Source organism: Pauljensenia sp. OF14-1SRA, from assembly GCF_027694595.1.
Taxonomy (GTDB): Bacteria; Actinomycetota; Actinomycetes; order Actinomycetales; family Actinomycetaceae; genus Pauljensenia; species Pauljensenia turicensis_B.
The window spans coordinates 1-47,702 of record NZ_JAQEVQ010000010.1 but is presented as its reverse complement, the minus strand read 5'-3'; the positions used below and the strand labels follow the sequence as shown (position 1 = coordinate 47,702).

The 47,702-nt window shown below is 59.3% G+C and carries 35 protein-coding genes, 4 tRNA genes and 2 pseudogenes; 8 read left to right on the top strand and 33 right to left on the bottom strand.

Going from position 1 to position 47,702, the window contains the following annotated elements:
- From PG731_RS06430 to thrC, 18 genes and pseudogenes are all read right to left on the bottom strand, one after another.
- Positions 1 to 429, bottom strand: a pseudogene (locus tag PG731_RS06430) (FTR1 family iron permease); the annotation flags it as partial.
- Between the two features lie 126 nt (positions 430 to 555).
- Positions 556 to 1,275, bottom strand: a complete 720-nt coding sequence (locus PG731_RS06425; protein WP_270772887.1) for an ABC transporter ATP-binding protein — start codon at positions 1,273 to 1,275, stop codon at positions 556 to 558.
- A 1-nt stretch (position 1,276) separates the two neighbouring features.
- A complete protein-coding gene (locus PG731_RS06420) occupies positions 1,277 to 2,485 on the bottom strand; it encodes an ABC transporter permease (protein WP_270772885.1) in 1,209 nt (402 codons plus the stop codon).
- A 15-nt stretch (positions 2,486 to 2,500) separates the two neighbouring features.
- The gene (locus PG731_RS06415; RefSeq protein WP_270772882.1) at positions 2,501 to 3,694 is read right to left on the bottom strand and encodes an FtsX-like permease family protein; all 1,194 of its coding nucleotides are present in this window, start codon (positions 3,692 to 3,694) and stop codon (positions 2,501 to 2,503) included.
- Entirely contained in the window at positions 3,694 to 4,461 is a 768-nt protein-coding gene (locus tag PG731_RS06410) for a DUF6273 domain-containing protein (RefSeq protein ID WP_270772880.1), read from the bottom strand. Before PG731_RS06410 ends, PG731_RS06415 begins: the two co-directional genes overlap by 1 nt.
- Positions 4,462 to 4,582: 121 nt before the next feature.
- Positions 4,583 to 4,999, bottom strand: a complete 417-nt coding sequence (locus tag PG731_RS06405) for a DUF4418 family protein (protein ID WP_270772878.1) — start codon at positions 4,997 to 4,999, stop codon at positions 4,583 to 4,585.
- Between the two features lie 460 nt (positions 5,000 to 5,459).
- Positions 5,460 to 8,168 (bottom strand): pyruvate, phosphate dikinase, encoded by a 2,709-nt coding sequence (gene ppdK, locus PG731_RS06400; protein ID WP_270772876.1) that lies wholly within the window; start codon positions 8,166 to 8,168, stop codon positions 5,460 to 5,462.
- 594 nt (positions 8,169 to 8,762) lie between these two features.
- Positions 8,763 to 11,231, bottom strand: coding sequence for an ATP-dependent Clp protease ATP-binding subunit (locus PG731_RS06395; RefSeq protein ID WP_270772874.1), 2,469 nt, complete (start codon positions 11,229 to 11,231; stop codon positions 8,763 to 8,765).
- A 152-nt stretch (positions 11,232 to 11,383) separates the two neighbouring features.
- Positions 11,384 to 11,815, bottom strand: a complete 432-nt coding sequence (gene dtd, locus PG731_RS06390; RefSeq protein WP_270772872.1) for a D-aminoacyl-tRNA deacylase — start codon at positions 11,813 to 11,815, stop codon at positions 11,384 to 11,386.
- Entirely contained in the window at positions 11,815 to 13,104 is a 1,290-nt protein-coding gene (gene ygfZ / locus PG731_RS06385) for a CAF17-like 4Fe-4S cluster assembly/insertion protein YgfZ (RefSeq protein ID WP_442952663.1), read from the bottom strand. Before ygfZ ends, dtd begins: the two co-directional genes overlap by 1 nt.
- Positions 13,088 to 13,732: an FABP family protein gene (locus PG731_RS06380; RefSeq protein ID WP_270772870.1), complete on the bottom strand. Its 645-nt coding sequence runs from the start codon at positions 13,730 to 13,732 to the stop codon at positions 13,088 to 13,090. Before PG731_RS06380 ends, ygfZ begins: the two co-directional genes overlap by 17 nt.
- Before the next feature lie 97 nt (positions 13,733 to 13,829).
- Positions 13,830 to 14,891, bottom strand: a complete 1,062-nt coding sequence (locus PG731_RS06375) for a hypothetical protein (RefSeq protein WP_270772868.1) — start codon at positions 14,889 to 14,891, stop codon at positions 13,830 to 13,832.
- A 402-nt stretch (positions 14,892 to 15,293) separates the two neighbouring features.
- Complete coding sequence (locus PG731_RS06370) at positions 15,294 to 16,574, bottom strand: adenylosuccinate synthase (RefSeq protein ID WP_270772866.1); 1,281 nt, start codon at positions 16,572 to 16,574, stop codon at positions 15,294 to 15,296.
- Positions 16,575 to 16,801: 227 nt separating this feature from the next.
- The gene (locus PG731_RS09235) at positions 16,802 to 17,146 is read right to left on the bottom strand and encodes a hypothetical protein (RefSeq protein WP_442952662.1); all 345 of its coding nucleotides are present in this window, start codon (positions 17,144 to 17,146) and stop codon (positions 16,802 to 16,804) included.
- Between the two features lie 44 nt (positions 17,147 to 17,190).
- On the bottom strand, positions 17,191 to 18,168 hold the full coding sequence (locus PG731_RS06355; protein ID WP_270772864.1) for an SPFH domain-containing protein: 978 nt from the start codon (positions 18,166 to 18,168) through the stop codon (positions 17,191 to 17,193).
- Between the two features lie 531 nt (positions 18,169 to 18,699).
- Positions 18,700 to 19,689 (bottom strand): 23S rRNA (guanosine(2251)-2'-O)-methyltransferase RlmB, encoded by a 990-nt coding sequence (gene rlmB / locus PG731_RS06350; protein ID WP_270772863.1) that lies wholly within the window; start codon positions 19,687 to 19,689, stop codon positions 18,700 to 18,702.
- A gap of 235 nt (positions 19,690 to 19,924) precedes the next feature.
- Positions 19,925 to 21,385, bottom strand: coding sequence for a cysteine--tRNA ligase (cysS, locus tag PG731_RS06345; protein WP_270772862.1), 1,461 nt, complete (start codon positions 21,383 to 21,385; stop codon positions 19,925 to 19,927).
- Positions 21,386 to 21,495: 110 nt separating this feature from the next.
- Positions 21,496 to 22,959, bottom strand: coding sequence for a threonine synthase (thrC, locus tag PG731_RS06340; RefSeq protein ID WP_270772861.1), 1,464 nt, complete (start codon positions 22,957 to 22,959; stop codon positions 21,496 to 21,498).
- Between the two features lie 75 nt (positions 22,960 to 23,034).
- Here thrC and ispF point away from each other — a divergent pair, with 75 nt between their 5' ends.
- Complete coding sequence (gene ispF / locus PG731_RS06335; protein WP_270772859.1) at positions 23,035 to 23,559, top strand: 2-C-methyl-D-erythritol 2,4-cyclodiphosphate synthase; 525 nt, start codon at positions 23,035 to 23,037, stop codon at positions 23,557 to 23,559.
- Positions 23,560 to 23,710: 151 nt separating this feature from the next.
- On the opposite strand, the gene PG731_RS06330 is transcribed toward ispF, so the two are convergent.
- The 5 genes from PG731_RS06330 to PG731_RS06310 all read right to left on the bottom strand — a co-directional run bounded on the left by PG731_RS06330 (position 23,711) and on the right by PG731_RS06310 (position 27,965).
- Positions 23,711 to 25,075, bottom strand: coding sequence for an MFS transporter (locus PG731_RS06330; RefSeq protein WP_270772857.1), 1,365 nt, complete (start codon positions 25,073 to 25,075; stop codon positions 23,711 to 23,713).
- Between the two features lie 218 nt (positions 25,076 to 25,293).
- Complete coding sequence (locus tag PG731_RS06325; RefSeq protein WP_270772855.1) at positions 25,294 to 26,085, bottom strand: IspD/TarI family cytidylyltransferase; 792 nt, start codon at positions 26,083 to 26,085, stop codon at positions 25,294 to 25,296.
- Positions 26,086 to 26,112: 27 nt separating this feature from the next.
- A complete protein-coding gene (locus PG731_RS06320; RefSeq protein ID WP_270772854.1) occupies positions 26,113 to 26,631 on the bottom strand; it encodes a CarD family transcriptional regulator in 519 nt (172 codons plus the stop codon).
- 216 nt (positions 26,632 to 26,847) lie between these two features.
- On the bottom strand, positions 26,848 to 27,585 hold the full coding sequence (locus PG731_RS06315) for a phosphoglyceromutase (protein WP_006680733.1): 738 nt from the start codon (positions 27,583 to 27,585) through the stop codon (positions 26,848 to 26,850).
- Between the two features lie 53 nt (positions 27,586 to 27,638).
- Positions 27,639 to 27,965, bottom strand: a complete 327-nt coding sequence (locus PG731_RS06310) for a histone-like nucleoid-structuring protein Lsr2 (RefSeq protein ID WP_270772853.1) — start codon at positions 27,963 to 27,965, stop codon at positions 27,639 to 27,641.
- Between the two features lie 153 nt (positions 27,966 to 28,118).
- Between PG731_RS06310 and PG731_RS06305 the strand changes: the two genes are divergently transcribed.
- From PG731_RS06305 to PG731_RS06295, 3 genes are all read left to right on the top strand, one after another.
- The gene (locus tag PG731_RS06305; RefSeq protein ID WP_270772852.1) at positions 28,119 to 28,406 is read left to right on the top strand and encodes an LLM class flavin-dependent oxidoreductase; all 288 of its coding nucleotides are present in this window, start codon (positions 28,119 to 28,121) and stop codon (positions 28,404 to 28,406) included.
- Positions 28,407 to 28,691: 285 nt separating this feature from the next.
- Positions 28,692 to 29,141: a MarR family winged helix-turn-helix transcriptional regulator gene (locus PG731_RS06300; RefSeq protein WP_270772851.1), complete on the top strand. Its 450-nt coding sequence runs from the start codon at positions 28,692 to 28,694 to the stop codon at positions 29,139 to 29,141.
- Positions 29,142 to 29,148: 7 nt separating this feature from the next.
- Entirely contained in the window at positions 29,149 to 30,462 is a 1,314-nt protein-coding gene (locus tag PG731_RS06295; protein WP_270772850.1) for a chloride channel protein, read from the top strand.
- A 118-nt stretch (positions 30,463 to 30,580) separates the two neighbouring features.
- Here PG731_RS06295 and PG731_RS06290 read toward each other — a convergent pair whose 3' ends face one another.
- From PG731_RS06290 to PG731_RS06260, 7 genes and pseudogenes are all read right to left on the bottom strand, one after another.
- Entirely contained in the window at positions 30,581 to 32,755 is a 2,175-nt protein-coding gene (locus PG731_RS06290; RefSeq protein WP_270772848.1) for a VaFE repeat-containing surface-anchored protein, read from the bottom strand.
- A 550-nt stretch (positions 32,756 to 33,305) separates the two neighbouring features.
- On the bottom strand, positions 33,306 to 33,500 hold the full coding sequence (locus PG731_RS06285; RefSeq protein ID WP_270772847.1) for a hypothetical protein: 195 nt from the start codon (positions 33,498 to 33,500) through the stop codon (positions 33,306 to 33,308).
- Between the two features lie 235 nt (positions 33,501 to 33,735).
- Positions 33,736 to 37,581, bottom strand: a complete 3,846-nt coding sequence (locus PG731_RS06280; RefSeq protein WP_270772846.1) for a YPDG domain-containing protein — start codon at positions 37,579 to 37,581, stop codon at positions 33,736 to 33,738.
- 380 nt (positions 37,582 to 37,961) lie between these two features.
- Positions 37,962 to 38,459 (bottom strand): annotated as a pseudogene (locus PG731_RS06275) (IS3 family transposase); the annotation flags it as partial.
- Between the two features lie 3 nt (positions 38,460 to 38,462).
- Positions 38,463 to 39,722 (bottom strand): histidine phosphatase family protein, encoded by a 1,260-nt coding sequence (locus tag PG731_RS06270; RefSeq protein ID WP_442952661.1) that lies wholly within the window; start codon positions 39,720 to 39,722, stop codon positions 38,463 to 38,465.
- Positions 39,723 to 39,890: 168 nt separating this feature from the next.
- A complete protein-coding gene (locus tag PG731_RS06265; protein WP_270772845.1) occupies positions 39,891 to 42,305 on the bottom strand; it encodes an RNA degradosome polyphosphate kinase in 2,415 nt (804 codons plus the stop codon).
- 147 nt (positions 42,306 to 42,452) lie between these two features.
- Positions 42,453 to 43,085: a hypothetical protein gene (locus PG731_RS06260; RefSeq protein ID WP_270772844.1), complete on the bottom strand. Its 633-nt coding sequence runs from the start codon at positions 43,083 to 43,085 to the stop codon at positions 42,453 to 42,455.
- 80 nt (positions 43,086 to 43,165) lie between these two features.
- Between PG731_RS06260 and PG731_RS06255 the strand changes: the two genes are divergently transcribed.
- Positions 43,166 to 43,240, top strand: a tRNA-Lys gene (locus tag PG731_RS06255).
- 398 nt (positions 43,241 to 43,638) lie between these two features.
- Here PG731_RS06255 and PG731_RS06250 read toward each other — a convergent pair.
- From PG731_RS06250 to PG731_RS06240, 3 genes are all read right to left on the bottom strand, one after another.
- A complete protein-coding gene (locus PG731_RS06250; protein WP_270772843.1) occupies positions 43,639 to 44,511 on the bottom strand; it encodes an EamA family transporter in 873 nt (290 codons plus the stop codon).
- Between the two features lie 6 nt (positions 44,512 to 44,517).
- The gene (gene msrB, locus PG731_RS06245) at positions 44,518 to 44,937 is read right to left on the bottom strand and encodes a peptide-methionine (R)-S-oxide reductase MsrB (protein WP_270772841.1); all 420 of its coding nucleotides are present in this window, start codon (positions 44,935 to 44,937) and stop codon (positions 44,518 to 44,520) included.
- 90 nt (positions 44,938 to 45,027) lie between these two features.
- Entirely contained in the window at positions 45,028 to 47,004 is a 1,977-nt protein-coding gene (locus PG731_RS06240; RefSeq protein ID WP_270772840.1) for a mechanosensitive ion channel family protein, read from the bottom strand.
- A 223-nt stretch (positions 47,005 to 47,227) separates the two neighbouring features.
- On the opposite strand from PG731_RS06240, the gene PG731_RS06235 reads away from it, so the two are divergent.
- The 3 genes from PG731_RS06235 (at position 47,228) to PG731_RS06225 (ending at position 47,537) form a co-directional block, all read left to right on the top strand.
- Positions 47,228 to 47,300 (top strand) — tRNA-Glu (locus tag PG731_RS06235).
- Positions 47,301 to 47,360: 60 nt separating this feature from the next.
- Positions 47,361 to 47,434 (top strand) — tRNA-Asp (locus PG731_RS06230).
- A 27-nt stretch (positions 47,435 to 47,461) separates the two neighbouring features.
- Positions 47,462 to 47,537, top strand: a tRNA-Phe gene (locus tag PG731_RS06225).
- The last annotated feature ends 165 nt before the right edge of the window (positions 47,538 to 47,702 follow it).

Below are 47,702 nucleotides of genomic sequence, written 5' to 3'. Positions count from 1 at the left end.
GCCGTCGAGGGTGTTGGCGTCCTCGCGCAGGTAGTTCTTGAGATCGGCGAGGTGCTGAGCGACCGCAGCGTCGTCATGATCGCTCATCGCCTTCTTGACGAGGGAGAACTTCATCTCGACGGTGGAGACCCGATTCCCCGAGATACGCGCCATGACCTGCTTCTCGAAGCCGAGGGTCTCATAGCGCCGGTAGTAGGCGGTGTTCACCCCGTCCTTACCCGCCTCGACATCGCCCGCCAGATAGTCCTTCTCGGCCTGATCCAGGATCTCACCCATCTCCTCGGCGACCGCGCCCCAGCTGGACACGGCGCCCTCGGCTCGCGCAGCGGCCGGGGCGAGGACCCCGATGAGGAGGGCGAGGAGGAGCGGGGCGAAGAGGATCCAGGGGCGCCTCGTCAATGCCGTCGTCGAGGATGTCGATACGCCCACCCGTGTTCCTCCAGAATTCCGCTTGTCGATGTTGATGAGGGCGAGGGGGCCATGCCGACCCCGAAATCGCCAGAATTAGTTTAGCCTAACCTCTGCAAATTCAGAAATAAGTCACCGAAGAGTTACCTATTTGAGATCTTCGCAGGTGGGAGAGCCTCCGCGCGGGGCATCCCCAAGGCGCAGGACTCCGCTTTCCATCACCATCACACGATCGGCGAAATGAACGGCCTCATCCTCGTGCGTCACTACGAGCACCGCCGCACCCTCGTCCGCCGCACGCCGGAGCATCCTCAGCGCCGTCTGGGCGTTCCCCGCGTCCAGTCCCGCGGTCGGTTCGTCGGCGAGGACCGTCTCCGGCCGCATCACCAGCGCCCGCGCCACAGCCATCCGACGCAGTTCCCCTCCCGAGAGCTCATCGGGGCGAGCGTCGGCCAGGGGCGCCAGATCGATGCCCTCCAGCAGGACCTCCGCCCGCTCGCGGACCCCCTCCTGCTCGACTCGCGCCCGGATGATCGACGGGAGGAGGACGTTCTCCAGCACCGACAGGCTGCGCAGCGCGGTGTGCCCCTGAGGGATCACGCCGATCCGCTCGTTGCGGAGCACCGAGGCCGCGGCATCCGGGAGGGCGTACAGATCCTCGCCGCCGATCAGGACGGCCCCCTCCGTCGGCGCGAGGATCCCCGCCATCATCGACAGCAGGGTGCTCTTACCGCTCCCCGAGCGTCCGCGAATCACCAGCAACTCGCCGGGGCTCAGGCGAAGATCCACCGGCTCGACCGCCGAGAACATCGCTCCGCCGCGCACGCGCGGGAAGTCCTTCCTCACGCCTCTCGCTTCAAGAGTCACGTCATTCCCCTTCCCTGAGGACAAGCCCCACGTCCATCGCGCCGATACGGCGAATCGAGACCCACCCCGCGACTCCCGCCGAGGCCAGGGCGACCAGGAGCGCGGCGAGAGCGATGAGTCCCGACTCCAAGGGCCCCGGCATGAGGAACCCGATGCCGAGCATTTGACCGACCAGCGCCCGGAAGGCCGAGAGCAGGACCCCCGACACGACGACGCCCGCGAGCGCGCCGGCCAGATCGACGGCCGCAGACTCCGCGAGGACAAGGCGTCCGAGCCGCGAGCGACTCACACCCATCGCCCTGAGGAGGGCGAACTCCCGAGCTCTTTCGTGAATCATCATCGTGAACACGAGGACGCTCATCCCCGATCCGACCGCCCATACGACGCCCACGAGCAGCGCGACCGCGCGCGATGTCCGCACGAGCGTCGCCGAGATCCCCGAGACCATGCTCTTCGCCGTCGAAACGGAGACCCCGTCCACGCTCTCGCGGATCCGCTGAGCGACCGCCTCCGCGTCCTCGCCGTCCGCGACGCGGACGAGAACCGAGGACACGACGCTCCCCGGATCGGCGTCCCGATACTTGTTCAGTCCCTTCTCCAAGGAGGCCGCCATGAGGCTCCTGCCCGTGTCGAAGTTCGCGTACACGGCGTTGTCGAGGGTCGAGCCCGTCGGATCGAACTGGCCGACGACCCTGAGAGTCCGACCGTAGATCTTGAAGGAGCCGTCGACCGGTACGGCGACGTTCGCTCCCACGAGGACGTCCATCTCGCCGATCTCCACGCCGCCCGTCGTGTCGGCGATCCACGGTTGAATGGCGAAATCCGTCTCCGGATCGAAGGCGATGACCTGGTATCTCCCCGAGCAGCAGCTCGCCCTCGCGGATGCGAGGAATATCTGGGGGGACGCCTTCTCCACGCCGGCGACATCGCGGACCCTCGCAACGACTCCTGCATCCATATAGAAATAGCCCGGCTCGGCCTCGAGGAGAAAGGTCCGGGCGTCGAAATCCCCGCCGGCGTCGCTCGGGGTGACGAGCACATCCGCCCCGAGACGGGCCTCCACCGTCGCCAGGCCACCGCGGATCCCCTGAACGAGGATGGTTCCCCCGAAGACAGCCGAGGCCATGAGCGCTGCAAATACGAACAGCGCGAAGGCGCGAGTCGGGTGCGCGCGCAGAGCGCGAAGGGGCAGCTCCCTCAAAGAACGCATAGATCCGTCTCCTTCCTACGTCGTCAACAGCATCGAGTCGTCGGCGGCTCGCAACAGCCTCGGAAGCACGGCCCTTGCGCCGATCCAGGCGACGAGGAGGCTCATCGCCACCGCCGCGGCGGCGAGCGCGGCGAGGTTGCCCGGGGAGACGAGCTCGCTCCTCACGGGCGCGACGCCGATGAGGGCGACGAGCCCCGCGGCCACGAGCGCCCCGAGCAGGGCCCCCGAGGCGTGGACCATGAGCGCCTCCCGTAGGAGGACGCGCTCGACGAGGGCCCTCGAAGCCCCGAGGATCCGCCACACGTTCGCCTCGCGGCGCCGCTCGTTGAACAGCGCCCATTGGGCGACGGCGAGCGCCCCGAGCAGGATCAGCCACGTCAGGGCCGCGACCCCGGCGAGCATGGACGAATGCGCGGACATCGAGGAGGCGGTCCCCACCAGCGCTTCCTCCGAATGGACGGCCGTCACGCGTCGGACGTAGAGGTTGATCCAGTTCGTCACCGATTCCGCCTCGGAGCGCTCCTTGAGTCGTAGCAGCGCGACCGAGTAGTCGGCCTGCGGGTCGAGAGAGGCGAAGGAATCGTCGCCTGCGGCGACCGCGGCGGCGATCACCCGCTCGAGGGAGCCTATCGGCACGAGCACCGCCTTGTCCAGCTCGGCGCCGGTCCTCTCGAGATGGGCGTCGACCGGCCATTCCTCGCCGAAGAGGGTCACCGTGCCCTCCCGCGACACCGCCACATCGGCGCCCACTGCGACGGATCCCTCCGGCACCACGTGATCGGGGCCCTCGCGCTGCCAGGGCGCGACGACGAAGTCGGAGGCCGGGTCGAAACCGATGATCCAGAGGGGCTCCCCCCCGCCGCTCGCGTCCGACAGGTAGAGCTGATAGGCGATGCGATCGATGTCCTCGTTGGAGTTCAGACGCGACAGAGTCGAGCGCTCCTTGTGGAAGAGGACGGGGCTGCCGACCATCTGGACGCAGGACTTGTCGAGTTGCAGGAAGCCCGCCGAGGGGTAGACGACGACGTCCGCGCCCAGTCTGTCTCGAGCCAGGGAGAGCTCAGCCCTCGTCGACTGCACGAGGAGCAGGCCCGTCAGCGCGCAGGCGGTCTGCGCGAGCGCGAGGAGCGCGAGGATCATCGTCCGCAGCGGGCGGGCCCGCGCGCTCTTCAGCGGGAGGCCCCTTAGGGAAAGACGGTCGCGCCTCATCACCCGGCGCCTCCCGCGCTCGTATCGAGCCACAGGGCCGGGCGGACCCCGTAGGTCGCATCGGCGGCGGCGCCGGAGCCGTGGCGTACGCCCTCACGGTCGACGTACTGCGCCGTGAAGTCGTAGGTTCCCGGGGAGCGCAACCACCAGTCGGCCCGCCCCTCCTCGTCCGCGGGCAGATCGTCGTTGTCGACGGCCGCGGATAGGGCGGCCGAACCGAGCGCGGCGCGCTCGACGGCGTTGGAGATGTAGATCGAGGCCTCGGTCTCACTCAGCGCGAAGACGCGATCCTTCGTCGCGGGGCCCGCAGCGGTGCCGGTCGCGGACTGCGGAGCGTTGGGGACCTCGACCGTCGGGATGAGGGAGAGCTCGCTTTCATTGAAAGCCGCCGCGAGGAAGTCCGAGTTCATCCATCTGCGGAGGTCGGAGCGCTCCCAGGTGACGGGCTCGAAGGGGACGCGGTGGTAGGGGGCGGCGTCGAGGGAATCGCGGCTAAGCAGCAGCAGCCTCCCGTCGATCCGGTCGAGGACGATCCAGCGGATCGGCTCCGGGCCGTTCGCGGCATCGCCGTCCTGTTCGAAGGAGCCGAACTCGATGAGATCCCCCTTCTTCGCCGAACGATGAGGGAGGGCAGGGTCCGCCTCAGTCATCCCCCGAAGGCGCTCGGCCGAGTCGGCGTACCCATCGAGGCGTGAATAGGAGCGGTAGGCCCCTTCGCGCTCGCCGACCTCCTCGAGGCGGAGAGCCTCCCGATAGGCGGCGTCCATCCGAAGGCGGTGGATCCCGAAGATGGCGAGCGCGAGCGCGAGCAGCGCGACCCCGACTACGATCGCGCGCCGCTTCCGCCTCGCGGGGGAGGGCGGAAGCGCGATGGCGCGCGCCCTCATCTCAGGCGACGGCCCGCTCGCCGCGCTTCGCCACGGTGGCGAGCGCCCCTGCGCCGGACAGGGCGATGAGACCCGTCATCACCCGGGTGAAGGGCTGGAATACGGTGTAGCAGCGCATGTTCTTCATCATGCACATGGGGCAAATCCCGCCGGGGACGAAGAAGAGGACGACACTCGCGATGACGGCGAGAAGCTGAAGAAGGATCCTCACACCCCTGTTCTTCACGAAAGCAGCGGTCCCGAAGAGGACAACGAGGCCGACGCCTCCCGCAGCGACCGTGTTCTGACACTGGTGACAGTGCATCCAGGTGCCGTCCTCTCGACGGGGGCAGGCGGAGAAGACCGTCGTGACCCCGAGGATGAGCAGGGCACTCAACGCTGCTGGGGCGACGGCGAGCGCCAGATTCTTCTTCGACATGGGTTCGCTCCTCTGTTCTTTAACGAGCGCATATACTGACAAGGTTGGACACATATAGTTAAGGGCACCCTTACCTAAATTGTCAATCCGCGGGCACCACCGGACCGCGGATCTCCGGAACGCGGGCCTCCGATCCTGGGATTCCGGAAACCGGAAGCGCCCGAGAGCCTTCGACATACGCGATAATCGAGCGGAAACAGCCGGAGGGCGACACCGCCTGATCCCGCTCGCTGATGCCGACCCCGAGGAGTTCTCAGTGCTCGCAGCCACCTTCACACCATAGACCACCGCAGTAGCCGCCCGATCCCGGGGAAGGCGGAGCCCCCGCTCTCGGCCACGACGGTCGAGGGCGGGGGCTCCGAGGTTCGACGGGCTCTCATCGCCGCTCATCGGCGACGGGAGAGCACGATCCGGGCCGACTCCCGTTCCACGGGTGCCCGACCCGGGCCGTGAAATCGGCTCAGGCCTCCTCGGTGAGGACCGCGGCGCGGCCAGCCTCAAGGCGAGCAACCGGGACGCGGAACGGCGAGCACGACACGTAATCGACGCCGACCTCATGGAAGAAGTGGATCGACAGCGGATCGCCACCATGCTCGCCACATACACCCAGCTTGATGTTCGGCTTGGTCGAACGAGCGCGCGTCACGCCCTCGCGGACCAGGGTGCCAACACCGTGGACATCGATGGACTCGAACGGCGAAACACCGAAGATGCCGGCCTCAATATAGTGCGGGAAGAAGACGCCTTCGACGTCGTCACGCGAGAAGCCCCAGACGGTCTGAGTCAGGTCGTTCGTACCGAACGAGAAGAAGTCAGCTTCTTCAGCGAGATCTTCAGCGGTCATTGCTGCACGCGGAAGCTCGATCATTGCGCCGATGGTAACACCGGACAGGTCAACGCCACGCTCGGCTGCGACCTCGGCGATAATGTCTTCGCCCTCTTCGCGGATCAGCTGGAGCTCGCGGACGGAGCCGACCAGCGGAACCATGATTTCCGGCTTCGGGGACAGGCCACGGGAAACGAGTTCAGCGGCTGCCTCGCAGAGTGCGCGCATCTGCAGGGCGAACAGGCCGGGCAGGTAAATGCCGAGGCGGACGCCACGCAGGCCGAGCATCGGGTTCTGCTCGTGGAAGCGACGAACCTCAGCCAGCATCTTCTCGTCAGCCGGATCAGCTTCGCCGGTCGCCTTCGCGACAGCAACCTTGATTTCCAGCTCGGACAGTGCCGGCATGAACTCGTGGAGCGGCGGGTCAATCAGGCGGACGGTCATCGACTTGCCATCCATGACCTCGAGCATCTCGAGGAAGTCCTGCTTCTGGAGCTTTTCGAGTTCGCCGAACGCTGCAGCGCGTTCCTGCGAGCCCGGTGCGGAGAGGATTGCGCGCTCAACCAGTGGGCGACGTGCGCCGAGGAACATGTGCTCGGTACGGCAGAGACCGATGCCTTCAGCGCCGAACTCGATCGCGCGACGCGAGTCGGTCGGGGTGTCAGCGTTGGCGCGGACGCGCAGGCGACGAACCTTGTCGGCGCGCTGCAGGATCTTGTCAACGGCCTTAACCAGTTCCTGGGTGCCTTCGTCGTTGCCGGCAGCAATCAGGCCAGCTTCGAGGCCGTGCGACAGGTAGGTGGTGACCGGAGAGTCGGTAACCGGGACCTCGCCGATGAAGATTTCACCGGTCTGACCGTCGATCGCGATCGTATCGTCGGAGGTGTAGGTGGTGCCATCAATGACGACGGTGCCGGCATCGGCGTCGATCTCGAGTGCTTCGGCGCCACAGACGCAGGTCTTGCCCATGCCACGCGCGACAACAGCAGCGTGCGAGGTCTTGCCACCGCGGGCGGTCAGAACGCCTTCGGCGACAACCATGCCCGGCAGGTCATCCGGGTTGGTTTCGCGACGAACCAGAACGCACTTGACGCCGTCAGCGTGGAACTTCTCAGCTTGAGCGTTGTCGAAGGCAATCTTGCCGACTGCTGCGCCCGGTGAAGCGGCCATGCCACGTGCGATGAGTTCCTTGGCAGCCTTCGAGTCGAACTGTGGGAACATCAGCTGGGTCAGCTGATCGCCGGTGACGCGAGTCAGGGCCTCGTCGCGGGTGATCAGCTTTTCTTCGGTCAGCTGGATGGCGATACGGAATGCGGCGGCAGCGGTGCGCTTACCAACGCGGGTCTGGAGCATCCAGAGCTTGCCACGCTCGATGGTGAACTCGATGTCACACATGTCGCGGTAGTGGGTTTCAAGCTTGCGCATGATGCCGCGCAGCTTGTCGTAGGAAGCCTTGTCGATATTCTCGAGGTCGGCGAGGGACAGGGTGTTGCGGATACCTGCAACGACGTCCTCGCCCTGAGCGTTCTCAAGGTAGTCGCCGTACACGCCTGCGTGGCCGGACGAGGGGTCGCGGGTGAAGCAGACGCCGGTGCCGGAGCCTTCACCCATATTGCCGAAGACCATGGTGCAGATGTTGACTGCAGTGCCCAGGTCGTGGGGGATGCGCTCACGACGACGGTAGATGCGTGCGCGCTCGGTGTTCCAGGAGCGGAACACGGCTTCGATGGCCATGTCCATCTGGACGCGAGGATCCTGCGGGAAATCCATGCCCTTCTGCTCGGAGACGATCTTCTTGAAGGTCTCAACGAGGCCCTTCAGGTCGTCAGCGGTCAGTTCGGTGTCGCCTTTGACGCCACGAGTTGTCTTCAGATCGTCCAGGGCGTCGGAGAACAGGTCACCATCAATGTCGAGAACCGTCTTGCCGAACATCTGGATCAGACGACGGTAGGAGTCCCATGCGAAGCGCTCGTTGCCCGAGATCTTTGCGAGGCCCTGAACTGAGTCGTCGTTCAGACCGATATTGAGGACGGTTTCCATCATGCCCGGCATCGAGAACTTTGCGCCCGAACGCACCGAAACGAGGAGCGGGTTGTAGGGGTCACCCAGGTGGCGTTCCATCTGGTCTTCGACTCGGCGAAGAGCGGTAGTCACCTCGGTTTCCAGGGATTCGGGAACAATCGAATCCTTGAGGTATGCGCGGCACGCCTCGGTGGTAATGGTGAATCCGGGGGGAACGGGCAGTCCAAGCTTCGTCATTTCCGCAAGGTTTGCGCCCTTACCTCCGAGCAGGTCCTTCATGGACTTGTCGCCCTCGGAGAAGTCATACACATACTTGACCATTGAGGTCCTCAGCTTCCGTCGATCACGTAAAAGTGGCCCGCCATCGGGCCGCTAGTGGGAAGAATAGCAAAAAGGGACTTAGGTCACCGAATGCTTTACCTTTGTTTTCAGCATCTTTGCAGTTCGCTTAGGAAGTTTGTCGCATATGTGACATTTTCGCGCTGTTTCAGTAGGGGTAGATCAGTAGGGGTAGAGGTGTGTCTACACCTCGTTCCGCTCCCCATCGACGAGGCCCCCCGCGACACACTGCACCTGACGCGACACAACCGGGCTCGAACACGCCAAACCGTCGCACCAGGTGCACTCGGGAGCACAAAACACGCCGACGCGCGTCACCGCCTACACCTCACGCGACACGTCCAAGCTCAAACACGCAAAACCGTCGCACCAGGTGCAGTCGGTGCACAAAAACCAACCCCACCACCACACCACCTACACCCCACGCGACACATCCAAGCTCAAACACGCAAAATCGTCGCACCAAGTGCAGTCGGTGCACAAAAACACTGGCGGGCCCACCCACAAGGGTGAACCCGCCAGCTCTACACGTTCAACGCCGGTCGCTGACCGTTGAAGGTCGCTGAGCGTTGAAAGTCATTGACCGTTGAAAGTGAATTTTCGGTCCGGACCTTCACCCTCGACACCGACCGTGACAACCTGGCCGGCAACGATCTCTCCGAAGAGGATGCGCTCAGACAGAGCGTCTTCGATCTCGCGCTGGATGGCACGACGCAAGGGGCGCGCACCGAGCACCGGGTCGAAGCCAAGATCGGCCAGCAGATCGCATGCTTCGTCGGTGAGCTGCAGGTGCATGTCCTGCGCTTCCATACGCTTGGCCAGCTTCGCGATCATCAGGTCGACGATCTGCTTGATCTGATCCTTGTTCAGTGGCGGGAACACGATCGTGTCATCGACGCGGTTCAAGAACTCGGGGCGGAAGTGCTGCTTGAGCTCTTCATCAACCTTTGCCTTCATACGCGAGTAGTCATGCGTCAAGTTGTCAGCGGACTGGAAGCCCGTCAAAACACCCTTGTTGATGTCACGTGTACCAAGGTTCGTCGTCATGATGATGACCGTGTTCTTAAAGTCGACCTTGCGTCCCTGAGAGTCAGTCAGACGACCTTCTTCGAGGATCTGCAGTAGCGAGTTGAAGATGTCCGGGTGAGCCTTTTCAACCTCGTCGAAGAGGACGACAGAGAACGGCTTGCGGCGAACCTTTTCGGTCAGCTGGCCACCCTCGTCGTAACCGACGTAGCCAGGAGGAGCACCGAAAAGCCGCGATGCCGTGTGCTTCTCAGAGAACTCGGACATGTCCAGCTGGATCAGAGCATCTTCGTCACCGAACAGGAATTCGGCAAGCGCCTTCGCCAGCTCGGTCTTACCGACACCGGTCGGACCGGCGAAGATGAACGAGCCACCGGGACGGTTCGGATCTTTCAGTCCAGAGCGAGTACGGCGGATCGACTGCGACAGCGCGCGAACAGCTTCTTCCTGACCGATGACACGCTTGTGCAGCTCATCTTCCATCTTCAAAAGCTTCGTCGTCTCAGTCTGGGTCAGCTTGAAGACCGGGATGCCAGTCGACATGGCCAGGACCTCGGCGATCTCTTCTTCCGTGACCTCTGCGATGGAGTCGGATTCTCCGCCCTTCCAGGACGTTTCCTTCTCTTCACGCTGAGCAACCAGGTTAGATTCTTCGTCGCGCAGGCCGGCTGCCTTCTCGAAGTCCTGATCGTCGATCGCCGATTCCTTGTTGCGACGAACTTCGGCGATCTTCTCGTCAAGTTCACGCAACTCCGGCGGAGCGGTCATACGACGAATACGCAGGCGTGCGCCCGCCTCATCGACCAGATCGATGGCCTTGTCCGGCAGGAAGCGATCAGAGATGTATCGGTCCGCAAGTTCAGCGGCTGCCTTGATTGCTTCATCGGTGATGATGACGCGGTGGTGCGCCTCGTAGCGGTCACGCAAGCCCTTCAGGATTTCGACGGTTTCCTCAACGCTCGGCTCGTCGACCTTGACGGGCTGGAAGCGTCGCTCAAGCGCCGCATCCTTTTCGATGTACTTGCGGTACTCGTCGTTCGTGGTCGCGCCGATCGTCTGGAGCTCGCCACGCGCAAGCATGGGCTTGAGCATCTGGGCGGCGTCAATCGACCCTTCAGCGGCGCCCGCACCGACCAGGGTGTGAATTTCGTCGATGAAGAGGATGATGTCGCCACGCGTACGGATTTCCTTGAGAACCTTCTTCAAGCGTTCTTCAAAGTCGCCACGGTAGCGCGAGCCAGCGACTAGCGAACCCATATCCAGGCTGTAGATCTGGCGGTCCTTGATCGTTTCGGGCACATCACCGTGGACGATTGCTTGCGCCAGTCCCTCGACGACGGCGGTCTTACCCACGCCGGGTTCACCGATCAGAACCGGATTGTTCTTGGTGCGACGCGAGAGGACCTGCATGACGCGCTCCATCTCGATGCGACGGCCAATCACCGGGTCAAGCTTGTTATCGCGAGCAGCCTGGGTCAGGTTGCGACCGAACTGCTCCAGAACCGCAGAGTTCTGGCGTTCGTGTGTGGAGGACCCGCCAACGCCGGCGCCGACAGATTCGCGTCCTTCGCCTTCGCCGCGCTGGTATCCACTGAGTAGCTGGATCACGTTCTGGCGGACCTGGGAAAGGTCAGCGCCACGCTTGGTCAGGACCTGGGCGGCAACGCCTTCACCTTCTTTCAGTAGGCCGAGCAAAAGGTGTTCGGTGCCGATGTAGTTGTGGCCAAGCTGCAGTGCCTCACGCAGTGACAGCTCGAAGACTCGCTTTGCGCGCGGTGTGAAGGGAATGTGGCCTTCAACCGTCTTTTCGCCTTCGCCAATGATCTCAATGACGGACGCACGGACGTCGCCATCGTTAATGTCCATCATCGCGAGTGCCTTCGCGGCGACGCCTTCCCCTTCGGAGATCAGGCCGAGCAAAAGGTGCTCAGTCCCGATATAGTTGTGCTTGAGCCCGCGCGCTTCATCCTGCGCGAGGACGACGACGCGCCTAGCTCGGTCGGTAAACCGTTCGAACATGTCATTCCCTTTGTGTCCGGGGACCGCGCCAACGCGCGGAGTGATTCTTCAACTGAAACCACACTAAGCGAGCGCACGATTATATGCGCGTTAGTTCGCCATGGGGTGAAAAAGGAATATCGACGAGGCTGATCGGCTCCCGGCTGTTTCAGTTACGCTTCGGATTCCACCAGTACGGTGAACGGGCCATCATTGACCAGCGAAACTTCCATCATCGCGCCGAATTCGCCCGTTGCTACTTCGAGTCCGCGACCTCGTAAATCGGCGACAACCGCATCGACGAGAGGCTGCGCTTCATCGCCCGGGGCGGCATTCACCCACGAGGGGCGACGTCCCTTGCGCGTATCCCCGTAGAGCGTGAACTGCGAAACCACCAGGATCGGAGCACCGAGTTCCGAGGCGGACTGCTCATCACCGAGAATACGAAGTTCCGCGATTTTACGGGCGACAGTCGCAACTTGCTCCGCACCGTCTCCCCTTTTCACGCCGAGCAACACCATCAGACCCGGGCGATCAATCGCTCCGACAACCTGACCGTCAACAGACACGGAAGCGCTGGTCACGCGCTGAATAACCGCGCGCATCAGCGGGCTCCCAACGCGCCCAGGCCACCGATCGGCGACACGTCATGGCGACGCAGATCAGGATTATTCAAATCAGCGCCCGGACGCGTTTCGGGGGACATTGCAGATTTGCCATCAACGGGAACAATCAGTTCCTGAGCTGCAGCAATACCGTCCAAGTCGAACACCATCGACGCCGGAATGTTGCGCGCAAGCACCGCCAAAGCAATCGGACCAAACTCCGCATGGCGAGCAACAGAGGTCACGACACCAACAACTCGACCGTTCGATTCAATGCGAGTACCTACCTCGGGAAGGTCGCCTCGTGAACCATCAAGCTGCAGGAACGTCAGGCGACGCGGCGGACGCCCCAAATTGAGCACGCGAGCAATCGACTCCTGCCCGCGATAACAGCCCTTATTCGTGTGGACCGCAGTGCGCAGCCAATCGACCTCAGCCGGAATCGACCGCGCGTCCGTGTCGACACCCAAGCGCGGGCGCCACGCAGCAATACGCATCGCCTCCCACGCAAGGAACCCCGCAGGCTTCCGCTTCGCATCAGCGGCCAGCCAGTCGGTAACAAACTGCTTCGCCCCGTCGCGATGCACAACATGCAAACGTATCCGTGAGCGTTCGCCCGGATGAGAGCCCTGGAAGTATTCCGTGCCTCCCTCGGTCGTGCCCGGCCACGGATCGTTCCAGGTCAGCACGAGGCCGGGAAGCCCGGTAGCTGTATCCGTGTCACTGCCCGCGGTCGCGAACACCGTCACGTCAGAACGCACATCAACCCGCACGCGCAGAGCAAACTGCATCGAACGCAAGAATTCCGCTAGACCCCGGGTGTCATGGCCTTCGCAGATCAACCACGTATTCTCGCCGTCGTCCGCTACTGCAGCCTGGTGCTCAATATGACCCTGAGGATCCAGAACCAGAAGCTCCTTCGAATCCCCCGGGCCCATACCCGTGACAATCTGCGTCGTAATGCTGGTCAGCCACGTCTGACGATCCACACCAGACACGGTGATGACGCCCAAGTCTGCGCGATCCGTGATCGCGCGGCCCTCTTCCAAGGCCCACTGTTCCTCCAAAGGGTCGCCGTAATGCAGGGCAATCGGCGTCGCGGGGATCGCAAAGGTCTTTGGCTCCGCTCCTTCTTCAGGGGTGTCAGCGTCTTTAGCGCGGGTGTCCTGGTCCCCTAGATCGTCGGACGTGAGAATCGCACCCGGCCACGTGGCAAGCGGAGACAGCCACTCATCAGCAGGCGAATCCGACGTAGCGGAAGAAACGGGGGAATCAGACAAGGAAACCACTCTCAGCCTCGGCGTCAATTCCCTCAACGGCTTCGCCCGACGCGGTGTGCGCCTGCTCGGTACGCATCAGGCGACCCGAGAACTCAACTCCAGCTTCGCCACCGGCAATAGTCTTTTCCTGCGTCCACATGAGCTCACCCGCGACCAGGCCGTACATGCGCCCCAGGTGCTCGACCTCTTGCGCCTTCGCGTCGCGCGCAATCGCATCCGACACCATCTGCACGCGCGGGCCAACTCCCACGCCCGCCCACAGCACACCAAGACCATTCGTCAGAGCCGAAGTCGCCGTGAATTCGCGCGACACATACTGACCCGGAGGAGGCAGCTCACCCGTAGTCGGCATCACCGACACGTACATCGTCTCTTCGACCAGAAGCTGACCGCGACCAATGTGCGACAGCCCCTCGGCAGCATCCCACGTCGGCTCAATCTCAACGCCGGGAGCCGGAAGACCCTGGTAAATCGACGTGGTGAAACGCATCTGCTCACCACAAATCTCACCGCGCATCTCTTCAATGATCGCAGTATCCGTTTCAGCGCCTGCGACCATGCCCCAGCCCTTCCACGTACCGAGCATCCAGGCGAGAGGAGCAAGAGCAACAGGCAAATCAGCAGGAATAACCATCATGGAAATTAGCCTAAAGGTTTGCGCGCGCCCATGCGATATTTGGGTTCGTCACCACCGCGTCAGTCAGCAGTTTCGAGGCTCGAAGCGAGGATTTGGCTCAGATGCCACCGATGCGGATCAACGCGTAAATCGGAATCGCGGCAACCAAGAACTTTGCGCAGGCGCGACCCAGCGCCCCTGTCGGCGGGCGACGCGTCGTGTGATCACCCAGCAGACCATCAAGAACCACAATCGTCACACCAACAGCCACACCTTCAAGCAGACCGAAAAGAGCGGCCGCCGGAATCGGACCGATGACGGAGGCAAGGCCCGGAAGAATAATCGGCGTCATCTGCGATGCACGACCGGCAATATATGCGACAACACCAATGATTGCGCCCGAGATCGCTCCCACCGAAAGCGCACCAATCGACTGCGAACGATAGGTGTGGCCAATCTGGTCTCCCCACACAATCAGCGCAATCAAGACCGCGGCAACGGGGATCATCACGCTCCACTGCTCAAGAGAATTCAACGTGATCCACGCAGCCGACGCGGCAATCAGAATCAAGGCTCCAATCGCGGAAGCAAGAGTCAAAGAGGTCGGACGCTCATTGGGACGAGTCTTCACTCGGCGTAGCACCATCACATCGGCCTCATCGACTGATTCACCTGCGATAAGAGCTTCCTGAAGAGCCCGCTCACGCTGGCGTTGCGCAATCGTTTCAGCACAATTCTCACCCGTGATAAACGAGTGATTCGTTGGCGTTGGAGCCGTGAAAATCACCGAAGCAACAATCACAACAACCGACGCCCCGATCACCGGAACGCCATATTTTAAGTCGCCCGTCAGCGCGACCGTCATCGGCAGAACAGCTGCTGAAAGCGCCAACGCGATAATCGTGAGGGGAGGAAGATCCAGACCGGTAAGCGCACCCCACGTGAAGGCAAGAACAACACCGATCAGAGCAATCAGGGGAGCAAACGTCAAAGACGTTGCCGGCAACGCCCACACGACCACGGTCAGAATCGAGAAAAGAAGAACGATGACCGCGGATAAGCGCATACCGGTCGCGATCGACAGGGTTGCCATCGAAAGGCGGTCGCTTAAACCGCGACGCCCTCGATGAGAATGGGGCGTCAAGGCACGTCGAGTGGGAACAGACTCCATACGATTCATGGTCGCACATTTTGGTGGGATGTCCCACCTGTCCTCCCCTCGCTGGCGAGGCTCGCATTACGTATGCTTGTACGCGCACCGAGTTGTTAAGCCCCGGGCTCCAAACTCTGCCGCTACGAGCGGCCTTCGCGCCGACAGGCGCTTTCGGCTCGGTGTCTAGTCGTTGAAAAGTGGCTACGATGGGTTTCCTGTCGTGGCCACTTTTTCTATTCCGCCCGTTCCCTGTAGGCCCCTGTGAACGCCAAGGGATAAAACAAGGCTGGCCCGGGTGTTTCACCCGGGCCAGGCCTCGTCAATATGATCGCGGACGGCATTGCTACGTTCACACCGAAATCAGTGAAGTAGCAGCTCAGTCTGCGTGGGGCGACGACTCCACCAAACGGCGGACGGTCGCCAGCGGTGTCAGATCAGCGGGTAGCGGACAATCGTCGCTTCACGACCAGCGCCGACGCCGATCGACTGAATGCGACAGCGCGACAGCTCTTCGAGGCGCGCAATGTAATCCTGCGCGTTCTTCGGCAACTCTTCGAAGGTACGGCAACCGGTAATGTCCTCTTCCCAACCGGGCAGTTCTTCGTACACCGGGACAGCGTTCTCGAAACCGACCTGGTCAAGAGGCATTTCTTCCATGCGGGTGCCATCGACCTCATAGGCGACGCAGACCGGAATGGTCGGATAGCCAGAAAGGACGTCGAGCTTCGTCAGGCAGATGTCAGTCAGGCCGTTGATGCGGGTCGCGTAGCGCATGACAACCGCGTCGAACCAGCCGGTGCGGCGAGCACGACCGGTGGTCACACCAAATTCGCCACCCTTGTGACGCAGGGCCTCACCGACCTCGTCATCAAGTTCTGTCGGGAACGGGCCTTCACCCACGCGCGTCGTGTACGCCTTCGCAACACCGACAACGCGGTCGATGCGGGTCGGGCCAACACCGGTGCCAGTCAGCGCACCGCCGGCGGTCGGGTTCGACGAGGTCACGAACGGGTATGTGCCATGGTCGATGTCGAGCATGGTGGCCTGACCACCTTCAAAAAGCACCGTGTCGCCACGATCAAGCGCCTCATTCACTTCGAGAGACGCATCGCAGACCATCGGGCGGATACGATCAGCGTATGCGAGCAGTTCTTCAGTGACGGTGTCAGGATCGAGGGTTTCCATGCCGACGGCTGCGAAAACCTCATTTTTCGGAGCGAGAGCTGCCTCGATCTTCTCGCTCAGTGTCTTCGGGTCGAACAGATCCTGAATGCGAATGCCGACGCGGTTCATCTTGTCCGCGTAGGTCGGGCCGATGCCACGGCCGGTTGTGCCGATCTGGTTCTTCCCACGAGCGCGCTCGTTCGCCTGGTCCATCAGACGGTTGTAGCTGGGGATGATGTGAGCGTTGGAGGAAATCTTCAGGCGCGAGCAGTCAACGCCACGCGATTCCATTTCTGCCAGTTCCTGGAACAGAACATCAATGTCGACGACGACGCCGTTGCCGATGATCGGGGTAACGCCCTTGGATAGAATGCCCGCGGGTAGCAGGTGCAGTGCGTACTTTTCACCGTCGATGACGACAGTGTGACCGGCGTTGTTACCGCCGTTGAACTTCACGACATAGTCAGTGTTCTGGCCGAGCTGGTCGGTCGCCTTACCTTTACCTTCGTCGCCCCACTGGGCACCGAGCACGATCACGGCTGGCATGGGTTTCTCCCCGATATTCTTGCTATACGTACGACTATGGCCGCACCTCGCACAATTCTACCGAGTTTTACGCCAGGGCGTGAGCAGTAACCGTTCCGCAGGTTATTCCAGAAGAACGCTCCTACTCGCAGAACTCCACATGCGGAGAACGTGGACACTTAGAGTTTCTGGAAAGACGTTGTTAACGAGTCGATGTTGGACGTTGATACGACGCGAGTAGTAACCGCTTAAGTCTGTAACCAGCCACTCATAATTCGAGCGATACAGATTGGCTCGAGCAGCAGTGGCAGTAACAGCGGACACGCTAACGCGTACGCCTTCACGTACGCTTTAAGCATTAGAAATCTTACTCCGCCCCCTTCGGCGGGTGGCGTTTGCTTGGGCGGGCGGCCTCGCCGCCGAAGTGGCTGAGCCTTTGCTTCACGCCCCGCATCCTTCAGCGCGCGACGCAGAATGATCTCAATCTGCGCGTTCACACTGCGTAGATCGTCTGCCGCCCACTTAGACAACGCCTCGTGGACGGCAGGATCTAAGCGCAGAAGAATCTGCTTGCGCTCATTCTTCGGAGTCATTTACTCACCCGGCGACTCACACTCCCCAGTACCAACCCAGCAGGTCAGTACAGTGAGCCCGCATTCACAACCGGCTGAGTGCGCTGGTCAGAGCAGAGCACGACCAGCAGGTTCGATACCATCTGAGCCTTGCGTTCATCATCCAGCGACACGATGTCATTGTCTTCCAGACGGTTCAGCGCCTGCTCAACCATGGTGACCGCGCCTTCGACGATCTGCTCACGGGCAGCGATCACAGCACCGGCCTGCTGGCGCTGCAACATTGCCTGCGCAATTTCGGGCGCGTAAGCGAGAGACGAAATACGAACCTCGACGATTTCAAGACCGGCCAGTTCAACGCGAGCCGCAACTTCGCGCGCAAGTTCAGCCGAGACAACGTCTGTACCGCCACGTAGCGAGGTTTCGCCCGGGCCGGGCTCGTCATAGGGGTGCGAAGTGGCGACGTGACGCAACGCCGACTCCGCCTGAGCCTTGATGAATTCCTCGTACTGCTCGACCGCGAAGACCGCGCGCGCCGTGTCAGCAACCTGCCACACGACGATCGCCGCAATGTTCACCGGGTTACCGTCGGAATCGTTGACTTTCAGCTCGCTCGTCTCGAAGTTGTGGACCTTGACGGAGACCTTCTTGCCATTCGTAAACGGTGGTACCAGCACCAAGCCCGTCTTGCGAACCGTGCCAATGTACTTGCCGAAGAACTGGCGAACCGAGGTCTGGCCGGGAGAGATGACCGCCAAGCAGGGCATTAACAGCATGACGAGGAGGGACATGACCGAACCGGAAATGATCCTTGCGACACCACCCGCTTCGTCAACGTCAGCCGCGATCACGCCTATAACGAACAGGTAGATCGAGTAGGCGAAACCTGCGAGCAGGATCAAGGCGGTCGGGAAGGCGATCGCCGATCCGAGTGCCGGCGCCTTCTTTTCCGTAATATTCACGCGCGCCTCTGCTTCAGCAAACGCGTTGTCAGCTACACCTTTGACGTTGATGTGCTCTTCCTGAGCCACCGAGTGCGACATCAGTTCTCCTTTGCGACCCGCGCTAGCCGGTCGACTAGCTCTACACGAATGCGATATCAATATGATATCTATTTTTCACTCCGCGTCAATAGTGAGTTTTCGACTGGGCACAAGTGGGCGGCCTCGTGCATCATTCGCGGTCGCGGACTATCGATAATTCGCGAGGCCACGCGCGCAACTCCAGCCGAAAATACGTGCTCGCGCAGAATGCGTGGCACATCTGATCAGCTGAAGGCAACCCGGCTGAGCGCTAAGGAAAGAAGAAACATGCAAGGCGACAAAAAAGAAAAGACGTACAAGGCGACAAAAACGGGCTTTCACCTGGGAAAACATCACCTTACACAACAAAATCCGAGGCCCGTCATCGCCAAACTCCGCCGAGCACCCACACATGCCTCGCGCCCGCGCTCTTACGCAAGGGAAAACACGGGAACGATGAAAAAGCTGGCGACGCCTATCTCAGCTGGCGACGCCTAGCTCAGCTAGCACGCCTAGCTCGCCAGGCAATGCCTACTGTAGTTGACGGTTACCTCACTTAACCGCGGCAGCCTCCGCGCGGACGGAGGCGACCTCGTACAGGGCGATGCCGGTTGCGACGGCGGCGTTCAACGATTCGACCGCGGACGAGATCGGGATGGACACAATCTGGTCGCAGGTTTCGCGGACCAGTCGGGACAGGCCCGCCCCTTCAGCGCCGGTGACAACGACCAGTGGCGCGTCGGCGAGCTTCAACCCGCGCAACGAGGCGTCTCCCCCGCTGTCAAGGCCGATGACGAACATACCGTTCTTCTTGCACTCCTCGAGGGCACGGACCAGGTTGGTTGCGCGCGCGACGGGAACTCGGGCGGCTGCGCCAGCGGAGACCTTCCACGCGGTGGTGTTGACACCTGCGGAGCGACGTTCCGGGATGATGACGCCGTCAGCACCGAATGCTCCGGCGGAACGGAGAACCGCGCCCAGGTTGTGCGGGTCGGTCACCTGGTCAAGCGCGACCAGCAGGGGCGTTCCGACCTTCTGGAAGGACCCGACGATCAGGTCTTCGACGTGCGAATATTCGTATCCGCGCACCTCAACGGCTACGCCCTGGTGGACAGCACCGTCAGTTGCGACGTCGAGATCGCGACGGGTGACCTCGAAAACGGGGGCACCCATGTGGGTGGCGAGGCGAATGACCTCTTCGACGCGGTCGTCTTTCACGTTGTCGAGCACGAAGACACGTTCAATCGGCACGTTGGCGCGGACGGCTTCAGCGACGGGGTTGCGACCGGCAATCAGTTCGTGGCCGGGGGCGACCTTGATGGATGACTTGGCGCGCGCGCGTGCGATCGCTGCTTCCCGAGCTTCGCGTGCTTCCCGCTGGATCTTGCGCTTGTGCGCGGGATGGTAAGTCCGGTCTTCAGCCTTCGGGGTCGGCCCCTTACCTTCGAGCCTACGACGCGAGTGCCCGCCGGTGCCGACTTTCGCGCCCTTCTTCGATCCGGGTTTGCGCACTGCGCCACGACGACCGTCGTTTCCCGCCATGAGTTTCACCTATCGTTCGTTGGTCTCGCCTCCCGGCGAGCAGCTCAGATAGCAAGCCTATCCGCTCCCCGACTGTTTTCCCGCACGATATCGCCATTTGCGGTAGGTATCACGGCGCACTTTCTCTTGTTCACCAATTGACGAGGCCGGGAACGCCAGCGATTTCCAGCTTTCGCTCCGATTATCGGCCTTGGCAATTCCTCGCGCGAGAGACGTGCCTGCGATCAACGGAAGGTCAGGCGAGTTTCCAGGTTGCTCCATCGCGCCCGTCAGCGACTTCGATTCCCGCGTTCGCGAGGCGGTCACGAAGAGCGTCTGCGCGTGCCCAGTCCTTTTCGGCGCGAGCCTGCGCACGTTCTTCGATGACGGCCTGAACGAGGGTGTCGAGCGCGTCGTGTTCGCCAGATCCCGCACCTCCAGCTGTGCCAGCGGAGCCCAGTCCGCTTCGCCACTGCTCGGATGCGGGGTCAAGTCCGAGAACATCAAGCATGGAGCGCACCAACTGCTGTTCACGTCGGACCGCTTCGGTGTCACCCGCTTCGATGGCGACGTTGCCGGCCTTCATGTGCTCGTGGATGACGGCAAGTGCTCCGGCCACGTTCAGGTCATCGTCCATTGCGGTCACGAAGCCTTCGGGTAGCTCGGACGCAGGCAGTGCAATTTCGGAAGCGGGAACCTCGCCTGCAATCGCGATCGCGCGTTCCACGAAGGCGGAAAACTTCGCCCATGCAGCGGCAGCTACTGGCACAGTTTCGGGGCCCCACTCGATGGCACTGCGGTGATGAACGGTCGAAAGCGCCCAACGAACGGCAGCAGCCGGATACTCTGCAGTCAGAGCGTCGATGGAGAGCACATTACCCAGCGACTTCGACATTTTCTCGCCCTTTATGGTAACCCACGCGTTGTGAACCCAGAGGCGAGCGAATCCCCAACCTGCGCCGTGTGACTGCGCTTGTTCGTTCTCATGGTGCGGGAATCGCAAGTCGATTCCACCGCCGTGAATATCGAATTCGTCGCCCAAATAGCGCCGCGACATCGCAGAGCATTCAAGATGCCAGCCCGGGCGGCCTCGTCCCCACGGAGAATCCCAGGCCGCAGTTTCCGGCTCGCTTGCTTTGGCTGCCTTCCAGAGCGCGAAGTCGCGAGGATCGCGCTTGCCCGCTTCCACGGCGGCGTCAATCTGCGCCTCGTCTTCGGTGGTGCGCATGTCATCGAGCTTCTGGCGGGTCAGCGACCCGTAATCGTCCTGGCTGGCGACGGAGAAGTAGACGTTGCCCTGACCGTCGGCGTAGGCGTGCTCGCGCTCGATCAGGCGGTTAATCAGGTCAATCTGGTCCGGAATATGACCGGTCGCGTGAGGTTCGTAGGTCGGTGGCAGAACACCGAGGGTCTCGTACGCTTCGGTGAATTCACGCTCGAAACGCTGCGCCCACGCCCACCATTCAACGCCCGCGTCGGCGGACTTGTTGAGGATTTTGTCATCAATGTCGGTGACGTTGCGGATGTATGTGACATCCAGACCATTGCGCTTCAGCCAACGAATCAGCGAGTCGAACGCGACGGCCGCGCGCAGGTGTCCGACGTGCGGCGCACCCTGCACCGTCGCGCCACATAAGTAAATCCCCACTTTCCCCGGGTTTACAGGAATCAGTGGCTGCAGGGTGGCGGACTTCGAGTCGTACAGGTGAAGCGTCATAGTGCCATGCTACCTGCGTCAGCTCCCACGGTACGAGGCCGCCTCCACTTTTAGGACTGCGTAACGCGACGAAAGGGCGGGGTGGCGTAGGGGACAAGCGTTTCGGGAACTCAGTTTCCGGGCGTGATCTTTTCTTCGATCAGAGCACGCAGGGCGTCGGCGTCGTTCGGCAGGCTCACGACGCGTTGCTCACCACCCTCAATATCGGCGAATCGGGCGGGAACGATAGGCTCGTGGCCGGTTGCCTCGCGGATCGTGTCGGCAAACTTCACGGGAAGCGCAGTTTCCATGACGACGGTCGCCCCGTCCACATGCGGTGCCCACTGGCGTGCGACGTGCATGCCGTCCGCGGTATGCGGGTCCAGCAGATAGCCGTCGTTTTCTTCGGTGAAGAGAATCTGTTCTAGGCGGTGGGCATGGTTTGAGGTGCCCGACACGAAGCCGTAGTTTTCGCCAAGGGTGGCAAATTCTTCAGTGCCGGACAGATCGAAGAAGCCGTCTAAGTTCAGGGCCTCACCGAACAGCTGAGCGGTACGCTCCCCGTCGCGACCAAGCAGGTCGAAGATAAAGCGCTCGAAGTTGGATGCCTTCGAAATATCCATCGACGGCGACGAGGTTGCCAGTGTTTGGGCCGAAGAACGAACGCGGTAGACACCGGTGCGGAAAAACTCGTCAAGAACATCGTTCTCGTTCGTAGCCACAACAAGCATTCCCAATGGCAAGCCCATCTGTCGCGCCACGTGGGCTGCGCAAATATTGCCGAAGTTGCCCGAGGGAACGACGACGTTCACTCGGCAATCCAGGTCGAGACCACCGTCCGCGCCTCGTGCCACCTGCAACCAGGTCGCGACGTAATACACGACTTGGGCGAGCAGGCGCGCCCAATTGATCGAGTTGACCGCGCCTAGGTGCCATTTCGCCTTAAAGTCGGGGTCCATGTTGACCGCCTTGACCAAGTCCTGACAGTCATCGAATACGCCCTCAACTGCGACGTTCACAATGTTGTCGTCCAGCAGGGAGAACATTTGCGCGCGCTGGAATGCTGTCATGCGTCCGGCCGGAGTGAGCATAACGACCGACAGGCCATTCCGGCCTCGTAGCGCGTACTCAGCAGCAGAGCCAGTATCGCCGCTGGTCGCACCCACAATCGTCAGCCAATCTCCACGACGGTCGAGCTCGTACTCGAAGAGTTCGCCGAGCAACTGCATCGCCATGTCCTTGAAGGCTGCCGTCGGACCATTCGACAGGTGCGACACCCAGACTCCGGACTGGAGGTGCGTGACCGGAACGATCGCCGGCTCACTGAACGCGGGCGCGCGGTAGGCGCGAGCGGTAATCGCCTTCAGGTGCTCGGAGGGAATGTCGTCAATGAACAGTTCGAGGACGCGGGCAGCGAGCGCCGCATAGCCTTCATCTGCGAGGACTCGGCTGAATTCTTCGAGGTCTGTCGCCCCCAGTTGCGGGTAGCTTTCAGGCATGTAGAGGCCACCGTCGGGGGCGAGTCCTTCCAGAAGGATGTCGCTGAACGAGCGCGCGTTGTCGGCCGAAGATTGGCGAGTCGAAATGTACCGCATGCGCCGATCCTATCGGGGTCAGGCTGTCGCGCGGGCCCCGTCCCAAATCCGCGTCGCACCGGCTAGCCTTAAAGCATGACTGACACCGCTCACTCCGCTCCCGTCCCCTTCCGCATTGGCCAAGCGATCGACGTTCACGCGTTCACAGTCGCAGACGAGTGTGGGATTCTGCCCGACAAGACGCTCATGCTCGCGTGTTTGGAGTGGCCGGGCGAAACCCCACTGGAGGGTCACTCTGATGGCGACGTTGCAGCTCACGCGGTGTGCGACGCGATTTTAGCGGCGACCGGTCTGGGCGAAATGGGAAGCGTGTTCGGGACCAGTCGACCCGAGTGGTCGGGCGCATCCGGCGAACAGTTCCTTGTCGAGGTATGCCGAATGGCGCGCAAAGCTGGCTGGCACGTCGGTAATGCGACCGTGCAGGTGATCGGCACAAAGCCTCGCATGGCTGCGCGTCTGCCCGAAGCATGCCAGCGGATGAGCGAGATCGTCGGCGCTCCCGTTTCCGTCAGCGCCACGACGACGGACGGGCTTGGGTTTACGGGACGAGGCGACGGCTTGGCAGCAACAGCGGTTGCGCTCGTCGTTCGGGCTCAGTAGTTCGCCAGCGCAAACGAGGTTCCGCGGGGAAACCGCGGGCGAGTACCCGCGAAGAAAACGGCGGTCGAGATCCCCCGCGACAAGCGCACCTCAAGAATCGGGAAGAGAACAGAGGCGAGCAGGCAGAAAGAATCAGCCCGCTACTCCCCCATTACTTTTCGAGGTGCTCCAGGTGTGCCTTGTCTGCTTTGACCGGAATGGTCAGAAGCAAGCCAACGGCGAGGATCAGGATGATACCGAGGATGCCCCAGTAGGTGTAGTCGCCACCGGTGGACTGCGTCTTGCCGATCTTCAGAAAGACACCGTACATGAACGGTGCCAGGAAAGAGACGGCACGGCCGGTGGTCGCGTACAGGCCGAAGACTTCGCCTTCACGACCTGCGGGGATGATACGGCCGAGGAACGAACGGGATGCCGACTGGGTTGGGCCGACGAAAATGCAGAGCAACAGGCCAAGGCTCCAGAAGATAATCGAGCCGTGCGCGTGGAAGAAGAAGACGCCCAGGCCGAAAACGACCATCGAAGCGAGCGAGAAGATAATGACCTTTTTCGGGCCAATCTTGTCGTCCAGAGCGCCGAAGCCGATGGTGGCTAGACCCGCCACAACGTTCGCGGCGATTGCGAAGACCATGACGTCACCGGCGGAGAAACCGAACGCGGACTTTGCCAGGATTGCACCGAAGGTGAAAACGCCTGCCAGTCCGTCGCGGAAGACGGCGGAAGCCAGCAAGAAAAACAGTGTGTGCGGTGCTTCGCGGTGCAGGCCTTTCACGGTCTGCCAGAGCATACGGTAGGAGTCGAGCAGAGATTCTTTCGAATCATCGTGGTGCAGGACCGATGGTTTCGGCGGGTGCAGCACGACCGGCAGGGCGAAGAGACCGAACCAGAGTGCCGCGATGATCATCGCGATACGAATATTCAGACCGTTGTCGGTGGACACACCCAGCAGGTTCGGCCCAATCAAGCCAACGTAGAGGATGAGTAGCAGGACGATGCCACCAACATAGCCGGCTCCCCAGCCAAGGCCGGAGATACGCCCCATGTCCTTCTTATCAGCCAGGTGGTTGAGCATCGCGTTGTAGTTCACGGACGCGAACTCGAAGAAGATATTGCCGACGCCCAGCAGTGAAATACCGAGCCAGAGTGACGCGTTCGGCCCGATCGACGATTCGGGGGCGACGAAGAACATGGCGAGCATCGACAGGACAACCGCACCGGTAAACCAGCCGAGCCAGACACCGCCCTTACCGCGACGGTCTGCGCGCTGGCCGGTAATCGGCGCGAGAAGAGCGATGATGAGGCCCGCGACGGTCAACCCGATCGACAGACGCGAGTTCGCGGTGCCCGCATCGGTGAACAGTCCATCGCTGGTCAGGTAGGTGGAGAAGACGAAAGTGGTGGCGACAGCGTTGAACGCTGCCGACCCCCAGTCCCACGCTGCCCATTCAATGACGGGGCGCGTCAGGATTTTCGTTTTTTCTTTTGATGCCACTGGGGTGTTTGGGGTGGATGACATTCGTTTCTCCTCGGACATACGTCCGCTGCTTTGGGCGCTGTCAGTGTTGCTGACATCTGGAACTTAACACGAAGAGGAGAGAAATTTGATTTCTTGAACGTTTTGTGGACGTACAAGTTGGTCGCATTATCTGCCTTGCGTCCCCGTTCTAGTCCCTCATTGACGAGGCCACACCGGGCATCTTTCTTACCCCGCGGTGGCAGGCAAGCTGACAGTTTTCAGGATTGATCGAGTAGAAGTGTTGCGAGCGCAAGGTCGAGCCGGGTTGTGACTTTCATGGATAGAAGGTCGCCAGGGACTGTCATCACTTGGCCACCTGCGTCTTCCACAAGACCCGCGTCATCGGTCGCCGCTGTACGTTCATTTGCTGCACGAATCCGGGCGGACTCGTGCGCTTCGCGCAAGGTGGACCACGCGAATCCTTGAGGTGTCTGCACGCTGACAAGGGTGGAACGGTCGAGGGTTGCCACCACCGGGCGCAGTCCGATGTCTAGGTGTGCTGACGCGGTGGAGTCGCCAACTTGTTTAAGCGTGTCGGTCACTGGCAGAACCGGGATGACGGCGTTGTATCCCGACGTGACGGCTGCGATGACGCGACGAATCGCGTCTGGCGGAGTCAAAGCTCGCGCGGCGTCGTGAACAAGGACGGGGGTTGAAGCGTCAAGGCACATCCCGTGGGTTTCGGCGAGGGTCTCTAACGCATCCAGTCCGAGGGCAACTGAGGCTTGACGCGACGCGGATGATCCGGCAACGACAAGAACAGGTACTGAACAGGATTCGCCTTGCCCGCTTGTAAGCGTGATACGTCCATCTGGAAAGTAAGTGGCGAAAGTATCGACCTGATCGGCGGGCGCTGTCACGACGATGCCTGCAACACCAGCTTGAGCTAGCCCGCGGGCGGATCGTTCAAGAAGAGTAGTGCCAGCAAGCTCAACAAGAGCTTTGGGGCCGTCACACCCCAAACGGGTGCCGGAGCCTGCTGCTGTCAGGACTGCAAGAGCGGTTGACATTGAGGATCCGAAGTGTGACGGGTCAGGTCACTCAGCGTCTACGGCGCCTTCAGGGGTAATACGACCTTCGGCGAGGATTTCGTCAAGGCGAGTAGCTGCCTGTTCTTCGGTGATGTTACGCGCCAACGCAAGTTCGGAGCAGAGGATTTGACGAGCCTTGGTCAGGGTACGCTTTTCACCAACGGAAAGCTTCTTCAGATCGTCGCGACGCGTCAGGTCACGAACAACTTCAGCGACCTTCACGATGTCGCCGGTTGCGATCTTTTCTTGGTTTGCCTTGAAACGGCGGGACCAGTTGGTGGGCTCTTCAACGTAGGGGGCGCGAAGAACCTTCAGAACCTCTTCCAGGCCATCTTCACCGACAACTTCACGCACGCCAACAAGGTCAACGTTATTTGCGGGAACCTGAATGGTCATGTCGCCCTGTTCGACGCGCAAGGTCAAGAACGTGATCTCTTCACCACGCAACGTGCGCGAAGAGATCTCTTCGATCGTGGCTGCACCGTGGTGCGGATAAACGACCGTCTGACCAATTTCGAACGTCATGAGAGCTCCCTGCAGATATGCGACTAGCGGATACAAGTCTACCATTTGCACCCGTTTCCTACCCGACTAGGCGCTGGCGGACCGAAGCCACTCACGAGGGGCGGGCGCTCAATCCACCCCCGCGATCGACTTCACATGTGGATTCAAATCAGCACAATACACATGGGGCGAACCCGCTTTCGCGGATCCGCCCCACTCGTTCAGCTATCTAGATGCTCACTTGCCCTGGTTGGCGACAGCAGCAATCTTTGCTTCTGCCTCGGGATCCAGGTAGGTGCCACCCTTCTTGATCGGCTTGAGGGTTTCCTCATCCAGCTCATAAACAAGCGGGATACCGGTCGGGATGTTGACGCCTGCAATATCCTCATCGGAGATTTCGTCGAGGTGCTTGACGATGGCGCGCAACGAGTTGCCGTGTGCGGCGATCATGACGGTCTTGCCGGTCTTGATTGCCGGGACGATGGTGCCGTCCCAGTACGGGAGCAGGCGCTCGAGGACGTCCTTCAGGCATTCGGTCATCGGGATCGGCTCGCCTGCGTAACGCGGGTCGGTGTCCTGACTAAATTCGGAGCCAGCTTCGATTGCCGGTGGCGGAACGTCGTAGGAACGACGCCACTGCATGAACTGATCCTCGCCGTATTCGTCTCGGATTTCTTTCTTGTTCTTACCCTGAAGAGCACCGTAGTGGCGCTCGTTCAGACGCCAGTTACGCTCAACCGGGATCCAGTGACGATCGGCAGCATCGAGTGCGAGGTTCGCGGTCATGATTGCGCGGCGCAACATCGAGGTGAACAGGAGGTCCGGCAGAACGCCAGATTCCTTGAGGAACTCACCACCACGTGCGGCTTCGGCGCGGCCCTTTTCGGAGAGCGGCACGTCAACCCAGCCGGTGAAGAGGTTCTTTGCATTCCATTCGCTCTCGCCGTGGCGGAGCAGCACCAGTGTGTATGTCATGGCGTCATTCTTCCATCTTCGAGGGGCGTTGTCATAGATCCCAAGGACCTATCTCAGGCGTGAGCCTTCTCAAACTTCGCGACGATGTCGGCGGGGATGCGCCCACGGTCGGAAACGTGGATTCCGTTTTTTGTGGCCCATGCGCGAATTTCACCTGCGCGCGACAGAGCTGTCGACGAGGCCACGCGTGAACCGCGGATTGCTCGACCACCGATACGGCGCGATGAAGAAATCCACTTTTCAAAATCAGCGGACATTTCAGAAATGTGTTCTTCCGAGAGGTCAATTTCGTAGGTCACACCCTGGAATGAGAATGCAACGGTGTCTTTTGCAGGAGTTCCATCAATATCGTCAACGAGAACGACGTGCGTCTTCTTCATAAGGGATCCTATTCACTCATTGGTGTTCGATTGTTATTGTCCGGAGACAATCGAATTATCTGAAGAAGAATATAAAATAAAAAAGAAACCTACGCAACCGTTTTAAATTGCAAAATTGAATATTTATAAAGTGAGACTAGATTTGAGAGTTAATTGACCAAAACTCTCCGATCCTTCTTCTCCTCTTCACCGACAACAACGCTGGCTCGAATTGCCGCACATACTTCGATAATCCAACTGTCGACATCAACGACTCTGATGACAACCAACAACCCGGTCACAATTGCCGAAGACTACGCAATGACGCAATACATGCCAGGTGGTCAAATTGACCTGATGATGGGTCGTGGAACTACAGGTTCGGTTTACCCGTGGTTCGGAAAAGATATTCGCAACGGTATTCCGTTGGCCATTGAAAACTACGCTCTTCTACGCCGTTGATGGAGCGAAGATAATGTCGATTGGCGCGGTACATTCCGTACGCCTTTGCGCAAGGCATACGTGAACTTTTTGGACGTTTGGCACTTTCTGTTCAAACTTCACATGACAAACCGCGAGATTCCGCCGTTTCTCAGCCAGAGAATGATTCATCTCTACTCGATAACTCTTCTGAATCGGATATAGTTGAGACCTTGCGTCTCAGGTAGCGACGAACGTTGCCTCAGACCAAGAAACCTCGCATTGGCTTGGGTTTACTGACTTTGAAACGTCGCTGAAGGGATGATCATGAGACGCGATGCTCGCGGACGTGCGTGGGAAACGTATTTCGTGACCACGGCACGTCTGACGAACGCTATCGAAGCCGAGCTGAAGGCGGAGTGCCAAGTTACTCAGCCCGAATATAACGTGCTCCTTCAGGTGGCACGAGCTGGCGATAAAGGCATTCGCCCCTCCGCTTTGGCTCATGAGGTTGTATTCAGCCCCTCACGCCTGACGCACACTGTAAATCGGCTTGTCTCTCGCGGATACGTGGAGCGTACGACGTGCGCCGGTGACGGACGTGGTGGCCTGATTCTAATGACGGATGCTGGCAAGAAGTTCTTCGAAAAGGCTGCTGACGTGCACCGTGAGGTCGTTCGAGAGATCGTACTGAACGACCTGAGCGTAGAAGAGGTCACCGTGCTCAACGAAGTGTTTAGTCGCATCGCTCGACGCATCGACGACCATATGGCCTGACCCGCCTATGCCTTCCAACCGCTTGCCTACCCTGCCCTATTGGGTTCGCTATATCAGCGCGACCCTTGCGACGGGGGTTACCGCCGGAATTGTTGGCTGGCTGTGTACTCGCCTTCTGCATGGAGTCGAGGCAGTGGTGTGGAATCATCACTCGGGCACATTCCTTGATTCTGTTTCTGCCTCCGTTTCATGGCATCGCCCCTTGATCCTGCTTGTTGCTGGCGTGTTAGGGGCTATTTCGTGGACTGTGATGTTCCGGAAGAATCCTCAGCTGACCAGTGTGAAGGCTGGGGTTGAGGGAGAGACGCTACCTCCGCTTCGAACCATCTGGCATGCGCTGACGCAGATTGTCTTGGTTGGCATGGGAGCTTCGATTGGTCGTGAGGTTGCTCCTCGTGAAGTAAGTGCCTCGCTCTCTTCCTGGATATCTTCGCACTGCGGGTTGTCCGCTGAGGATCGCAGAATTATTGTCGCGTGTGGTGCGGGTGCCGGCTTGTCGGCTGTGTATTCGATTCCTATTTCCGGTGCTGTTTATGCTCTGGAAATTCTGCTTTTGTCCAAGCGCCCGAAGGCGGTTGTGACCGCTTCTTTTATTGCTGTTCTTTCCGTATTGGTGTCTACCGGCTGGCATCGACCTGCACCCTTTTATTCGGTTGAGCCTTTGAAGACGTCGTGGGGTCTTGTCGTCTGGGCGCTGATCATGGGACCCGTTTTGGGTGCGCTGGGTGAATTGTTCCGAACGTGGGTTGACCGGTGCGAACAGGCTAAGCCTCGATCTGCTCACCTTCTTTGGTCACTTCCGCTAGCGTTCGTCGTTGTTGGTCTTATTGCGATGGTGATTCCTTCGGTGCTCGGCAATGGGCAGGCGAGTGCTCAGACGCAGTTTGATGCTCGCTGGCTAGCTGGCGCTGGTTTGGTCACGGCACTATTGGTCCTTGTGGCGAAAACATTCACGACTCTTGTGACGATTCGTGCTGGGGCGTGGGGTGGAACGCTGACTCCTGGAGTCGCCTTGGGTGCCGGTATTGGCGCGGTGACTGGTTTGGTGTGGCAACAGGTTGTTCCCAGCGTATCGGTGGCTGCGTGTGTGTTTATTGGTGCTGCGGTTTTCTTGGGTTCGTCGATGGCAGCTCCCTTAACCGGTTTGACTCTGGTTTTCGAGTTCACCGGTTTTGCAGGTCTTCCCATTGTTGGTTCTACTGGAATCGCGTTGGTTGGTTCGGTGTTGATGACCGCGTGGATCCGCAAGAGGCGCGAGGCTCGCAGGCTTGCCGAAGTCCACGCAACCGCGTCGATTCCACCTCTTCCTTCTTCTGATTGACGAGGCCGCGCACCTCAAACATCGCTTGACGTTCTTCGTGCGCGACCTCGTAGCAATCTTCTTCACTCTTGGTCGGAGCACCCCGACGGACATTCACCCTGTTGGGCGTGGATTGCTTTTAGGAGCGGCGATGGAGTGCAATAGCTCCGACGCCCATCAGTGCAAAGAGTGTGACACCTGCAAGGAATGAGAGTGTTTGGGCACCGGTTTTCGCAAGGTGTTCTTCCGGCGGAGTGGGGCTCTTTTCGAAGAGCACTGTCTGGTCTTCGTCGTTGATGTCAGTGTGGACAGCGATGGTCTGGCCGTCGTGTTCGAGGCGTTCGAACACGACTGTGGTCTTGCCGACCAGCATGGAGCCGTCGATGGTGAAATCAACGTTTTCGCACCCGTCAGACTCCTGTGGGGTGAACGTCTTGGAGGCGGTCACAGGCTTTCCTTCAACCATCAGCGGCCCGCCTGTGGCTTTGTCCATCAGCGTGCCTGTCAGGGTGTATTCCTTGCCCGCCTTCAGGTTCGTGTAGCACACCTTGTCGGTGATCGTGACCATGCCCGAAGAAGCAAGGGTCTTATCGCCGTCTGTCTTGTCGGTCGCGGTGGTCTTCAACGTCGGCGGATTAGCCTCAACAACGTACTGCTCAGTCTTGTCAGTAACAGAGGTTGTAAACGGAGCAACACGATCATCACCAGCAAACGAGGTAACAAACACATACGTACCAGGAGTATCGTCTTTCATTTTGAACTTGGTTGACCCAACAGAAGGCTTAAAACCATTGGAAGCATCCACCTGTACTTCGCTGATCATCTCAGCAGCCCCAATGTTTTCGTCAGTGACTGCTTGGCCTTCAGGGAAAAACAAGAGCTTCTGCGTGAACTTCAGCTCGTCAGCCTTAAACCCAGCCCTAGCGGTAAAGTTCGGGTGAGACTCGGGTAGTTCGGTGACGAACATGTCGTCGACAAGGTACGAGCCTGACTTGGTTTCACGAACCGACAAAGTGGTATCCACATTCGCGTTGAAACGATATGACGTTGTTTCGTCCCCCAGTCCGAACTGGTCGTGCCAGTCGGCGTGCACCAACTCTTTAATGTCAATCGTCGGGTCACCAATCGTGCCAGGCTGAGTATCCTTGACGACCTTCCAGACCCACGTGTAAAACCCAGGCGCTAACCCAGTCACATCAACACTGACACTATGCTCACCAGGACCGGTAGCGGTAAACGACGCAGTCGCGACCGCCCGTGCGTCTGCGGGAACCTCATCACTAGGGTCTACCGGCTCTTCACCCAACGCATAGGCAGTGCCCTCATACACGACCGGAACCGGCTGACCGTCAATTTCCAGCCACTTACCATCACCATAATTCGGGTCAGCACTGGCAGTGATCGTGTCCACTAGGGTCGTAGAGTCAATCACCTTAGAGGTGCCCACATTGGACGTAGCAATCGGCTGAAAATCAAAAATCACCTCAAACGACGGCCCCGCAACCGTCTCAGAACGCAGACTTGAACTGTCGAACCAGATCACATCCTGGCGCATCCCCCCAGAAGAGGCATACCCCAAAGCAGAGTATCCAAGATTGCCATACTTAATACTCGAGTGGACCGTGCCGTTCGCGGTTGAACGCCATTGAATACCATCAATCGGCGCAGATGCTGTTGTTCCCGTATAGGTGTTCGTCCCAGTCGTTTCGAAGACCGCCGGGCCGTTCAGAGTGATAGTGAAGGGCTTGCCCGCGATCAGAGTTCCATCAGCATTAGTAACGCCGATACCGTCGATGGTGCCAAAGCGCATACGCTCACCCGTCACCGTACCGGCTCTCCACCCAACAACACCGGCTGCTTTGGCTTCAGCGACCATTTGGCGAGCACGGTTTTGAATGTGCGCGGGGGTGAGCTGGAGTAGCTCATTGACGTTCGCTTGAGCGCGACGCGAGTTCTCAAAATTCACGTGAGCAAGAAAACCTGTCGCGGCCGCGTCGACGTCAGTATTGGAAAACTCAAGCGACGTTGGCGTGTACCACTTCATGATGTATGCCATCTGCGCAATATCAACACTCAAATCAGCCGGACGAGCAAGCGATGGTTGAACCGTCAACTGACTCGGTGTCACGACCACCTCTGCTGCAGGATTGACCGCGTCAGCCTGAATACACAAACCAGGAACCGGCTGACCACTATAGGGAATCCATGTGCCAAGCCAGCCAACACTTCCCCCAATAGGCACCCCACGAACCCATGAGCCCGAGGCAAGAGAAGCAGGAGCCGTAGCAACCAACGAGGCACACACAACCACCATCGCTACAAGAGAGGCTAAGATAGACCTCAGCCGTGAGTAGTGTGCCACCCTAGGCACAGAAGAATCCACCATCATCAAATTCCTTTCAACTGATGGGAATACATATGGAACCCACCAACTTGGCGATCAGCTTTGCGAGAAGTGGGTTTCACGACGACGCCTGTCGTTGCCATCAGTGTTCCGCTCGGCGCACATGGGTGCGAGTGGACTGAAAAGAAATTGTGGATAAAAAAATTGGGAAACTAACGCTTGTTGATAAGTGGGTGGTTTTGCGCCTAGAAAGACGCAATTGACGGTAATCCCTGCTTCCAGTCGACTCTCGCTAGCAGATCGAGTCTTTTCTTACAGCGAATGCCAAATAGGACAAAGCCCGTATGAGTGGACTAGCCTCTGAAAGTTGGACTGGTTAATTCTAGGCGGTTAGGGCTCCACGGCCGTAGTTGAATTCATGGTTACCAGCACCCACCGCATCGTATTTCAAGTACTTGAACACACTAGCCATCGGGTCAACAGTGCTATCTGTCCGGTTCGAGTGGTACACCCTTTCGATTCATGAGCCCTGCGCAGCGTCGCCGTTGTCTAGAAGCAGCACGGCGTCCTTACCTTTTTCTTCACGAACGTTCTGGATTTCCGTTGAGAGGCGATCCATGCCACGAACATTTTGGGGTTTGGAAGAGCCAAAGGGCTGCCCGGTGAAGTAGTCGTGGTCCACTAGGGTGCCGTAAATGGAAGTTTTGGTTTTCAAAACAAAACAGGCAAGGATACTTTTTGTACTTTAACCTCACTTGGGATGCAGGTCTCGCAAACTTGCGCTCGTACATATCGCGGATTTGGCCGGGCGGAGCAAACAACGTTGTTTTGGTGCCTCACCGAAATTTCGTTCAGCACTGTTCGGGCTATAGGAAAAATCGGTGACGGGGGTGAGACCGTTTAAGGTCTCACCCCCGTACTGTTATGCCGGTGTTTCGTCGGCTAGGCGATTAGTTCTCCTCGCCTTCGCGACGGCGTCGCACGAGCGCCAGGCCAAGGCCTGCTACGCCCATTACGGCTGCGATACCAGCGAGTCCTGCTACCTGCGCACCGGTGCGCGCAAGCTTAGACTTCTTGACTCCCGGCTCGGTGGTCATATCGCCAGCGGCAGGCTTCTCAACGGTGACCGTCACGCGATCAATCTCGTTGCCGTTCTTGTCCTTGACGATAACTACGATCTTGTCACCAGGCTTAGCGTTGTCGTCGATGTCAACAACGAGGTTGCCGTCGCCATCGATTTTTGCCTTGCCGGGGCCGTCGGTGTCGACCGTCGTGCCATCCTCAACAGGGCCGCCATCGTTCGGGATTACGACCTTGCCACCCGGTTCACCAGAGCCGTCCTTCCAGTCTGGCGTCTTGGTGTCAGGTTCGCCAACCGTAACAGTGACAGTCACGTTGTCGGTGGTGCCATCGGGGTAGGTCACAACAACCGGAACCTCGATCTTGGTTCCAGGGGTTGCGTCCCCAGGAATATCAACCGTGATCTGACCAGTGTTCTTATCAATGGTCACACCATCAGGCGTCCCATTACCAGGAGTGAACGTGGTATCTGCCGGAGGCGTGGTGCCCTTACCGTCCTTATCAGTAAAGGTCGGAGCAGGAACCGTTACCTGGTCACCAGGCTTACCGGTGCCATCCTCGTACTTAGGCTGGTACTTCTCGTTGTCCTTGGTGTCGGGAACGTTGCAGATTTCGTTCTGCATCGTCGTGTACGTCCAAGTGGTCTTCACGCCTGCCGGGAAGGTGAAGCCCTGAGCAGGGCTTGCTTCAACCTTGACGGTCTGGCCGTACTCGTAGACGTACTTGCCTTCAGCGTCAGGCTGCAGCTCCACGCCACCAACGGTGACCTTGTATACAACACCCTCGGTCTTCTCGACGGTGACGAACGGAGGCATCTTACAGTCTGCCGGGTCGTCTGCAGAGGCACCCAGAGACGGGTTGTGCTCAGTCGGCTCACCCGGCGTTACCGGGGTCGCGTCCTTCTCCGTCACGGTAACAGTGACAGTCACGTTGTCGGTGGTGCCATCAGGATAGGTCACAACAACCGGAACCTCGATCTTGCTACCAGGGGCAGCGTCCCCAGGAATAGCAACCTTGATCTCACCCGTGTTCTTATCAATGGTCACACCACCAGGCGTGCCATCACCAGGAGTGAACGTGGTGTTCGCCGGAGGCGTGGTGCCCTGACCATCCTTATCAGTAAAGGTCGGAGCAGGAACCGTTACCTGGTCACCAGGCTTACCCGAACCATTCTCATAAGCAGGCTCGTAGTGGTCGTTAGCGTTCGGAACCTTCGGATTAGAGTCCTTACCGTCCGGGATGCCGTCATTATCGTCATCCTCATCCTCGGTATCAGGCTTGCGATCACCATCAGTATCCAGCTTAAAGTTAGCCTTCACCTCATCAGTGCTGCCATCCTTATACGTCACCTTAACAGGAACATCAAACGCTTCCGTCGTGTCCTTATTCAGCTTCGACTTATCCGGGAACGAAACAGTGATCTCACCAGTGGACGGATCAAAGTTGTAAACATAACCCTCAGGAGCAGTGAAGCCATCACCAATAGCAAACTTCGCATCCTCAGGAACATCTACACCCTGACCAGTCGCATCAGTAAACGACGGAGCAGACGTCGTCCCCTGGTCACCAGGAACAACCAACTTACCCTCATACGCAGGCTCGTACTTCTCGTTGTCCTTCGCCGCAGGCTGGTCAACCGTAAATGCAGCATCGGCACGGGCAACAACGCGGCTCTGTGTCTTCGGCTGGCCGTCGTCACCCTTCACCGGATCGCCGTTCTCATCGAGAATAGGGACCTGCAGGTCCTCGTTGCGCATCACAACTGGGAACTTGAACGTCTTACCAACCTGGTCAGCGTTCGCAGTGAAGGTCACAACACCGGTCGCAGGATCAACCGAAACCTGATCCTTAGTGACGCCATCCGGCAGGGTGTCAAGCTCGAACTTCGCCTTCGCAGGCTTGGTTTCTGCAACGTCGGTAGCCGGGTTGTCGAACTTCGGGTCGGAGGAAGCCGCCACTTCAGCCTTCGCCTGGACCTCGTTGTACTCAAGGTATTCACGAGCCACAGCGAAGGCATCCAGAGCCAGAACCAGATCGTCCTCTGGATCTGGATCGCCATCAGCAAGCTTCAGGCGAGCAGTGAACGTATCACCAGTTTGGGCATCCGCAGGAACCTCGAGGGGGCAGCTGGGGATCTTAGTCGCAGGATCAGCTTTAGCGGTCTCACAGGTCTTGACGACTTTGCCGCTCTTGTCTACCCACTGGATGTAGTAGGTCAGATCCTGAGTGATCGGCAGACCGGAGGTATCAGTCTGAACCGTATCGCCGACCGTTGCCCAGTTATCAGTGGTGTTCTTATCCACTACATCGAACTTCAAGGATTGCGGCGCAAGCGCGATGTTCCAACCCGTGTAGCCATCGGCGGTGCTCTCAATCAAGACACCGTCGCCACCGAAGAGCTGTGCGTTAGCGCCAGCGTTCAAATCAGCGCCGAAACCTGGACCCGCCCAGTGGCCAAGAGACCAAGGGTACAGCACACCGATATTGTCTGGAAGCGGCGTACCATCAGCACCAAGAACGCTGAGGTAGCTCCAGTGCATATTGACGTGCTTGGACTGAAGGTTACCGTTAAGCCAGGAACCTTCTTCCCACGAACCAGCCAGCTTATGCAACTTTGCAGCCGGCGGGTTAATGCCATCACCCGTACCAGTGTGGTTGTTACCGTAGATACCCTTCCAGAACAGCTGGAACCTACCATCAGCACCAGTAGTGGTGGTGACTGTCTCGGCAATCCAGCCTTCTGGATCCGCAGCTACCTGCTCATTAATCCAGCGTTGCAGACCCTCTTCGTCAGTAGGAGTCCAATCACTCCCACGCAGAGTCTTACCCGCAAAGTTATTCTTCGCGTACTCTTCAATCTTGGTCACGGCCTGGTCGTTTAGGTAGGAGCCAACCACTTTCAAACCAGCAGCAGCGACATCCTTGCCTCCAAAGGCACTGACAGCGTTGTAGCTTAACGCGCCCTGCAACACATCAAGGTTCCAAAATGCCCGACCAGCATAGGTACCATAGTTACTGGACTTTCCAACACTCTCTGCCCACTTGTTTTCCGGAAGGTGCTGCGGCAGTTTGTCCTTCTGCGCGTACCCGATGGTCACACCCGAGACTTTGTTGCCCCCCCACTGACCGTCACCTTGGGTAGTAGGAGTGGTTTCTGCGCCAATACCGGGGAAGATACCGGCCGCCGGCTGGTGCACCAGACGGTACTTATCGGTCAAGTCATCCGGTAGCTCGGTCCACATACGGATCTTCTCACGGCGCTGATCACGCTGACCGGCAGGGTCACCTGTCGTCAGGCCAACACTGGCATCCGCAACGAACGTGCGGGTCACGCCGAGAGCATCGGTGTACGGCCCCATCTTGATGGTGAAGTTACCGTTAGCGTCACTCTCGGTGTAGTACACCGGGGACGAATGCTGCGTTTGTTCGCCCTCATACCACTGGGCGTACACCTTCACGCCCTTAATTGGCCTACCGGCATCCTGAACTGCACCGAAATTAACGCCCGCCTTCACAAGCTCCTTGACAGAGCCAGAGATCGTGCCCTTTTCGCTCGCCTTACCAGGAGAATATATGGGCTGATCCTGCGCACTAGCAGCTGGAACGAGCGGAGATTCAGGTATTACCGCGGAGGCAAAGGTGCCCACCATGGCCAGAGAGAAAGCAGCAGCTAAAATCGCCGTACCTCGACGACGGATCGCATTTTGCTTCGTCATACTGTCAAATCTTCCTTCCGCGAAGATATTCTGGATATGGAGAAAGTCCGAAGGCTCGCTACCTGAGCACCCGCATCTGCTGATGGCGGAGTGAGCCATGCCAACCTCACAACTGGCAAGAATCGCATAGACCAACTATCAATGATCTCGCAGCCCTTAATAATGGCAACCAACCGGGACTAAACTCCCGCAAAAACCCTATGATGCTTTTCTTGGAACCGCAAGGCCATGTATTAAAATAGCTTTTGGCACTTTTCCCAATAACGGCAAGGATTCTCTCTCCTCCTCCCCCCCCCCCCCCCCCCCCCCCCCGAAAACTCGTTTTGTGAAGTCCCTCACTACTTGCTGAACTAGCCGCCGAAAGTTGGACTGGTTTAGTTTTAGGCGGTTGGGGCTTCAAGGGTCTGATTCCGATATTGCATCGGGGTTAGGCCCCTGAGTCGTTGTTGGACGTGTTCAGTGTTGTACCACTGGATGTAGTTGTGTATTGCTTGGTTGGATTCTGCGACGGTGTTGAAGACTTCACCGTGGTGCATCTCGGTCTTCAAGTGCCCGAAGAAGTTCTCCATGACCGCGTTGTCGTAGCAGTTGGTTTTACGCGACATTGACTGCACACCACCGTTGGTATGGATCACGTTGAGCCAAGACGAATGTTGATACTGGAAGCCTTGATCGGTATCCATCATCCACCCAGGTTCAGGTGCACAAACTGCGATTGCCTTGGTCAAGGAATCAGCGGTAAGCGCTGTCGATGGTGATGCAGCCACGGTGTGGACAACAATTGAGCGGTCGAGCAGATCCATCACCGGTGACAGATAGACCTTGCGGCCTGCAACCTGGAACTCGGTGACATCGCTTGCACAGATGTTATTTGGCCGACCCTAGAGCCCCAGAAGATCCTTCGTACGCGTACCATGCGTCTCGATAGCATCCACTTCAGGACGACCCGACGCATACGAAATATGCACAACCAGCATCTGTGCGGTTGTCAGCCACGGACTCGCGGAAGGCAATAAGCGCAACAAAGTCGAAGGGGTGACCGCACGGATCGGATCCAACAGCGCCGGAATCGAAAGTCGATGCGCGCACACAACAACCGCGTTCGTCTGGCGCACACACTGCGCAACAACCGCCGAAGCCGACGCAGGATCAGTCGCAACCGCAGTTTCCGTGAGCTCATCGCGAACCTCAACCTGGCCTCCGCCGACGCTCGCCCACGGGCCAAGCGTCTGCTGGCAACGAATCCACGACGACGACACGGCGCGCTCAATCCCAAACGCACTGAGGACATCAACCAAGTCCATTGCCTGTCGTACGCCCAAGCGCGTCAACGGGCGCGTTGCCTCATCACCTGCCCACTGAGTGCGCGACACCGCCTTCGCATGACGAACGAGGCCCACCGTGACGGTAACAAGCCTGCCTTCTTCCGCCCGCGTGACGAGCTCTTGGAGCAGTCGCCGGTCACCTCGGCGGGTGAGCATCTGCTTGGCTTGACCGGGTGACACCCAGCGGGTCTCATCAATTTCGCTGGCCGGAGCTGGCTTCACGGGAGTGCGAACGCGGGAAATAGCAGAGGATCGCGACAGTTGTACAGGTGAAACAACCGGCTGTTTGTCCGTGAGTTTGGGCATGCGCGTAGGCGCGGGAGTCGGTTTTGGAGCCTGGCCCTTCTTGCGGTTCGCGAAAATAGCCGGAGAAATACGAACTTTCGCCGGTGTAGACACTGGCGCAGGAACCGGTGTAGCAGTCGTCTTAGACGCGATCGTTGGCGCTTCCAGATCGGTGTGACGGCCATCATCGGCCAGCGTGCCCACCCAGTAGCGAACTTCCTTCGTCTGCCCGGAGCCAAGCCGGTAGCGCTGAGTTGTCAGCGGAACACCCAAAATAACGGAGGCGCCAGTTTCTTCTTCGACCTCGCGGATGGCGGCGCAGATGATCGGTTCGTTCGCTTCCGACTTACCTTTCGGCCACGACCAGTCCTTGTAACGAGGGCGGTGAACCATGAGGACTTCAATGTCCTCGGGCACAATCACCTGCCCGGGAACGCCCCGGCGCTCGGGATCAACGAAACGCCACACTAAAGCTCCCGCAGCGCGCACAAGGCGCGTCGGGACTGGAGCCGGGCGAATCGAACGAGACACCCCCTTAGCCTACCGGCACGGCGCCCCACCCGCTGAATTAACGGAGATCACACAGCAGTTGCGGGTCTGCCAAGCGACCACGCCGACTTGGACAAGCGACCATGCCGACTTGCTGGCTCAGCTTCAGGGCGCGATCCCCGTCCCGCGAACCCGCGTCACCCCCTCGCGTTACCGACCGATCACGCGCGACGAGGCCGCCTCCATCAGCGCAACTTGCAGATCAACAAGGGGCGAGCCATCTTTGTTCGCCTGATGACGCTTCCAATTTCCGCTCTTCTTCAGCGCCCACGATGAGGTCTTCGATGAAACGCCACGCCTAATCAGGTTTGCGAGATACTCAACCTGGTCGGGATCGCTAATGCGAACCAATGCTTCAACGCGACGATCCAGGTTGCGGTGCATCAGATCGGCAGAGCCAATCCACACTTCTTCCTCACCGGGCACCCCGAACGCGTAAATACGCGAGTGCTCCAGGTAGCGACCAAGGATCGAGCGGACGCGGATGTTTTCAGACAAGCCGGGAACTCCGGCGCGGATCGCGCAGATGCCTCGAACTTGAACGTCGACTTTCACTCCGGCCTGTGAAGCGCGATAGAGGGCGTCAATCACAGCCTCGTCGACTGCGGAATTCACCTTGATACCAATCCACGCTTCGCCACCAGCCTTCTTGCGCGCAATCTGGGCGTTGATGCGTTCGATGAGCCCATCGCGAATCGACAGCGGGGCAACCAGCAGTCGGTGAAACGTCGAACGAGGCGCATACCCGGACAACTGGTTGAATAGGCGGGTCAGGTCCTGGGCGACCTCACGATCGCAGGTAAGCAGGCCAAGGTCCTCATAGCCACGCGCGGTCTTCGGATGGTAGTTACCCGTACCCACGTGGCAGTAGCGACGCAGACCGTCGGCTTCTTGGCGGACGACCAAGGAGAGCTTGCAGTGCGTTTTCAAGCCGACCATGCCGTACACGACATGGACGCCCGCGCGCTCCAGTTTTCGCGCCCAGCCGATATTCGCTTCCTCGTCAAAACGTGCTTTGATCTCGACAATTGCAACGACCTGCTTGCCGGATTGCGCTGCTTCAATCAGCGCCGACACGATCGGCGAATCACCGCTGGTGCGATACAGCGTCTGCTTCATTGCCAGCACGTTGGGATCGCGGGCAGCCTGGGTGATGAATGCCTGCACCGACGTTGCAAACGAATCGTAAGGATGATGGAGCAAAACATCATGCGAGCGGATCTGAGCGAAAATATCACCCGCACGTGCCGACTCGAACTCCGCCAAACCAGCGGCGGTCACCGGCACGTACTTCGTGTACTTCAAGTCCGTCAGATCCAGATCATGCAATTCGTTGCAGAGCGTCAAGTCCAACGGAGCCGGGACGCTGACCACGTCAGCCGGCGAAATCTCAAGCTTTTCGATCAGGAAGTCACGGACGAACGATGAAATCGTATCCTCAACTTCGAGGCGTACAACCGGGCCAAACTTACGGCGCAGAAGCTCTTCCTCCATCGCCGTCAACAGGTTTTCAGCATCGTCTTCTTCGACCTCAAGATCTTCGTTACGCGTCACTCGGAACCCGTGAGCTTCAACGATTTCAACACCGGGGAACAGGTGTTCAAGGTGGGCGCGCACCACGTCTTCGAGCGTGATGAACGTCGTGCCTTCATCAGTCGCCACATACGATTCCGCAGGTCCACCACCGATCACAGAATCCACGTTGATCAGACGCGGAAGCGACTGGGGAACCTTCACGCGCGCGAAGTGCAGTTTGCCCGTCAGCGGATTGCGGACAACAACCGCGAGGTTCAAAGACAGGCCGGAAATGTAAGGGAACGGGTGTGACGGGTCAACCGCCAACGGGGTCAGAACAGGGAAAATCTGGCGACGGAAATAGCGGGTGAGTTGAGCACGCTGATCTTCAGACACATCATCCCATCGCGACAAACGAATCCCCTGCTTGGCAAGTGCCGGCAGAATATCGTCCTGGAATGCACGCGCCTGACGCGCAGTCAGCTCCTGCGTACGCGCCTGAATTCCCTCAAGCACCTGACGCGGTTCCAACCCAGACGCGCCCTTCTTCGCGATGCCCGCGGCGATGCGACGCTTCAAGCCGGCAACGCGCACCATGTAGAACTCGTCCAAGTTCGACGAGAAAATCGCAGAAAACCAGGCGCGCTCTAGCAGTGGCAACAGTGGATCTTCCGACTGTTCCAAGACACGCTGATTAAACGCCATCCACGAGATCTCACGATCCGCGAAACGCCCCTTCGGCAGCGGCTTGTCTTCTCCGATCGGCGCAGACATATCAACGTCAGTCGTCAAAGCGGGCAACAAAACACGAGGCGTGGCAACATCATCGTCATACTCAGAATCCTCATGTTCAACGCCCACAAGCCCGCCAGCCTGCGAGGCCGGCACAAACATCTCTGTTGCCCGAGCGGTCTGAACACCATCGGTCACCTGAGTCGTATCCGCGTTCTGCGCATCATCGCGCTCATCGGGCATGACCGGTCCCGGCCACGACTCGTCAGGCGCAGAGAATGTGGGTTCGTCGTTCGACATGAGGGCCTCTTCAAGCATCGTTGCTTTATGCGCGTTGGCGCATTGAACTGCCTTCTATGGTGTCATTGAGCGAGCGTTTTCGCACGCCAAAAGGGCTTCAACGCACCAAAAATCACAACGTGCGGGCATTGCGCTCTTGCAGTGCCCTCGTACCCCGCCGACTCACTATTCGAGCGCGCCAATATGCGCCTCACGCGCACTGACGGACAGCTCTTCCGCAGTCTTCAAAAGCGCCTTCGCACGCGTCGAAACCGGGTAGGCCAGCGGGTCATTCGGGTCCGTGATCCACGAACCGCCACCACCGAAACCAGCAGCAAGCACTCGCATCGCATTCGACGCGTCCCAGATGACCTCTTCCAGATCATCGTCCGTCAGCTCGCCGGTCAGCAGTCGAGCGACATCCGCCATCACGTCCGCCAAGTCCGGCAAGTTAAGCGGGTGTTCCAGTCCCGGAACAATATCGGCGTGCGCCCCGTCCACGTATCGCTCATCAACGAGGCCCGGCTCGCGTTCATACCACTCAAGTAAAAGATAGAGCCGCCACAAAGCACCCGGCAGAGTGAACTCCGGGCTACGCGACCAGAGGTGTGCCACCTGGTCCACGCCCCGATCCCGGACAAGAGCTCGAAGACGAAGCGTGGCCTCGCGGTCAAAATCCTCATCGGCCACGCCCATCAGCGCCCACGCACTCGAATGGGCCAAGCCGGAACTTGTCGCCGGATTCTCGTCGCCGACAATTGACTCCGCCTTCGCTGGCGTCAACATGGCGGGGCGACGCGGTGGACACGATTTAACCATCAGAAGAATCCTTATTACAATGGAGATAAGATCTTTACGATCTTGGGCGGTTCACGCGCTTTGGCGCGACCGAAACCGCTGGGCCTATAGCTCAATGGTAGAGCAGCGGACTTTTAATCCGTGGGTTGGGGGTTCGAGTCCCCCTGGGCCTACCACCGCTTGCTTCGCCGGCTTTCAAATGCCATTTCACCTGCATGGTTGCAGATCAGTGTGCACACCACCGTTCCACATAGCTCACCCTTTAGCCTTCCACATTGGGGGTCTACCAAAGTCCTTCGAATCCACCCCTTCGTCGGCTTCATGTTCACCTCCGCATTCTCCTCACAGAGATGACTCGTCGCATCAAGGAGCGCAGAAACGTCATGGCGACGGCACTCCAATTGCGTGACGCCAACTAGCCCATCAGACTTCGGGCGTAGCTGGGAACGCCCTGCGACACACTGGTTCAAAGAAGAAAATTCCCCCGCCGAAATTCGAACCCACACCCATCACAAAGCGACCCGCGTGCACGTCAGCCAGAACCGGGAACCGTAAGTCCGGCCAGAACTACGCTTCAGCGCTGGAAGCGCGGGGACGACGCAATCCAGACGGCAATGGAAATCAGCACGAGTCCACCCAGCTCACCCAGCGTTGGGAGCTGACGAAGCATCACCGCACCCACAATCGTCGACGTTGCCGGAAGCATCGCCGTAAACAGGGCAAAGGTTGCTGCGCTGACACGCGACATCGCCAAAGCTTCTAAACTGAACGGAATTACCGTCGATAGCACACCCACCACGACGAGCGCCCCAAACAAGTGCGCAGACGTAAAACCTCCGACACCACCGGGGGCCAACACAACCGAACTGAACAGCGCGCTCCAACCGAGCGACGCTGCCAGATTCGATACCGCCGACCGCTTCGACGCAAGCTTCTGACCGACCATGATGTAGCCAGCCCACGCAGTCGCCGCCAACAGAATCCAGACAATACCAGCCTTCACGCCGGGCGCATCCAGGTCCAACCCAAGCCCAGAGATCGACACAACCCCAGCAAAAGCAAGGAGGGCGGCGATGCGTGGGGCTGGGCCTCGTCCCCTAAAAATCGCAACCAGAACGGGACCCAAGAATTCCAACGACACAGCCGCACCAAGCGGAAGGCGAGCGATGGCTTCGTAAAAGGTGGAGTTCATCGAAATGATGAACACACCGAAAACCATGGACGTCACACGATCTTTGCGACTCCACTTTTCACGCCACGGGCGACGCCATGCGAGCAGGATGATCGCGGCGACTAAAACTCGCCACCATGCGACCGAAGCAGGCGACATCTGCGCAAACAGGCCGATTGCAATAGCTGCGCCAACGTACTGGATCAGCGCCGAACCGACGATGAAAAACTGAGCGGGAACCCTGTCCAGCCTCGACTGTGAAGGAAGCGATGGCACCGCGCCTCATTCGCCCGCGGGCACGAAAGTGAGCGCTGCGGAGTTCATGCAGTAGCGGTTGCCCGTCGGCTGATTCGGCGCATCCGGGAACACGTGACCAAGGTGCGAACCGCAGTTCGAGCAACGAACCTCGGTACGGACCATGCCGTGCGAGCGGTCTTCGATCTCGGTCGTCGACGCGTCTTTCGCCTGATAGAAGCTCGGCCAGCCGCAGTGCGATTCGAACTTGGTGCTCGCATCGAACAGCTGGACACCACACGCCGCGCAGTGATACGCGCCGTCACGAGTTTCCCCCAGCAACTCTCCCGTGAAGGGGCGTTCGGTCCCCGCCTCGCGTAGCACGTGGTACTGCATCGGCGTCAAGATACGCTTCCACTGCGCATCGGTCATGTTCGCTGCATCGCTCAAGCTTGGAAAATCAGTCATACACCTATTGTCACCCTTGAGGGACAAGACCGCGATTCGCGATTAACCTTCGGACTTACCTTCAGGCGGGTAGATGACAACCAGAGCGAATCAGAGGTGTTGGATCTTCGTTTCCGTCAGATCTTCGTCATGACCGTCGCCAGATTCTTCGCCGTCACACACGATGGCTGGGAAGGATCCGGTGGCGTTCATTGCTTCTTGCTCGCGCGTTTCCTGTTCGCGCTCGCGACGTTGACGCGTCGCTTCACGTTCCGCGAGCGCGTCTTCACCCGGACCGGCGAAGATCGCGGATCGTTCTTCAGCGTCAGGGGAACCGGAGAACAAGCGTTCGCCCTTGCCACTGGTTGAAAGGGTCATTGTTATGGCGTCCGGTTCTTTACTCTCCGAAGAGATGTTTTTGCCCTGCGAAGACGAGGTGGCTTGCTCTGAGGTGCTGGCCGACCCATTTTTTTCGCTGAGTTCGCGGGCGCTGATAGCCCCTGTGTCCGTTACGCCCTGTGTTCCAGGCACTGGCGATGAAGATTCTTCGGTGCCCGGTTGGACACCCTTTGCAACAGCTTCGAGCACCTTCTGTAGCGTCCCGCGAGTCATCACCTGAGTCGACGAATCGTCGCGCGGAGAGGCCTCTGCGCAATCGCCCGCTTCAGCCAAGTCGCGTATACGATCCGCCATTGCACGTCGACGCGCACGCTTTGCTTTACGGCGTGCCGCGACCATACGAGCAGCGTGCTCCGCATCGATGCCTGCATCCTCACCTTCAAGGGCGTGACGTGCATCTTCAATCGCCGTATTACCAGACTCGTGGCCCAGCGGAACCGAGGTGTCTCCGGCGATCGAGCGCAATTCAGCAGCGAACGCTGCGACCTGCGCGCGAGAGGTGTCGTGCACAACCGGTGTTCCCTGGTAGGTCTGAATGCGCATCGACGGTCGAGTCCACGGTTCTTCGGCGACAATCCATTCGATCAGGCGTTCTCGCAAGTGACAGCGCAGATCCCACAGGTTTCCAGAGTTCTCGGCGGACACCAGAATTCGGATCGTGACCGTCGAAGTATCGGATGCCGTCATCTGAACGTTCCACGTGCGCCCGTCCCACAGATCCGTCGAGGTCAGGATCTGCTCCACCTTCTGGCGAATCAGCGCCATCGGAGCAGACCAGTCCAGCTGGACTTCGACCGTTCCCAGCTGAGCGGCAGCCCGTCGTGTCCAGTTCTCGAAGGTTGTTGAGGTGAAGTAGGTCGAGGGAATAATCAGGCGTCGCTCGTCCCACACTCGGACAACCACGTACGAGAGCGTAATTTCTTCAATCGCACCCGACTCACCCTTCGCATTCGCGACAACAACGTCGCCCACGCGGATCGCGTCCGTGAAAGCAAGCTGAATTCCAGCGAATACGTTGCCCAAGGTTTGTTGCGCGGCAAGACCTGCGATCACGGAGATCAAACCAGCGGACGCAAGAAGAGTTCCCATCGCTTGGCGCGCGGCCGCGAACGTCCCCAGAATGACGCAGATACCGACAATCACAACGAGGACCTGCGTCAAACGTCGTAGCACCTGGGCTTGGGTTGCAAAGCGTCTCGAGCGCCCTTGATCCGCACGGTTACGCAGACGTGCCGCGTCTTCAAAGACCCACGCTGCCGAATAAAGGATCCACGTCATCGCAACAATCGCCAGTATCAGCAGACCGTGAAGGGCGCTGGAAACTAGGGCTCCGTTCGACCATTTCGTCAGATCTGCTTCTTGCAGGCGCCAATCCAGTCCGATCCACGCGCCCCAGACCATCGCTGTGACATACAGGGGTGTGCGAATGCGCTTCACCAGTGCGGCTCCCACCGGCCAGCGACGGAAGGTTCGACCGAGAAGTGCGGAAACAAACGCGGCAACGACGAAACCGATCACCGCTGCCACTGCTGCGCTGAGCAACAGTGAAGCAATATCAATGGCATTGCTCACCGCGACTTCCGCAACGCCCGACTGGGCGCCATCAGATTGCGCGTCAGCTTCCGTGGCTATATACGAGGCTCCCCTAAGGGTGCGCGCGTGCGAAGAAAACAGAGTCGGCACAGTCATAGTCCAAGCCTAGGGGGCGATTCTTCAGATTGCTGAAGACGCCACGGGCTTAGACGTGGACACCGAAAGCCTCAAATTGGAGAGAAACACTATGGAGTTTTCAGCGAGTTTTAAGCATTTTTATTAACTGTGAGTCGGTTCACCATGATTCCGTTTTGCATTCCACCCCGTTTTACACATATGCTTTTCCTCGTCTTCGGACGCCACTGTGGTGGCCGAAAAGGCCCCCATCGTCTAGCGGCCTAGGACACCGCCCTTTCACGGCGGCGACACGGGTTCAAATCCCGTTGGGGGTACTCTCTGACGGCACTCGTGCTGAACAGTGAAAATAACTCAATAGGTCTTACCTGTTGTAAGGCCCCGTAGCGCAGTTGGTTAGCGCGCCGCCCTGTCACGGCGGAGGTCGCGGGTTCAAGTCCCGTCGGGGTCGCCGACCAGACCTGCCGGTCCGGTTACTGGCTCTGTAGCTCAGTTGGTAGAGCGTTCGACTGAAAATCGAAAGGTCACCGGATCGACGCCGGTCGGAGCCACCAGATCCCCCGAAAGTTCGCAAACTTTCGGGGTTTTTATTTATCCTTCGGGGTTTTTAGGGTTAAACGACAAAATGTGTGGGTTAATAGACAAAAATCGTTGCTAATGGCGGCGTGTTGTTGGGTTAATAGACAAAAATCGTTGCTAATGGCGGCGTGTTGTTAGTT

Excerpts from the sequence above, each read along its gene's own strand:
- cysS (WP_270772862.1), bottom strand. The coding sequence starts at position 21,385 with ATGACGCTTCACCTGTACGACTCGAAGTCCGCCACCCTGCAGCCACTG.
- PG731_RS06310 (WP_270772853.1), bottom strand. The coding sequence starts at position 27,965 with ATGAAGAAGACGCACGTCGTTCTCGTTGACGATATTGATGGAACTCCT.
- PG731_RS06320 (WP_270772854.1), bottom strand. The coding sequence starts at position 26,631 with ATGACGTTCGAAATTGGTCAGACGGTCGTTTATCCGCACCACGGTGCA.
- PG731_RS06410 (WP_270772880.1), bottom strand. The coding sequence starts at position 4,461 with ATGGACGCCGCCTATCGGGAGGCTCTCCGCCTCGAGGAGGTCGGCGAG.
- PG731_RS06415 (WP_270772882.1), bottom strand. The coding sequence starts at position 3,694 with ATGAGGCGCGACCGTCTTTCCCTAAGGGGCCTCCCGCTGAAGAGCGCG.
- PG731_RS06295 (WP_270772850.1), top strand. The coding sequence starts at position 29,149 with ATGCCTTCCAACCGCTTGCCTACCCTGCCCTATTGGGTTCGCTATATC.
- PG731_RS06300 (WP_270772851.1), top strand. The coding sequence starts at position 28,692 with ATGAGACGCGATGCTCGCGGACGTGCGTGGGAAACGTATTTCGTGACC.
- PG731_RS06265 (WP_270772845.1), bottom strand. The coding sequence starts at position 42,305 with ATGCTTGAAGAGGCCCTCATGTCGAACGACGAACCCACATTCTCTGCG.
- msrB (WP_270772841.1), bottom strand. The coding sequence starts at position 44,937 with ATGACTGATTTTCCAAGCTTGAGCGATGCAGCGAACATGACCGATGCG.
- PG731_RS06240 (WP_270772840.1), bottom strand. The coding sequence starts at position 47,004 with ATGACTGTGCCGACTCTGTTTTCTTCGCACGCGCGCACCCTTAGGGGA.
- PG731_RS06330 (WP_270772857.1), bottom strand. The coding sequence starts at position 25,075 with ATGTCATCCACCCCAAACACCCCAGTGGCATCAAAAGAAAAAACGAAA.
- ppdK (WP_270772876.1), bottom strand. The coding sequence starts at position 8,168 with ATGGTCAAGTATGTGTATGACTTCTCCGAGGGCGACAAGTCCATGAAG.
- PG731_RS06355 (WP_270772864.1), bottom strand. The coding sequence starts at position 18,168 with ATGTCGCACTCGGTGGCTCAGGAAGAGCACATCAACGTCAAAGGTGTA.
- PG731_RS06315 (WP_006680733.1), bottom strand. The coding sequence starts at position 27,585 with ATGACATACACACTGGTGCTGCTCCGCCACGGCGAGAGCGAATGGAAT.
- PG731_RS06290 (WP_270772848.1), bottom strand. The coding sequence starts at position 32,755 with ATGGTGGTTGTGTGTGCCTCGTTGGTTGCTACGGCTCCTGCTTCTCTT.
- PG731_RS06325 (WP_270772855.1), bottom strand. The coding sequence starts at position 26,085 with ATGTCAACCGCTCTTGCAGTCCTGACAGCAGCAGGCTCCGGCACCCGT.
- PG731_RS06405 (WP_270772878.1), bottom strand. The coding sequence starts at position 4,999 with ATGTCGAAGAAGAATCTGGCGCTCGCCGTCGCCCCAGCAGCGTTGAGT.
- rlmB (WP_270772863.1), bottom strand. The coding sequence starts at position 19,689 with ATGGCGGGAAACGACGGTCGTCGTGGCGCAGTGCGCAAACCCGGATCG.
- PG731_RS06395 (WP_270772874.1), bottom strand. The coding sequence starts at position 11,231 with ATGTTCGAACGGTTTACCGACCGAGCTAGGCGCGTCGTCGTCCTCGCG.
- PG731_RS06370 (WP_270772866.1), bottom strand. The coding sequence starts at position 16,574 with ATGCCAGCCGTGATCGTGCTCGGTGCCCAGTGGGGCGACGAAGGTAAA.
- PG731_RS06260 (WP_270772844.1), bottom strand. The coding sequence starts at position 43,085 with ATGGTTAAATCGTGTCCACCGCGTCGCCCCGCCATGTTGACGCCAGCG.
- PG731_RS09235 (WP_442952662.1), bottom strand. The coding sequence starts at position 17,146 with ATGACTCCGAAGAATGAGCGCAAGCAGATTCTTCTGCGCTTAGATCCT.
- PG731_RS06420 (WP_270772885.1), bottom strand. The coding sequence starts at position 2,485 with ATGCGTTCTTTGAGGGAGCTGCCCCTTCGCGCTCTGCGCGCGCACCCG.
- dtd (WP_270772872.1), bottom strand. The coding sequence starts at position 11,815 with ATGCGCGCGGTTATTCAGCGCGTGACCAGCGCTTCCGTGTCTGTTGAC.
- PG731_RS06375 (WP_270772868.1), bottom strand. The coding sequence starts at position 14,891 with ATGAATCGTATGGAGTCTGTTCCCACTCGACGTGCCTTGACGCCCCAT.
- ispF (WP_270772859.1), top strand. The coding sequence starts at position 23,035 with ATGACTGACACCGCTCACTCCGCTCCCGTCCCCTTCCGCATTGGCCAA.
- thrC (WP_270772861.1), bottom strand. The coding sequence starts at position 22,959 with ATGCGGTACATTTCGACTCGCCAATCTTCGGCCGACAACGCGCGCTCG.
- PG731_RS06280 (WP_270772846.1), bottom strand. The coding sequence starts at position 37,581 with ATGACGAAGCAAAATGCGATCCGTCGTCGAGGTACGGCGATTTTAGCT.
- PG731_RS06380 (WP_270772870.1), bottom strand. The coding sequence starts at position 13,732 with ATGATGGTTATTCCTGCTGATTTGCCTGTTGCTCTTGCTCCTCTCGCC.